The organism is Flavobacterium sp. NG2 (genome assembly GCF_034119845.1).
Taxonomy (GTDB): Bacteria; Bacteroidota; Bacteroidia; order Flavobacteriales; family Flavobacteriaceae; genus Flavobacterium.
Genome location: NZ_CP139420.1, coordinates 4,056,440 through 4,114,110, shown reverse-complemented (window position 1 = coordinate 4,114,110; position 57,671 = coordinate 4,056,440). Strand labels below are relative to the sequence as shown.

51 protein-coding genes (2 of these 51 running past the window's edge) are annotated in these 57,671 nt (G+C 33.7%); 25 read left to right on the top strand and 26 right to left on the bottom strand.

Features of this window, described 5'->3' with window-relative positions:
* Nucleotides 1-283 carry the 3' end of a prohibitin family protein gene (locus SLW70_RS16470; protein ID WP_320889765.1) on the top strand. It extends 626 nt beyond the left edge of the window, so the window shows 283 of its 909 coding nt (coding positions 627-909); the start codon falls outside the window, past its left edge; it ends in the stop codon at nt 281-283.
* A gap of 60 nt (nt 284-343) precedes the next feature.
* Nucleotides 344-574: a hypothetical protein gene (locus SLW70_RS16465; protein ID WP_320889764.1), complete on the top strand. Its 231-nt coding sequence runs from the start codon at nt 344-346 to the stop codon at nt 572-574.
* 207 nt (nt 575-781) lie between these two features.
* Here the strand turns inward: SLW70_RS16465 and SLW70_RS16460 are convergent, their stop codons facing one another.
* From SLW70_RS16460 to SLW70_RS16440, 5 genes are all read right to left on the bottom strand, one after another.
* The gene (locus SLW70_RS16460; RefSeq protein ID WP_320889763.1) at nt 782-1,117 is read right to left on the bottom strand and encodes a TlpA disulfide reductase family protein; all 336 of its coding nucleotides are present in this window, start codon (nt 1,115-1,117) and stop codon (nt 782-784) included.
* A 66-nt stretch (nt 1,118-1,183) separates the two neighbouring features.
* Nucleotides 1,184-1,939: a DUF4369 domain-containing protein gene (locus tag SLW70_RS16455; protein ID WP_320889762.1), complete on the bottom strand. Its 756-nt coding sequence runs from the start codon at nt 1,937-1,939 to the stop codon at nt 1,184-1,186.
* A gap of 222 nt (nt 1,940-2,161) precedes the next feature.
* Nucleotides 2,162-3,121 (bottom strand): tRNA-dihydrouridine synthase family protein, encoded by a 960-nt coding sequence (locus SLW70_RS16450; protein ID WP_320889761.1) that lies wholly within the window; start codon nt 3,119-3,121, stop codon nt 2,162-2,164.
* Between the two features lie 359 nt (nt 3,122-3,480).
* Nucleotides 3,481-4,269, bottom strand: coding sequence for an anti-sigma factor (locus tag SLW70_RS16445; RefSeq protein WP_320889760.1), 789 nt, complete (start codon nt 4,267-4,269; stop codon nt 3,481-3,483).
* The gene (locus tag SLW70_RS16440; RefSeq protein WP_320889759.1) at nt 4,269-4,799 is read right to left on the bottom strand and encodes a sigma-70 family RNA polymerase sigma factor; all 531 of its coding nucleotides are present in this window, start codon (nt 4,797-4,799) and stop codon (nt 4,269-4,271) included. The genes SLW70_RS16445 and SLW70_RS16440 overlap by 1 nt, the downstream gene beginning before the upstream one ends.
* 321 nt (nt 4,800-5,120) lie before the next feature.
* Between SLW70_RS16440 and SLW70_RS16435 the strand changes: the two genes are divergently transcribed.
* The 6 genes from SLW70_RS16435 to SLW70_RS16410 all read left to right on the top strand — a co-directional run bounded on the left by SLW70_RS16435 (nt 5,121) and on the right by SLW70_RS16410 (nt 12,535).
* Complete coding sequence (locus tag SLW70_RS16435) at nt 5,121-5,771, top strand: DUF4331 family protein (protein ID WP_320889758.1); 651 nt, start codon at nt 5,121-5,123, stop codon at nt 5,769-5,771.
* 34 nt (nt 5,772-5,805) lie between these two features.
* Nucleotides 5,806-6,348, top strand: coding sequence for a DUF4331 family protein (locus tag SLW70_RS16430; RefSeq protein ID WP_320889756.1), 543 nt, complete (start codon nt 5,806-5,808; stop codon nt 6,346-6,348).
* A gap of 123 nt (nt 6,349-6,471) precedes the next feature.
* Nucleotides 6,472-7,767 (top strand): tetratricopeptide repeat protein, encoded by a 1,296-nt coding sequence (locus tag SLW70_RS16425; RefSeq protein WP_320889755.1) that lies wholly within the window; start codon nt 6,472-6,474, stop codon nt 7,765-7,767.
* Nucleotides 7,768-7,771: 4 nt separating this feature from the next.
* Entirely contained in the window at nt 7,772-9,985 is a 2,214-nt protein-coding gene (locus SLW70_RS16420; RefSeq protein ID WP_320889753.1) for a TonB-dependent receptor, read from the top strand.
* A gap of 440 nt (nt 9,986-10,425) precedes the next feature.
* Nucleotides 10,426-12,081 carry a 2-succinyl-5-enolpyruvyl-6-hydroxy-3-cyclohexene-1-carboxylic-acid synthase gene (menD, locus tag SLW70_RS16415; protein WP_320889751.1) on the top strand — a complete coding sequence of 552 codons (1,656 nt, stop codon included), beginning with the start codon at nt 10,426-10,428 and terminating at the stop codon, nt 12,079-12,081.
* A gap of 112 nt (nt 12,082-12,193) precedes the next feature.
* Complete coding sequence (locus SLW70_RS16410) at nt 12,194-12,535, top strand: DUF2853 family protein (RefSeq protein WP_320889750.1); 342 nt, start codon at nt 12,194-12,196, stop codon at nt 12,533-12,535.
* Nucleotides 12,536-12,685: 150 nt separating this feature from the next.
* On the opposite strand, the gene SLW70_RS16405 is transcribed toward SLW70_RS16410, so the two are convergent.
* From SLW70_RS16405 to SLW70_RS16350, 12 genes are all read right to left on the bottom strand, one after another.
* Nucleotides 12,686-13,573, bottom strand: a complete 888-nt coding sequence (locus tag SLW70_RS16405) for a dienelactone hydrolase family protein (protein WP_320889749.1) — start codon at nt 13,571-13,573, stop codon at nt 12,686-12,688.
* A gap of 78 nt (nt 13,574-13,651) precedes the next feature.
* Nucleotides 13,652-14,476 (bottom strand): cupin domain-containing protein, encoded by an 825-nt coding sequence (locus SLW70_RS16400; RefSeq protein WP_320889748.1) that lies wholly within the window; start codon nt 14,474-14,476, stop codon nt 13,652-13,654.
* A 229-nt stretch (nt 14,477-14,705) separates the two neighbouring features.
* A complete protein-coding gene (locus tag SLW70_RS16395) occupies nt 14,706-15,110 on the bottom strand; it encodes a VOC family protein (protein WP_320889747.1) in 405 nt (134 codons plus the stop codon).
* 292 nt (nt 15,111-15,402) lie between these two features.
* Complete coding sequence (locus SLW70_RS16390) at nt 15,403-15,888, bottom strand: hypothetical protein (protein ID WP_320889746.1); 486 nt, start codon at nt 15,886-15,888, stop codon at nt 15,403-15,405.
* Nucleotides 15,889-16,130: 242 nt separating this feature from the next.
* Nucleotides 16,131-16,427 carry a hypothetical protein gene (locus SLW70_RS16385; protein WP_320889745.1) on the bottom strand — a complete coding sequence of 99 codons (297 nt, stop codon included), beginning with the start codon at nt 16,425-16,427 and terminating at the stop codon, nt 16,131-16,133.
* A 534-nt stretch (nt 16,428-16,961) separates the two neighbouring features.
* Nucleotides 16,962-18,083 carry an HNH endonuclease signature motif containing protein gene (locus tag SLW70_RS16380; protein ID WP_320889744.1) on the bottom strand — a complete coding sequence of 374 codons (1,122 nt, stop codon included), beginning with the start codon at nt 18,081-18,083 and terminating at the stop codon, nt 16,962-16,964.
* A 156-nt stretch (nt 18,084-18,239) separates the two neighbouring features.
* Entirely contained in the window at nt 18,240-19,679 is a 1,440-nt protein-coding gene (locus SLW70_RS16375; RefSeq protein WP_320889742.1) for a leucine-rich repeat domain-containing protein, read from the bottom strand.
* Nucleotides 19,680-19,925: 246 nt separating this feature from the next.
* A complete protein-coding gene (locus tag SLW70_RS16370) occupies nt 19,926-20,474 on the bottom strand; it encodes a chlorite dismutase family protein (protein ID WP_320889741.1) in 549 nt (182 codons plus the stop codon).
* Between the two features lie 124 nt (nt 20,475-20,598).
* Entirely contained in the window at nt 20,599-21,405 is an 807-nt protein-coding gene (locus SLW70_RS16365) for an ABC transporter ATP-binding protein (RefSeq protein ID WP_320889740.1), read from the bottom strand.
* 198 nt (nt 21,406-21,603) lie between these two features.
* A complete protein-coding gene (gene ntrB, locus SLW70_RS16360; protein ID WP_320889738.1) occupies nt 21,604-22,482 on the bottom strand; it encodes a nitrate ABC transporter permease in 879 nt (292 codons plus the stop codon).
* A gap of 433 nt (nt 22,483-22,915) precedes the next feature.
* Complete coding sequence (locus SLW70_RS16355; protein WP_320889737.1) at nt 22,916-24,181, bottom strand: CmpA/NrtA family ABC transporter substrate-binding protein; 1,266 nt, start codon at nt 24,179-24,181, stop codon at nt 22,916-22,918.
* Nucleotides 24,182-24,452: 271 nt separating this feature from the next.
* Entirely contained in the window at nt 24,453-25,157 is a 705-nt protein-coding gene (locus tag SLW70_RS16350) for a Crp/Fnr family transcriptional regulator (protein ID WP_320889736.1), read from the bottom strand.
* A 166-nt stretch (nt 25,158-25,323) separates the two neighbouring features.
* On the opposite strand from SLW70_RS16350, the gene SLW70_RS16345 reads away from it, so the two are divergent.
* The 3 genes from SLW70_RS16345 to SLW70_RS16335 are packed head-to-tail and all read left to right on the top strand — an operon-like array spanning nt 25,324 to nt 30,905.
* Nucleotides 25,324-28,839: a molybdopterin-dependent oxidoreductase gene (locus SLW70_RS16345; RefSeq protein ID WP_320889735.1), complete on the top strand. Its 3,516-nt coding sequence runs from the start codon at nt 25,324-25,326 to the stop codon at nt 28,837-28,839.
* Between the two features lie 54 nt (nt 28,840-28,893).
* The gene (locus SLW70_RS16340) at nt 28,894-30,339 is read left to right on the top strand and encodes a rubredoxin (RefSeq protein ID WP_320889734.1); all 1,446 of its coding nucleotides are present in this window, start codon (nt 28,894-28,896) and stop codon (nt 30,337-30,339) included.
* Nucleotides 30,340-30,356: 17 nt separating this feature from the next.
* On the top strand, nt 30,357-30,905 hold the full coding sequence (locus SLW70_RS16335; RefSeq protein ID WP_320889733.1) for an acyl-CoA thioesterase: 549 nt from the start codon (nt 30,357-30,359) through the stop codon (nt 30,903-30,905).
* 129 nt (nt 30,906-31,034) lie between these two features.
* Here the strand turns inward: SLW70_RS16335 and SLW70_RS16330 are convergent, their stop codons facing one another.
* Nucleotides 31,035-33,461, bottom strand: a complete 2,427-nt coding sequence (locus tag SLW70_RS16330) for a hypothetical protein (protein ID WP_320889732.1) — start codon at nt 33,459-33,461, stop codon at nt 31,035-31,037.
* Between the two features lie 217 nt (nt 33,462-33,678).
* Between SLW70_RS16330 and SLW70_RS16325 the strand changes: the two genes are divergently transcribed.
* Complete coding sequence (locus tag SLW70_RS16325; RefSeq protein ID WP_320889731.1) at nt 33,679-34,698, top strand: OmpA family protein; 1,020 nt, start codon at nt 33,679-33,681, stop codon at nt 34,696-34,698.
* A gap of 34 nt (nt 34,699-34,732) precedes the next feature.
* On the opposite strand, the gene argS is transcribed toward SLW70_RS16325, so the two are convergent.
* Complete coding sequence (gene argS, locus SLW70_RS16320) at nt 34,733-36,511, bottom strand: arginine--tRNA ligase (protein ID WP_320889730.1); 1,779 nt, start codon at nt 36,509-36,511, stop codon at nt 34,733-34,735.
* A gap of 468 nt (nt 36,512-36,979) precedes the next feature.
* On the opposite strand from argS, the gene SLW70_RS16315 reads away from it, so the two are divergent.
* The 7 genes from SLW70_RS16315 (at nt 36,980) to SLW70_RS16285 (ending at nt 41,334) form a co-directional block, all read left to right on the top strand.
* Nucleotides 36,980-38,278 (top strand): hypothetical protein, encoded by a 1,299-nt coding sequence (locus tag SLW70_RS16315; protein ID WP_320889729.1) that lies wholly within the window; start codon nt 36,980-36,982, stop codon nt 38,276-38,278.
* Nucleotides 38,279-38,447: 169 nt separating this feature from the next.
* Nucleotides 38,448-39,026, top strand: coding sequence for a RusA family crossover junction endodeoxyribonuclease (locus SLW70_RS16310; RefSeq protein ID WP_320889728.1), 579 nt, complete (start codon nt 38,448-38,450; stop codon nt 39,024-39,026).
* 84 nt (nt 39,027-39,110) lie between these two features.
* Nucleotides 39,111-39,656, top strand: a complete 546-nt coding sequence (locus tag SLW70_RS16305; protein WP_320889727.1) for a hypothetical protein — start codon at nt 39,111-39,113, stop codon at nt 39,654-39,656.
* 294 nt (nt 39,657-39,950) lie between these two features.
* The gene (locus SLW70_RS16300) at nt 39,951-40,250 is read left to right on the top strand and encodes a nucleotidyltransferase domain-containing protein (RefSeq protein ID WP_320889726.1); all 300 of its coding nucleotides are present in this window, start codon (nt 39,951-39,953) and stop codon (nt 40,248-40,250) included.
* Complete coding sequence (locus SLW70_RS16295; protein ID WP_320889725.1) at nt 40,243-40,386, top strand: hypothetical protein; 144 nt, start codon at nt 40,243-40,245, stop codon at nt 40,384-40,386. Before SLW70_RS16300 ends, SLW70_RS16295 begins: the two co-directional genes overlap by 8 nt.
* Complete coding sequence (locus SLW70_RS16290) at nt 40,387-40,596, top strand: DUF86 domain-containing protein (protein ID WP_320891811.1); 210 nt, start codon at nt 40,387-40,389, stop codon at nt 40,594-40,596.
* Between the two features lie 336 nt (nt 40,597-40,932).
* Nucleotides 40,933-41,334, top strand: coding sequence for a lysozyme inhibitor LprI family protein (locus SLW70_RS16285; RefSeq protein WP_320889724.1), 402 nt, complete (start codon nt 40,933-40,935; stop codon nt 41,332-41,334).
* Nucleotides 41,335-41,406: 72 nt separating this feature from the next.
* Here the strand turns inward: SLW70_RS16285 and SLW70_RS16280 are convergent, their stop codons facing one another.
* Nucleotides 41,407-42,414, bottom strand: a complete 1,008-nt coding sequence (locus SLW70_RS16280; RefSeq protein ID WP_320889723.1) for a beta-ketoacyl-ACP synthase III — start codon at nt 42,412-42,414, stop codon at nt 41,407-41,409.
* A gap of 631 nt (nt 42,415-43,045) precedes the next feature.
* Nucleotides 43,046-43,990 (bottom strand): ABC transporter ATP-binding protein, encoded by a 945-nt coding sequence (locus tag SLW70_RS16275; protein ID WP_320889722.1) that lies wholly within the window; start codon nt 43,988-43,990, stop codon nt 43,046-43,048.
* A gap of 128 nt (nt 43,991-44,118) precedes the next feature.
* Here SLW70_RS16275 and SLW70_RS16270 point away from each other — a divergent pair, with 128 nt between their 5' ends.
* Nucleotides 44,119-44,709, top strand: coding sequence for a hypothetical protein (locus SLW70_RS16270; RefSeq protein ID WP_320889721.1), 591 nt, complete (start codon nt 44,119-44,121; stop codon nt 44,707-44,709).
* A 74-nt stretch (nt 44,710-44,783) separates the two neighbouring features.
* Here SLW70_RS16270 and SLW70_RS16265 read toward each other — a convergent pair whose 3' ends face one another.
* Both SLW70_RS16265 and SLW70_RS16260 read right to left on the bottom strand, forming a co-directional pair.
* On the bottom strand, nt 44,784-45,479 hold the full coding sequence (locus SLW70_RS16265) for an OmpA family protein (RefSeq protein WP_320889720.1): 696 nt from the start codon (nt 45,477-45,479) through the stop codon (nt 44,784-44,786).
* 19 nt (nt 45,480-45,498) lie between these two features.
* On the bottom strand, nt 45,499-45,975 hold the full coding sequence (locus tag SLW70_RS16260; protein WP_320889719.1) for a lipocalin family protein: 477 nt from the start codon (nt 45,973-45,975) through the stop codon (nt 45,499-45,501).
* Between the two features lie 181 nt (nt 45,976-46,156).
* Here SLW70_RS16260 and htpG point away from each other — a divergent pair, with 181 nt between their 5' ends.
* The 5 genes from htpG (at nt 46,157) to SLW70_RS16235 (ending at nt 55,101) form a co-directional block, all read left to right on the top strand.
* Nucleotides 46,157-48,043, top strand: a complete 1,887-nt coding sequence (gene htpG / locus SLW70_RS16255) for a molecular chaperone HtpG (RefSeq protein WP_320889718.1) — start codon at nt 46,157-46,159, stop codon at nt 48,041-48,043.
* Nucleotides 48,044-48,520: 477 nt separating this feature from the next.
* Nucleotides 48,521-49,168, top strand: a complete 648-nt coding sequence (locus SLW70_RS16250; protein WP_320889717.1) for a hypothetical protein — start codon at nt 48,521-48,523, stop codon at nt 49,166-49,168.
* Nucleotides 49,169-49,621: 453 nt separating this feature from the next.
* A complete protein-coding gene (locus SLW70_RS16245; RefSeq protein WP_320889716.1) occupies nt 49,622-50,764 on the top strand; it encodes a helix-turn-helix domain-containing protein in 1,143 nt (380 codons plus the stop codon).
* Between the two features lie 179 nt (nt 50,765-50,943).
* Nucleotides 50,944-53,085, top strand: a complete 2,142-nt coding sequence (locus SLW70_RS16240; RefSeq protein WP_320889715.1) for a T9SS type A sorting domain-containing protein — start codon at nt 50,944-50,946, stop codon at nt 53,083-53,085.
* A 111-nt stretch (nt 53,086-53,196) separates the two neighbouring features.
* A complete protein-coding gene (locus tag SLW70_RS16235) occupies nt 53,197-55,101 on the top strand; it encodes a PQQ-binding-like beta-propeller repeat protein (RefSeq protein ID WP_320889714.1) in 1,905 nt (634 codons plus the stop codon).
* 262 nt (nt 55,102-55,363) lie between these two features.
* Here the strand turns inward: SLW70_RS16235 and SLW70_RS16230 are convergent, their stop codons facing one another.
* The 3 genes from SLW70_RS16230 to SLW70_RS16220 all read right to left on the bottom strand — a co-directional run.
* The gene (locus tag SLW70_RS16230) at nt 55,364-56,377 is read right to left on the bottom strand and encodes an NAD-dependent epimerase/dehydratase family protein (protein WP_320889713.1); all 1,014 of its coding nucleotides are present in this window, start codon (nt 56,375-56,377) and stop codon (nt 55,364-55,366) included.
* A gap of 60 nt (nt 56,378-56,437) precedes the next feature.
* Complete coding sequence (locus tag SLW70_RS16225; RefSeq protein ID WP_320889712.1) at nt 56,438-57,007, bottom strand: Crp/Fnr family transcriptional regulator; 570 nt, start codon at nt 57,005-57,007, stop codon at nt 56,438-56,440.
* A gap of 578 nt (nt 57,008-57,585) precedes the next feature.
* Nucleotides 57,586-57,671 carry the 3' portion of a dihydrofolate reductase family protein gene (locus SLW70_RS16220; RefSeq protein WP_320889711.1) on the bottom strand. It continues 460 nt past the right edge of the window, so the window shows 86 of its 546 coding nt (coding positions 461-546); the start codon falls outside the window, past its right edge; the stop codon is at nt 57,586-57,588.

Genomic DNA, 57,671 nt, shown 5'->3' with positions numbered 1-57,671 from the left:
GCCTGCTTCGGTGAAAAGGACAATCGAAAGTAAGATTAATGCAGAACAAGACGCTCAAAAAATGCAGTTTGTATTGCAGAAAGAAAAACAAGAAGCAGAGCGTAAAAGGGTAGAAGCACAGGGTATTGCTGATTACCAACGTATTATTTCTCTGGGTTTAACAGATAAACAATTACAATACGAATTTATAAAAGCACAAAAAGAATTGGCGGCATCACCAAATACCAAAATAATTTTTATGGGAAAAGGGAATAGTGCTCCAATTATTCTTTCGGATAAATAATTAATTAATTCTGTAGATTTTGCAAATAACTTTGCGAACTTTGCGGGTAAACAAACAAAAATGGAATTACCAAAATTTTTACTGGGTGACAATACCGATTGTCCAGACGATATTTTTATCATTCACTTAGATTATCCTAGATTTATCATCAACCTAAAAGATGATGAAGTAGAGTTTATGGAGGAAGCCGAAGATCTAGATGAAGCCGAATTAAATGCAGAAATGGAAGGCTTAATTGAAGCGGCTAATTCATTTTATGATCGCGAAATGGAGCGCTATGAGAATGATTAAACTAAAATGCGCATTAGGATTTTATTGGTTTTTTTCACGCAGATTAGGCATGTTTCCGGAGGTTTTAGGTTATAAAACTATTAAAATCTGTGCTGTCCATGTTCCAATACGTAATTTAGGTTAAATAAGATATTCTGAAAAGTAAAAAAGCACAAGACTCATTATTATGAGCTTGTGCTTTTTTTATGTGTTATTTTGAGAAGGAGCTTATTTTAAAAGCTCAGTGATTTTTGCTCTTAGAGCGTCTCCTCTTAAGTCTTTTGCAACTATTTTTCCTGAAGCATCAAGTATAAAAGTTGCAGGAATAGCTTCTACACCGTATTGTTTTGCTATCGGTTCGTCCCAAAATTTCAAATTAGAAACATGAGTCCAACTCAATTTATCCTTTGCAATGGCTTCTTTCCATTTGGCTTTGTCTTTGTCTAAAGACACACCAATAATGTTTAATCCTTTAGCGTGGAATTCATTGTAAAGAGCAACTACATTAGGGTTTTCTTGACGGCATGGTGCGCACCAAGAAGCCCAAAAGTCAACGATGGTCACTTTTCCTAAACTTTCTTTAAGGGAAATTACTTTTCCATCAGGGTTAGGAGCAGAGAAATCTGATCTTCAGTTGCTTGCTCCTGGAGCTGGAGGAGTTGTAGCGCCTACAGCTGGATTTTTGATTTCACCAAGTTTAGTTTTAATCGCTTTTCCTGGTTTTGTGTTTTTCAATGATTCTTCAAATCCATTGTAGATTGATTCTGCTTTTTTAACATCAGCAGTTGGATCATTCAACATTCCTTGGATGATTAAAGCACTGATTAAAGCTTTAGGATGCGTTTCAGCGTATCCAATATATTTTGCTTTTGAAGCGTTTCCAACTTCTTCTTGAATTTTAGAAAATTCTTGCATCAAACCATTGATTACAGCAGTATCTTTAGTTTGTTGAGCAAGATTCATTTTTTCAGTATTTTGAGTTTGGAAATCCATTAATTTCTTTTGGATTACTTTAATTTCCTCGTTAAATTTCACATACTCATCATTGTTGTATGTTCCTGAAACTTTAGATTTTTGAATACTGTCTTTATCAACAGTAATTGTTATATCACCATTTTCTAAGATGAATGGCACTTTTCCTTGTACTCCTTCGATTTGTAAAGTATGGAAAGATGGCTCTAATGCTTTTCCTTCAAAAACGAATTTCCCATTTTCAACTTTTACAGTATCAATTGATTTTAATCCCATTCCACTTTCATCTTGTGTCTCAAGGATAATTGTTTTTCCGTCTTCAAGACCTTTAATAGTTCCTGAAATTGTATACTTGTCTTTGCTACATGACATTAATAAAAGAGAAGCAGAAAGTAAAAAAAATAATTTTTTCATTACAGTTAAATTAGTTATTACGTTAAGCGAACAAAAGTATTATAAAAATATCTAAGTAGATTCATTTTACTACCTAAAATTTTGTTATAATTCGATTTTTTTATTTTGTGTTATTTGTAAGTAGTTGAGCTGTTTATCTATTGTTTATTGTCAAACTAAAAAAGAAAGGGCTTAGCTTAGCTGGAACTATCTTCAATTTTAAGCCTAGAATTATGGTAAATTTTAGATTCTAATTTGGCTTTCTTCCTTTAAGATTTCCTTGACAGCTTGTTCGTAGTTCTTGATACTTTTTGCTTTTTTTATTTTTTTATGCACTTTGTGTGGATTCGCAAAAAGAACTGAAAAATATTCCCATAAATGGTGCATCTTTAATAAAATATGAGTAGCTCCTGATAAGGATTGGCTATAGCCTTCATACAAAGTGTCATGAAAAGTGCTAAACAATTCTATTTTATTATCAGGATAAAGAGTAGTATCATTTTTAATCATAGTTGGTAAAAAAGGATCTGCAATTAATCCTCTCCCTATCATCCAGTGATCAATGCTGGGGAAACGTTCTTGCATAGCTTTAAAACTTGCTACAGAGGTAATATCGCCGTTATAGTACAATTTCAATTTTGTTGAATTGATGCATTCTTGAAAAGCATCTAGGTGAACACCACCTTTATACAGTTGTTTTCCAATACGGGCATGAATAGCTACATTTTTAATAGGGTATCGTTCTAAGATAGGAAAAACATCTAGGATTTCTTCGGTAGTGTCATAGCCCAATCGCATTTTCATCGAAACAATAATATCTGTTTCTGAGTGAACTTTATCAAGGACAGCATTAATTCGTTCCGTATTACTGATGAGTCCTGAACCCATTCCGCACTTGGTCACCATCGGGTAAGGGCAGCCTAAATTCCAATTCAGTTCCTTGTAACCTAATTCCTGAACATATTTGGCCACAAATAAAAATTCCTCGGCATCATTAGTAATCACTTGCGGAATCACTTCTAAGGTATTGTTATTCTCTAATGCTAAATCCCTTTGGTATGAAGATTTAATATCTAGTTTTCCGTTCAGGCGAATGTAAGGAGCATAAAAAGTATCAATGCCACCAAAGATTTTATTTTGGGCATTTCTAAAGCGGTAATCTGTAAAACCTTGTAAAGGTGAAGAAAGTAGGGTATAGCTCATTTTTGTATTAAAATGCAAAGATAGGCTAGTTTGTATTAATATTGTCTATTTGAGGAAAGCGAAACATTTTAATAATTAATGAGGTTTATTTCCTTTATGTAAAATATTATAAACAATAAAAAGGATAGACACGAATTGCACTAATTAGCACAAATTATAAGAGTTATAAAATTACACTAATTTTTATCTGCCTAAGGCAGATTCATGAAATTATTAAATCAGTAAGTTTTCGTGTAAATTAGTGTAATTTGTGTCTAATTTCTAATCACAAATTTCTATCAATATTTACTCTTTATTGAAAACAAAAAGCAGACTCTCCTTCGAAAGACTGCTTTTTAAAATAGCTTTATAATTTAAAATTATACTTTTCCTAAAGTATACAATTGTTCCATAGTAGGTGTTAAACTTCCTCCCGCTGGTTCCAATGTGATACCGAAAGCTTCTGCATCGATAATCGCATTTATAGGGAATAATCGTTTATCATTATCATTAAAATTATCCAATAGTCCAATGCTCGTAGGTGTAAGTGGATTCAATTTTAGTGACCATACTTGGTACACCATTCCTTTTGGTGGTTCAGGTAAACCCGAAGCATCAATATATACTTTTTGAGCTTCTTTATTCCAGTACACTTTAGCGTAGGACTCTGGAGCAACAGCCTGTCCACCTAGGGCAACGACTGTTGTATTTGTGTCTCTTATAATAGCTAAGCTTGATTCAATAGCTTTGTTTTCGAGGGTTAAGGTATTTAATTCCTTTTCAATTTTAGATTTTTCTGTTTCAGCATTCACCACTTGGTTTGTTGTAACAGTCAGTTGGTTATACATAAAACCAATTCCCATTAGCAAAATAACGGCAGCAGCCCAACCTAAATAGTGTGAAATGTTTCTTTTAGGTTCTAGTTCTATTACTTTTGGACTTGGGTTTAAGTCTAGTTTTTCTTTGATTCGCTCATAATTACCCACTGAATTAAAAGGGGAAAAACTCGATGATAAAGCAATGATTGATTTCTCTATCGAAACGATTTCAGCTTGTATTTCGGGGTCATTTTTGGCGCGCATGGCAATCTCTTCGTTTTCGGCCTCACTGAGTAAGCCGTAAACGTAAAGTTCTAAGATTCCTGATGCTATATATTCTTTATTTTCCATTATACTTTCAAGTAGGTTCTTAAATCATTTATACAATTCCTATTGTGTGTTTTTACTGTTCCTAGCGGAATTTCCAACTCTTCTGCAGCTTCTTGTTGGGTATACCCTTTAAAGAACAATAAATCGATGATTTGAATACACTTTGGCTTTAGCCTCTTGACAAATTCATGAATACCTATAGTGTCTACCTTGTTTGTCAGTTTGTTACTGTCATCTAATAGATTTACGAAATTATCAGAGGAAAGGTTTTTTTGACTGTTGTTAAAGTTTTTAGAACGTAACTTATCTATGGAGGAATTTCGAGCTATATTGAGAATCCAAGTATAAAAACGGCCTTTACTCTCATTATAGGAATCAATGTTTTTCCAAATCTTAACAAATACCTCTTGGAGCACATCCTCGGCTTCTTCGGTATTTTTGACAAGGACATTAATTACAGCAAACAAGCTTTTCGAGTACATATCATATAGATGTGTGAACGCTTTTGCATCTTTTTTATAAATCAAAACTAATAACTCTTCTTGGGTCATAATAAGGTCTATTTATCTATTACAAACTTATATAAACTAATTTACAATTGGCTTTATTTAACATATAAATACTACGTTGTAAAAATAATTTTGGTTTTAGAAATATTTTAGGCGTGCCACCAGCAAGACATAAGGGCTCATATCTTTGTTATAGTTACAAAATGATAAAATACGTATCTTTAAAATAGTAATAAAATAAATATATTTTAATCAACTGTTAATCAGTGGATTGAAAATTAATTTCACTTTTTTTTACTTTTTTTAAAACCATAAACCATCCGTTCCCGTAAATCCTATTATAACCTTTTAAATAATCACAAAATGAAAAAGACAAAAATTATTTTAGGCCTATCGCTTTTAGCGATTACGGGTTTAACATTAGTAGCAGCGGATCATATCGATGCGCCATCAGTAACAGGAAATGCATCTGATATCACTGATTTCTATGCTTTCCAAGGACAAGATACTAACAATTTAGTATTCGCAGTAAACACACAAGGATTGTTAAGTCCGGGCGCAACAGCTGCAGCAAGTTTTAATGAGAATGTAATGATCGAAGTAAACATCGACAATACAGGAGACAATGTTGAGGATTTAGTAATTCAAGCTATTCGCAAAGGAAATAAAATGTATTTCTTCGGACCATATGCTCCATCTGTAAAAGGAAAAACAAGCACTATTGATTTCAGCAAAGCTTCGGGTAGTGTTCAAATTTCTAAATACGGTCAAACACCAAATATTTCAAATGAAAACGGAATGAAATTTTTTGCAGGACCTAGAGATGATCCTTTCTTTTTTGACTTAGGACAATACCAAGCAGTAATCGGAGGGACAGCTTCAGCTTTTAAAACTACAGGAACAGATACTTTCGCAGGTACCAATGTTTTATCTGTTGTAATCGAAGTGCCAAAATCTAAATTAGGTACAGCTGCCTCATTGAACACCTGGGTAGAAACTAAGAAAAAACAATAACTAAGCGATTTTAAATTCAAAAAAACAAGAAATTATGAAGACAAATAAATTCACAATAATAACATTAGCACTAATATGTGCTTTGGGAACGGTAAGTTGTAATAATGATGATAATGATAACGCCCCTTCGGCAGTTGATTTTTCAGGAACTTATGTACAACAAGACCAAATGGGTAGACCAGCTATTAATACGGTTTTTGTAGCATCAGGACAACCTAAAGACGATTTCAATAATACCACTCCTTCGGCTATGGGAGCCATTTATACACCTGTTATCAAAGCTAAATTACAGGCATTCGGTTATACTAGTAATGCATTAGGACATAGTATAGATACTTTTGCGAGTGTATTAGCAACTGATGTGTTGAATGTTTCAACTTCTGCTAAAACAACTTTCTTTGATGGAACAAATGTTTTAACAGGTAGAGCCTTGGCTGATGACGTAATTGATGTAGAGCTTTTATTAATCTTTGGAGGACCAACTGGTGGATCAAATCCAGGTTTGACAAAAGATAATGTAAATAAAAATGATAAAGACTTTTTAACGTCATTTCCATATTTAGCAGCTGCTTGGTAAAATAAAATTTTATCAAATAATTTTAAAAAAAACAGGGTGCTAGTAATTATTTAAAGTACTCTGTTTTTTTATACCAAACAAACAACAAAAGCAATACACATTGCATACAACAAAACAAACATTATGAAAACATATAACAAATTACTGCTACTATTCTTTGGTATGTTGGTTATTGTTTCATGCACAAACAGCAACAAACAAATAACAAACTCAAAAGATTATGATGAATACCTTAGTATTCGAGGAAATGAATCGGTCGCTTTTGCGAATGATGAAATTAAATTTTGGGAAAATAAATATGCTAATGATACGGTTCAAAATTCTTATTTAGGTATTATTGCCTCTAAATATGCCACACTGTTTCAGTATACTGGCGATATCAAAGATTTGTATAAAGCCGAAGAATTATTAGTAAAATCGAATAAGGCATCAGGTTATAGTAAAGTAGGAACCTTACGTGCCTTGGCCCGAAATTATATAGCACAACATCGTTTTAAAGAAGCCTTGGTTTTGGCCAACAAAGCTTTTGCCATTGGCGAAGGCCGAAAAGAGTCTCAAAAACTGCTTTTTGATGTCCAAATGGAACTAGGGAATTATGCGGAAGCCTCCAAAAATTTGGAAGCTATCAAAAACATGAAAGATTATGATTATCTCATTCGATTGGCGAAATGGAATGACCATGTTGGTGATTTAGATACTGCCATTACTTTTATGGAAAAAGCGAGAACTATAGCTGAAAATGAAGATAACAAAATCCTCAAAATTTGGTCTTATTCTAACCTAGGGGATTATTATGGACATGCAGGACGCATTCAGGATTCCTATGATAGTTATTTAAAAACGTTGGCATTAGATACTAATTATTCTTATGCACTTAAAGGAATTGCTTGGATTGTTTTTTCGCATGAAAGAAATACTATTGAAGCCAAAAGAATCATCGAAACACTTGAAAAAACACACCATACACCTGATTTTTTATTATTAAAATCAAAAATAGCTAGTTTTGTAGGGGAGACCGAAGAAGCAGAAGATAATAAGGCAGCCTATTTCGACATGTTAACCAAAAATAATTATGGTGCTATGTATAATAAATACAATGTACTGGTTTATGCAGATGATAAAACTACCGCTGCTAAAGCATTAGAAATCGCCAATATTGAAGTCAATCATAGACCTACTCCTGATTCGTATAATTTATTAGCTTGGTCTTATTTGAATATGGGCAATGCTCAAAAAGCATTGAAAATTGCAGAAAAATATGTTGTGGGTAAAACACACGAACCTCAAGTGCAATACCATTTGGCGATGATTTATAAAGCCAATAATCATTTGGATAAAATTGGTGCTATAAAAAAAGAGTTACAAGGGAGTATCTATGAATTAGGTCCTGATTTTGAAGCGAAAATTAATAAACTATAACCCTATGAAACTTATTTATATCATCCTATTATCCTTTTTTAGTTTGACTTTCTACGGACAAACTCAAAACGGAAGCGTCGTAGATGTGTTTGGGAATGCCATTGAAAATGCATATTTAATAAATATTGCCACCAATAGCCATGCCCATACGAACCCATTGGGGAATTTTAGCTTGGATAAAACGGAGGTAGGAAACACAGTAGAAGTTACTGCTTTAGGGTATAAAAAAGTAGATTATACTTTTGGTTCAAATGAAAATAGGATTATTCTTGAAGAGGCTGTTTTCAAATTAGATGAGGTTATTATCCAGCAGAAATTATCGGCGATGAATGTGATTTCCAAAATCGATTTGCAAACCAATCCAGTAAATTCCTCTCAGGAAATATTACGTAAAGTGCCAGGGTTGTTTATTGGGCAACATGCAGGCGGAGGAAAGGCAGAGCAAATTTTCTTGAGAGGTTTTGATATTGATCATGGTACTGATATAGCTATTTCGGTTGATGGAATGCCAGTGAATATGGTTTCCCATGCTCATGGTCAAGGTTATGCCGATTTGCATTTTGTAATTCCAGAAACGGTTGAGAAAATAGATTTCGGAAAAGGAAGTTACTATGCGGATAAAGGCGATTTTGCTACGGCAGGTTATGTCGCTTTTCAAACCAAAGAAAAATTAGATAAAAGTTTAATCAGTCTGGAAGTGGGGCAATTTAACACCCAAAGGATGGTGGGTTTATTTAATCTTTTGGGAAACCAAAAAACACAATCTGCATATATCGCAACGGAATATATTTTGACAGATGGCCCTTTTGATAGTCCGCAAAATTTTAATAGAGTCAACGTATTAGGAAAGTATACAATTAGATTGGATGACAATAGTAAATTCACCCTTACTGCTTCTCGTTTTTCCAGCAGTTGGGATGCTTCTGGACAAATACCGCAACGTTTGGTAGATAGGGGTGTGATTTCAAGATTTGGTGCTGTTGATAATACCGAAGGTGGAAGTACTTCAAGAACGAATGTCAATGCTACAATCTTAAAGTCAATTGATGAAAATACCTTTGTCAAAGCCAATGTTTTTTATTCGAAATACGACTTTGAACTGTTTTCCAACTTTACTTTTTTCTTGGATGACCCTATTAATGGTGACCAAATCAAGCAAAAGGAAAACCGTTCGATTTATGGACTGAATTCGGAGTTGAATAAAAAAATGAAATACAACGATTGGGATATTCTTCTACAACTAGGTTTAGGGTTTAGAGCCGATGCTACGAAGGACACGGAACTTTCGCATACATTAAATAGAACGACAGTTTTGAACCCCATTAAACTAGGTGATATTGATGAAGTAAACGGTTTTAATTATTGGAATGCCGAATTTAAGTTGGGGAAATTCATGATTAATCCAGCCGTTCGCTTTGATTATTTCAAATTCAATTACCAAGATAAATTGGCAACGACCTATAAAACACAATCTGAAACGGAAGTGAAAGTCTCACCAAAATTAAATTTTATCTATTCGCATAATAATGATTTACAGTTCTTTTTGAAAACAGGAATGGGATTTCATTCGAATGATACACGAGTTGTGGTGGAGAATAACGGAAACGAAATTTTACCAACATCCATCGGTGCAGATTTTGGAACGATATGGAAACCAGTTCCTAAAGTAATTGTCAACGCAGCGCTGTGGAATTTATACCTACAGCAAGAATTTGTTTATGTGGGCGATGCTGGTGTCATAGAACCAAGCGGAAAAACAAAACGAATGGGAGTCGATTTGGGGCTACGTTATCAACTGAATGATTATTTGTTTATGGATTCGGATATGACCTATACCTATGCTCGCAGTATTGACGAACCAAGCGGACAAGATTATATTCCACTAGCACCCGATTTTACCGCTACTGGAGGTCTGAGTTTTCAAAAATGGAATGGGTTTTCAGGAGGTGTGCATTACAGACACCTAAAAACGCGTCCTGCCAATGAGGATAACTCGATTGTAGCCAAAGGATATGGAATCGTAGATTGCAATATTAACTACGAGTTTAAAAAACTGACCTTTGGAATTTCAATAGAAAATCTATTCAATACAGCATGGAATGAAACCCAATTTGCCACCGAAACCCGTTTGCAAAACGAACCCAATAGTGTGGAGGAAATCCATTTTACACCCGGAACTCCTTTTTATATGAAAGGAAAGATTAGTTATAGATTTTAAGATTTGTTTTTGTTTGTTTTGTAAGGAGCCTAGCGTTAATTGTTTGTCGCTAGGCTTTTTTATTTAGAAATTTCAGTACAAATTATCTAATTTCTTAGAGTTATCAAGTCAAAGTTGCGAACAGAATATATTGTAGTCCAATCTGAGTTTGAACTTGTCAAGATTCGTTTCAAAATCAATTCGACAAGCTCAATGTGACAACTGCTATAGCTTATGATATATAAAGCTTAGATGCTCTTATATTTCTTAAATGTTTTAAACTTTTTAGCATCTAAATAAAAAAAAACTTAAATGACTTATATGTTTAAAAGAAATATAGCCAACGCTTATCTGTTCTTAAATATCTTAAATGTTTTAAACTTTTCAGTTTCTAATTAAAAAACTTATATGTTTAAAAAACCTTTCCAACTTTGTATATTTGTTTCACTCAAACAGCAACAATGATTTACCCCAAAATACCTTTAGCGCAAAGCATCATCGAACTGTGTTTAGCCAAAGGAGTTACACAAATAATTATTTCCCCAGGTTCAAGAAATGCACCACTAACAGTAGGTTTTGCAAGCAATCCTGATTTTCAATGTTATAGTATTGCCGACGAGCGTTGCGCCGCCTTTTTTGCATTGGGAATCGCACAACAAACCGCTAAGCCAGTGGCGCTAGTTTGTACTTCGGGTTCAGCTTTATTGAATTATTATCCAGCTATTGCCGAGGCTTTTTATAGCCAAATCCCATTGATCGTTATCGCAGCGGATAGACCCCAAAGCAAGATTGACATTGGCGACGGCCAAACTATTCGTCAAGAAAATGTGTTTGCTAATCATTCGTTATACAATGCTAATCTGACAGAAGAGAATTTCGAGCAAAATAATTTCGAAATCAACGAAGCTATAAATACAGCGATAGCTCAAAAAGGACCCGTGCATATCAATGCTCCTTTTGAAGAGCCTTTATATGAAACTACAACCGAGCTTTCCGTTACAGTTTCCGCTTTCGCAAAAGACCCAATAGTAGTTGCTGTATCGGACATAGAAGACTGTGCTTTACATTGGAACAAAGCCAAAAAGAAACTGATTTTAATAGGGGTAAATGCCCCCAATTCAATTGACGAAGCGATTATTGAAACTTGGGCAGAAGACCCTTCAGTCATTGTAATGACAGAGACGACTTCAAATGTGCATCATCCAAGTTTTATCCATAATATAGATACGATTATAACCCCTTTTAAAAGTGTTGACTTCGAAAGTTTTCAGCCTGATATTCTTATCACTTTTGGAGGAATGATTGTTTCCAAAAGAATCAAAGCGTTTTTACGTACCTATGCACCTCAACAGCATTGGCACGTTGATAGTTTACGTGCGTATGATACTTTTGGGGCGTTGACCAAACACATTCAAACCAGTCCAAAGCTGTTTTTTAATTCTTTTATTCCGCTTACGCAAAAAACAGAAAGTGACTATTTCCAAATGATGGACACTTTGGCTATTTTGAGAAAACAAAAAACTGCGGACTATCTGGCTAAAATTTCTTTTTCAGATTTTAAAGTTTTTGACCAAGTGATTTCGGCTTTGCCTAGCAATAGTCAATTGCAAATCAGTAATAGTTCGGCTATTAGATATGCACAATTAATAAAAATACATCCGTCTATTGAGGTTTTTTGCAATCGAGGAACCAGTGGAATTGATGGGAGTACTTCAACGGCAATTGGTGCGGCTGTCGCCAATACGAAGCAGACGACTTTGATTACTGGAGATATCAGTTTTTTATACGATAGCAATGGGTTGTGGAATAATTACATTCCAAAAAACTTCAAAATTATTTTGATTAATAATGGAGGAGGTGGAATTTTTAGAATATTACCAGGACATCAGGAGACAGAGCTATTCAATACCTTTTTTGAAACTTCGCACCAATATACAGCTGAACATTTGGCAAAGATGTTTGGTTTTGATTATCAACTAGCCGATTCGGAGGAAAGATTGGAAGGTGGTTTGAAAGCCTTATTCGCTAAAAATGAAAAGCCAAGCATTTTAGAGATTATTACGCCAACGGTAGATAACGATAAGATTTTGTTGCAGTTCTTTAAAGATTTAGAGTGATTGCATTAATTTTTAAAGAGTCAATAATTGCTAGTGTTTTTATAAGTAAATAGTTGCTTTTTTGTAATCAATTGGTTATATTTGAGGATATTAACTTAAATACGGATTTTTTATGAGTGCAAGAGATGAATTAATTGTAAAATACGCAGCTGATTTAAAAGAAAAATGTGGAGTTTCTCCTAACATGGATTTACTAACGAAAGTGACTATTGGTTGCGGTCCTTCAATCTATAATAAAGATTCTTCTACTGTTGCTGGAAGTCAGCAATCAGAATTAGATACGGTTAAAAATAATTTTTTAATCAAAAAACTAGGACTCAAAGACGGTCCAGAATTAGATGCTGGAATCGACGCTGTAATTGAAAAATACGGTCGTTCAAATGCAAATAAGTATAGAGCAGTCGTCTATTATTTATTAGCAGTGCATTTCAAAAAAGAAAGTGTTTACAATTAGTTCAAGATTGTCTATATAGTAAAAGCGCCTTTTGGGCGCTTTTTTTATGAAAATATTTTTGACTCAAAATTTGTCTTAGGATTTATTGATTTTTTTTACACAGACAGGACTGAGTTCTCATATCTAATCTAGGTTTAAACCATATCAATTCTATTTGAGATTGTGTTTAAAAAAAGTGATGGTACGTTGCCATGATAATGTTGCGGCAGCTTCGTCATATCTTGGGGTTGTATTGTTATGAAAACCATGATTGACATCAGGATAAGTAAACATTTCGTATTTCTTATGATATTCTTTTAAAGCTTCTTCAAAAGCGGGCCAGCCATCTAGAATCCTTTTGTCAAGACTAGCGTTGTGCATCATTAATGGTGCTTTTATAAGGGCAGTTTCATCTTTGCTAGGTTGTGAGCCATAGTAAGCCACTGCCGCTGATAAGGATGGGACTTTTACAGCCATCATGTTAGCAATCCATCCTCCAAAGCAAAAACCAACAACGCCTATTTGGCCAGTGCAATCTTTATGCGATTTAAGGTAATGATAGGCAGCAATAAAATCTTCTAACATTTCATTTTTGTCTCGTTTGCTTTGTAGTGCTCTTCCATCATCGTCATTGCCAGGATAACCACCAAGTGGTGTTAAAGCATCGGGTGCTAAGGTAATGAAACCTTCTAGTGCTGCTCTTCTGCCTACATCTTCAATATAAGGATTGAGTCCTCGGTTTTCATGAACCACTATAATTCCGGGCAGCTTTTTTTTAGTGTTCATAGGTTTTGAAAGTTGGCCTCGAATTTGACCGCCTCCTTTTGGTGAGTCATATGTGATATACTTTGTATCGATTCGTGGGTCGTCAGAATTGATGAGAATGGAATCGATATAATTTGGCATAATGAAACTCAGTAATGAAGGGATTGTAATACCTCCAACCGCGTACAGTGATAATTTTTTAAGAAACTGGCGTCTTTCTAGGCGATTATGAGCATAATCATCGTATAAATCAAAAACTTCTTGTTGGATGTCTTCTTTTTTTAACTTTTTCATCTGCTGTTACTTTAAATAGGGTTGGTGTTTTATGGCTCTCTCAAATATACAAAACTATTGTTTTGCTTTCTAGACAGCTTATTTATCGTCTTTCGTATTATGCGTTTTCAACCATTCCTCTCCTTTTTTATCCAAAAAGAAGTCCATCCATACATAATATAATACCTCATCCTTTTCTACCGTTACAGAGTGGCTAGAGCCTAAAGGAATATGAAGAATTGAATATTCTGGGAAAGCCACTTTGGCCGCATCAGCATAAACGACAGCATTGTTTTTTGAAAGTCCCAAGAATAATTGTTCCAACATAGGATGTTCATGGGCATCTACTTTATCAGGGCCTTTGGTTTGAACTGTTCCCATAGCAATTCGGGGGATGTATTTGTTTGGCAATATGGTGCGGCTTATTGTATTAGGACTTTTGATAGGTTCAGTATACGGTTTGCAGTCGGTGAATTTTGCATAATACACATTTTGGGTGTTTGTAGCAGGAAATTCTTTTAAATCTAAAAGATCTTGAGCGGTTAGTTTACTAGATATTTTGATGTAATGTAAACTATCGTTTTTAGCGGCTTTAATGCTAATACTTTTAGCAATATTGGGCAATAAAATGGTTTCAGGAACGATTTCATAAACTTTGTTTAAAGCAGTTAGATTTCCGTTTCCTTTTACAAACATATAAATTGTTTTGTACCCTTTTTTGGCGTAATCCAATACCGCTTTTTCACCTGTAATCGCAATATGTTCGACAACTATTCCTTTAATTTCATTTTCTAGAATTGATTTGGAATACTGCTGTGTATTAGGGGGAAGTTTAGTGGTTAGATTTTCAATTGGAATTTCTTGACAATACAATTGTATCATCATTGATGCCAGCAAAAGGATGCTTGTGGATAATTTTTTCATTCTAGTAATTTGTTAGTTAGTGGTTTAGTAAGGCTAAATATAAAACTTATTTTGCTAGAATGAGAGCGTATTTTTCAAATAGAATTTCCTTAGGTCTTAGTCTATTGTAAAAAAGGTCACTATTATATCCTCTAGGAAGGTATTCCTTTTCGGTATAAGCTTGTTTTGTAGGTAATTGTTGGCGGTTGTTGATTTATAGTTCTCCATTATGAATGGTAAACCGACACTGTTAAGCGGGGAATTTTGTAATGTCCATATAGAAAACTTCCCAAGTATGGCCGTCAAAATCTTCAATGGTGCGCTGTTGCATGAATCCATAATCCCTCATTTCGTTTGGTTCAAGACCACCTGCCTTTAAGCCATTTGCTATAATACTATTTACTTCGTCGACACTGTCAACGGATAACGAAAAAATCCCAGCCACTTTTGATTTAGTATCGGCAATAGGTTTGGTGATGAAACCGCTGAACTTTTCGTGTGTCAATAGCATCACAAAAATATTTTCACTCCACACCATACATTTTCCGCTGTCGTCAGAAAATTGTGGATTGTTTGTAAATCCTAATGCCACATAAAATGCCATCGATTTTTGAAGATCTTTTACCGCTAAATTGATAAAAATTTGTTTTGCCATATTTAAAAAGTTTAATGAACTAAAATACGAATTATTTTCAAATTTTAACAGGGGTTTTATACAGTCCTGTTAGGGATATTTTGGCAAACTTTATCGACAAACTATTATCGATATGCTAAGTCCGAGACATTTGCACAACACTTGAAATGAAGTGTATCGAGAACCGTTTTTAATGATGTTTTTCTTGTTCTCGATACAAATTTTCTGAAAAAGCTATTCGCATTTTCTGAAAATTTACTCGAACTGACGAAGAAACATCTTCAAAAACTAATTACACCCAACGGGTTAAATTTTATAATCTAATACCAAATCCTATTGCTCCATCAATGGTGTGAAATTTACTTTTTTCGTTAGTATAACTGTTTGATGTATAGTTTCCATCCCAATCATATCCTATTCCTAAATCTAAGAAATATTTATTTGAATTTCCAAAATTAATCATTGCTCCTGTGGTTAACATTTTGCCTTTTATTAATTCAGTACGATTATTGGTTAATTGATTCTCAGAAACACCAATAATTCCATAACCTAAATTTACATACAGCCATTTGTAACTTATTTGTCCGCCAACTTCATATCCTAGACCTCCACTAAACGTCCCTAATCCTACTAACAGACCAGAATTTTTGTATCCAATAATAGTTTTGGTTCCAAGACCGCCATAGTTTCCTCCTAAACCTATACCAAAATTAAAATAATTATTAATGTCGTTATTTTGGCAATAACCATTACCTATAAATACAGCAGTAAATAATAGGCTTACAATCAACTTTTTCATAATCAATAGGTTAAAATTAGTGAACTGATTTGATGTTATCCTATTCAGTAATAGGTTTGTGTTTTATAAAACTATTTAAGAATAAAATAGGATTACAAATTGATTGAACTCCATTTAATAATTAAATTCATTTTCCTTTAGCTTACTGGCTTGGCAAAGTAATTAACTTTAGAGCAGTCCTTAGAACAAAGGTGAGCAAACGTCAAAGAGCGGGTACAGTGCTTTTACAACTGACTTCGTTATTACGAAATCAATTTTAATATCTCTCTTTCGGAATGGCTTACGCAAGCTTTGAATTGTTCGTACCACTGCTTCCAATCTGTGGTTCCCATTTCTTTTGTCAAATCTTTCTCAAAATCAGAAAGTGTGGCATATGAAGATTCTAAAATTAGTCGGTAACTTTTTCCTGTAAAATCAGTTAAGACACGAGTACCATCAGTTTGGGGCATTAAACCGTTTTTTTCGGCTTGGTCTATCAATACTTTGGCGTCTTTAAAACGGCCAAATTGCAAATGAAAAATTTCACGAACGATATACATGATTACAAAATTTAGGAATTAAACAAAATAATTTCAGTAGTATAAAGTTAAGAAATAATAGTATTGAAACTGTTTTTAAGGAGCTGAATTTCAGTTTGTTGGGTATGCTTCAGGGAATGGTTTAAAATACACTTAAATCAATGATATTGCTTGGTTTGTTGCGAAATGGAACACAGATAACACAGATAATCACAGATTTTTAAAGTCTCAGTAACCCCAAACTTGTCTTCCCGACGATAGGAGGACTCGAGCGATAGCGAACAGGCGAAGCAATCACAGGAGTTGCTCACGTTATGTGATTTCTCCTTCGTCGAAATGACACAATAAACGCTTAACTTAATAACATTGCGCTCGCGCTAGCTAGGTTTTTTTCTATTTGTGAACTTTTAAAAACTCCATTTTGAATAAAAGTCAAGAGACTTTTAGAATGATTTCGTTTATAACAGCCTATTAAAATTGCGCAAAGTCAAAGACATTTGCGCAGCACTTGCAACGACGTTTAGCACTCTTCGCAGAGCAGGGCGTGGCGGATCTTTATGCTTTATCAATCAAATGTTTTTGAGACAGCCTTGTCAATATTTCCGTAAAACCAAATCCCATTGTTCCATGAATTGCCCTAACCCAACCACTAACAAAAATATCTTCTATTCCATCATCATTGAAATCTGCACGAAACTGTTCTAATAATGAAGTTTCAAAACCTTCGAATTCTAAACTAAATTCGAAAATACCAGGAGAAATATCAAATTTCACAATTCCGCTTCTAACTAAGTCTCCAATTGATTTGCCTTCTACAATATATTTCTTTAATCTACCTTCAACATCAAAAAGAATGTTGGGTGATAAATAATCCAGCATATTTATTTTTATCCAAGGATCATTAATAAAGGAAACTTTAGGCATTTTTGCTTTTTCTAATACTTCGATAAACTCCTCAAAAAAGGTAAAAGTATTAGACATTTTAATTGCATATGTAGTCAGTGGATAAAATCCTTTTACGCGTGCATCTTTCCATTCATTTAATGTTGAAACATTAATTTTTTTATCATTGTCATTAACTAATTCTAAATATTTAACATCATTATAAATCATTAATTTTTTATCTAAAAAGCTTGAAAAATCAGTATTTAGATAGAAAACATCATAAATTTCATCAATAAATTCAATGCCAATAGGTAATTTAATTTCTTTAATTTTCCAATTTTTCTTCTCGGCATCTTTTAAAATATTTTTTAATTCTTCAGCATTAATTAAATTTGCTGAAAGCGCAGATTGAAGTTTAGAGATAATTAATCCTTTATTTTTTTTTCTTTTTAATTTTTCAATTTCAATATTGACTTTTGCTTCTTTTTTTAAAGCAATTGAAAGATAAAAGAGTGTTGCATTTTTATCAAACAGACCATCGCTTTTTCTTAAGTTGCATTTACTATGGGCAGGAACTAAATTATAAATTGCATTGAGGTTGAAATTTTTATCTAACCCTAAATCAGTTTTAATCTGTTCAAATTTATCAGGATTCTTTTCAAGTGATTCAGGAATTATATGATCTATCTGTAAATCTCCCCAATCTAACGTTTGGCTACAATAGAAGCATGAATTTTTGTGAGCACTCCAAATACTACTTCTCGTTAGATTATCAAATGTTGTTTTACTCATATTTTTTTGTTGATGGAGCGCATTACGTTTTGCCGCTTGGCGAGGTTGCGAACTTCGCAACCTTATATTTTCCGTTAAAGATAAAAATTCTTGCGAAACGTAAACATGAACCTACCACAAAAACTCGCAATTGCGAGAAACGGCTGTGTGTGCAGTTTATAGTTCCAATAGTAATTCTGGAATGCTTGGAAGTCCAACCCAACCAGATACTTTGTTATATTTCTTCCCAAGGTCTTGTAATTTTTCTTTCAATTCTTTGGACTTTTCAACAGCCTTACTTAAATTAGATTCTTTGTCGGTTAATTGATCGAAAATTCTTTTGAGCCTATTGAAAGGTTTTTTTGTAGATACTTTTTCATCTACAATTTCTACTTCTAAAAGTTCATCATCGAGTTGTTGTAGTTCTTTAGAAATTGATGTAGGTAAAATAGATTCATAATCATTTTTAAGTTTTAAAACTTCATTTTGGAGTTCAGTTACTTCTTGGCTTAAGTTAAAGGTGACATTTGTTGAAATTTGTGAATCAATTTTGGAGTTAGAATTTGATATATTTTGAACTAAAACAGGAACTGGATTTGAACTTTTTAAAAGAAGTAAATTATGAAACTCGCCAACTTTTTGTTCCAAGAATTTCACTTGGAAATTTTTAAACTCTATTTGTTGTTTTAGGTGATTTATTTGTTGCTTTAATTCCAAAACGAATAACTCTTTTTTCGTTTCAGGTAGTGAAACTTCAATATCAGGATTCAAATCGTCGATATTGCTTTTTACAAATCCTAAATATTCATTGAAATATTCATTCACCTCTTGAATGTTGTCAGATTCGGAAGTTTGGATGTATAATCCGTCGTCACTTGTTGTCACTTCAAAAGTAATTTTCTTGCCTTTTGAGACCTCTACGTATTCTTGAAAATAAACTAGGTATTGCTTAACAGCAGTTCTCATTTCCTTTGGAATGTTGAAAAAAAATCCTTTTGAGCCTTTTTCAGCGTTATTGACAATCAGAAAAATCATGATTCTCATTAGTCCTTGCTTAACAATGGATGGCTCAGGATAAATCATTTTTTCACTATCAATACTGAACGTTCGTAAGTTTTCAAGTTTAGAAAACTCGAAAGGGATGGTTGTTACAAGATTTTTTTTCAAAGACAGCGCAGCCAACATCTTGACTTTGCCAATTTCGGAAGGAATCTTTTTAATTTTATTTTCTGCTAAATTTAAGGTTCTTAAACTTGATGACAGCCTTACGGACTTTGGAATTTCTGTTAAATTGTTTTTACGCCCTAAGATTATTTGCAAATTTGGTAATCTAAACAAAGCACTAGGGAGAGTAGCTATTTGATTGTCTATTATGTTAAGCTCCTTTAGATTTATTAGCTGTTCAATCTCATTTGGAATTATTTTTATTCTATTTCCTCTCAATCGTAAAGTAACGAGACTTTCAATTTCAAAAATTTCCGGCGGTATACTTTCCAATCCAACGCCGATTAAGTCTAGAGTTTTCTTGTTTTCCTTTTTTGCAATCGCAATTAATTCTTGAATATTATCCATAGGGTAGATTTTAAATTGCACACAACTTGTATATAGGCCTGACAAAATCAGAATTTATTTTTTCATCCAAATATATTCATTTTTTCTTACAAATCATCACATTCTAAAAACCACCACTCACAAAATATAAAACAGTCGTAATTATACCCCAAATCCCCGCGTGAGGGATCGAAATAAGCTACCGAAGTAGCATGTAGAGCACGACAGCGCTGAGCGAAGGGGCTTAATGAGTGCATGCTGAAGTAAGCCCCTTTGCTCAGGGGTGGCACGCCCAAACTATTTAAATACCGATTATACTCTCTTTAAACGAATGTCGATTTCGCGGTCTACGTATTTCCATTCTTCGGAATTGCGGAGGTGTTTTAGGAGTTCGTTGAAGGCGGGTTCGTCTTCGGGGGCAAATTCAAACCAGGTTAGGAAATCAAAGGGTTCGTTGATGTCTCGGGAGTGAAATAATTTTCGGGCTATGGCGGGTAGGTATTGCATGCCTACATGGGTGTGCTGAGACTGGTTTTCCATTATTTTACGGCGTTCGTCTTGGGCTAGGTTCCACCAAGCGTCGTTTTTGCGAATGGGGATTAAGGCGGCATAAGTGGCTTTTTCTCGGCCTAAATCTTCTTGGATGGCGAGGAGTTTTTCTTTTTCGGATTTTTCAGTATAACGCAGATTGCTGATTACTCCTTTTAAGGACCAAGTCCCTTGAAAAGTTTGTAGTAGGGAACTGGCTAGTTTGTCAATATGGGTCACTTTTTTTAAAGAGTCGCCCTTTAAGGTGGTCATCTTAATTACTTTCCAATCACCTGTTGTTCCTCCTACGAAGTCAAAAATTGTGTTGTCCATGATTAAATAATTAGGGAGTTAATTAGTTAATCAGCTAGAAAATAGTGGTTAACCGTAAATATAAATAAAAAATCCCTATCGTACTACTCAATAGGGATTTAGAAACAAACAAAAACAAATTAAACTAATTTTTATAGGTCATTCCCATATCTTCGATAGAGAAATGATCGGTTAATAAATGCAACAATTTATCTCTTAACTGGATGTATTCTGGCATTTTTACGATTTCGATTTTGTTACGGGGTCTTGGCAAATGTACCTCTACGATTTCTTTGATGGTGGATGCAGGACCGTTATTCAACACGATGATTCGGTCTGACAAAAACAAGGCTTCCTCGATGTCGTGGGTAATCATGATGATGGTTTTTTCACGGTTGTCGAGGTTCCATAATTTTAGGACTTCGAGTTGCATGGTTCCTTTGGTTAAGGCATCTAAGGCTCCAAAAGGTTCGTCCATAAGCAAGACCCCTGGGTTGATGGCAAAGGCACGGGCAATGGCAACACGTTGTTTCATTCCGCCTGAAAGTTGGCCTGGTAATTTGTCTTTGTGTTCGAACAAGTTCACCATTTTAAGGTTTTTTTCTACTAGAGCATGTTTCTCAGCAGTAGTGGTTTTCATAACCGAATCGACTACTTGAAAGATGTTTTGGTAAACGGTTAACCAAGGCAAAAGTGAATAGTTTTGAAAAACGATGCCTCTGTCTGGTCCTGGACCTTGAATGCTTTTGCTATCAAGAACAACCGAACCTTCACTTGGCGTTAGCATGCCTGCAATGGCATTTAAAATAGTTGATTTTCCGCAGCCTGAATGGCCAATGATGGATATGATTTCGCCTTTGTTGATAGATAAATTAATATCTCTTACGGCTGTGTATTTTCCTTTTGGTGTTGGAAATGAAATTTCCAAATCTTTTATTTCTAAGTAACTCATGATGTTTGATTTTAGTTTGTTTATTGTAAAAATACTTGGTTTGGAATCAGCCACGGATTCACGTTTTTTTTTAAGCCACTGATTAAAAGGATTAAAAGATTTTTTTTCGAATAAATCAATTGTGTTTTTAATCTGTGTAATCTGTCGAAAAAAACTTAGAAGCTTAGTGCCTTAGCATCTCAGATTCTCAGAATCTTTTTACCCTTTATAAGCCACTTTGTTTTCGATATAAGTAAATAATTTATCAAAAAGCAATCCGACTACACCAATGATAATGATGGCTGATATTACCTTTTCAAGACTTAATGCATTCCAGCTGTCCCAAACAAAGAAACCAATTCCAGCTCCTCCTGATAACATTTCGCCCGCTACGATAACCAACCAAGCCACACTGATACTCAATCGTAAACCTGTGATGATGTGGGGTAAACTATATGGGATTAAGATTTTAGTCAAATACCTCTTGGTCGAAAAACCAAATGCTTTGGATACATTTTTATGGTCTTGCGGTAAGGAAGCAACTCCAAAGGAAGTATTGATTAAAGTAGACCATAACGAAGTGATGAATACAATGAAAATGGTCGCTAATCCAGTATCTTTAAAAACAACTAATCCAATAGGGAACCACGCTAAAGGTGATACAGGTTTCAATAATTGTACAATAGGGTAAAAGAGTTGTTTGCAAATAGTACTCGCCCCCATTAAAATTCCAATAGGAATAGCGATTAAGGAGCCTAAAAAGAATCCCAATAATACCGTTTTAATCGAATTGAACAATTGCAAGCCTATTCCTTTGTCATTAGGTCCGTAATCATAAAATGGGTCACTAATCATTTCGTACAAGACTGTTAGAGTAGGTATAGGTCCTGGTAAAGCGTCTTTAGTAATTAAAGTTAGTAATTCCCAAAATCCTCCAAAAACAATCAATCCTAGTGTAGCAAAAAAGATTGATTTTGATTTATCGACTACTGTGTCGCTGTTTAATTGGAGTTTAAATTTTTTCTTTTTTGGAGTGGTAAGCGATGTTGTCGCTGCTCCCTCCATGTTTTCTAGTGTTAATGTGTTTCTGTCTGACATGATTCCTTCTGTTTTAGTTTAATACTTGTAGTGTTTTTGTTTTATGCTTTAATATTTTTTAAACACATAGGAACATAGTTTTTTGTGTCATTTAAAAGCGCTCTGCTTATCATAGTAACACAAAGCTTAATGTGCTTAAAGATTCACTATAGAACATTTTGTTCGAACAACTATGCTTTTTCTATCCTAAGCAAAGCGACTTAATCACAAAGAGTGGCCTATGTTTCTATATGTTTTATGCTTTATTTTTTAAACACATAGGAACATAGTTTTTTGTGTCATTTAAAAGCGCTCTGCTTATCATAGTAACACTTAATCTGTTTTAATTAAGATGTTATGCTTATGGAACTATGCTTTTTCTATCCTAAGCAAAGCGACTTAATCACAAAGAGTAGCCTATGTTTCTATGTGTTTTAAAAAAATGTGTTTTGGTTTATCTTTTTACCACTTTCAAATAAGCAGCTGGATTTGCAGGGTCAAAAACCGTTTTGTCCATTGTTAATGAAAAAGGTTTCATATCGTCAGCAGGTACTTTTACCTTCATGCTTGCTGCTACTTCTTTGTATAAATCTTGTAGAATTAATTTATCGGCAATGGCTTTGTAATTTGGTTCTTCTTTCAAGTATCCAAATCTAACAAACTGTGCCATAGCCCAAATTCCGTAAGATTTGCGAGGGAAATTGATCATTCCTCCCTTGTGGAAAACCATTTGGTCACCTTTGTATATTTTTTGACCTAGTTTACAACCTAAATTATATTCTCCATTCAAACGGTCTTCAATAACATCGTTGTTAGCATTTACATAAGGCGCTTTACCAATAATATCAGATGTTTTTTTACGGTTGGCCGGAACGTCTAACCAGATACAAGCTTCCATGATGGCTTTCATGACTTTCTTAAGGTCTTCTTTGCGTTTGGCACTAAAATCTTTATTGACAACCAACGCTTTTTCAGGATGGTCTTTCCAGATATCTTGTGTTGCAATTTGTGTGAATCCTATTCCTTGCATAGCGGCAACACCTCCCCAAGGTTCTCCTACGCAAAATCCGTCCATATTTCCAACTTTCATATTCGCTACCATTTGTGGCGGTGGAATAGTGATGATTTTAGATGTTTTTTGGTTTACACCTGCAATGGCTAACCAGTTACGCAACCATAAATCGTGTGTTCCGCCAGGAAAAGTCATTGCAAAGGTTACTTCTTTTTCGGCTTTCAATTTAGCTGCTACTACGGGAGCTACTTTAGCCATATCTTTGAAACCAACTTTGCCACAAAAATCATTTGATAAGGTAATCGCTTGTCCGTTTGAGTTCAACATCATCGCGATTTTCATTTCTGATCCCGCTTTTCCTCCTACACCTGTGTAAACTGAAAAAGGCATTGAGAATAAGCAATGTGCTCCGTCTAATTCTCCTGTTAAGATTTTGTCACGGACATTGGCCCAAGAGGATTCTTTAGTGACGATAACCTCAACACCATACTTTTTAAACAAGCCCAATTCTTTTGCCATTACAATAGGGGAACAATCTGTCAATGGAATAAAACCTAATTTTATAGGATCATTTTGAGCCTGAGCGCTGAATGCAAAAAGTGTTACTACTGCAGTAAAGGCAACTTTAGAAATTTGTTTTGTCGCTTTTGAAAAAAGATCTTTTCTCACTACTTGAGAGAAAATTGATTTTGTTTTAATGAATTCCATAATGATTGTATTAGTATTTGTATGAAGCAAATCTACATAAGTATTTATACGTATGTACTAACTAAAAAACATCTAGAAATCCCTTTTTAATACTTTGATAAAACATTAAAAAGATGACAAAAAAGATGACAAAACGCAGGTATTATAAATAAAGCCCCGTAAATACGAGGCTTTTGAAATTAAATAAGCTTTAGTGTGAACTATGGAAGTGTATGAAGAGTTGAGTGTTTATGGGAGTGAATCAAAGAAAAAACTACGTATTTTGTTTTTATTAAAAGTAATTGTGTTCTTTGATTTCGGCTTTTAATTTTTCGACAGCTGTTAAGCCAATGCGCTTTCCTACAGTATGGATTAAATCTTCCTTTTTAAGATTCGAAAGTACTCGAATTACCTGTTCCTCAGTAGTTCCTGCAAAATCAGCGATTTCTTTTCGAGATAAATCAATAGCTATTACGGTATTGTTTTGACCAAACTTTCGATGAATATAGAGTAAGGTATCAATCACTCTTTCTCTAACGTTCATCTGTGCTAGTTTGCGGATGTTGTTCTCACTTTTATGGAGTTCCTCAGCATAAAAGAGCATCATGTCAAATGTTAGTTCTGGCACTTCTCGAAGAATCTGTAACATATCGTCATTGCTGAAATTGCATAAAATGGTGTCTTCTATGGCATAAGCACCAATGAAATAGCGCTTACTTGTTCCAAATCCTCTGAAACCAATTGTGTCACCATTGGTAGTAAAACGAACGATTTGTTCTTTCCCATTAATTCCAGTTTTAACCGTTTTTACTTTACCTTTGTAAATAAAATATAATCCCTGAATTGGCGCACCTTCCATGATGAATTGTTGGGATTTTTTACAAAGAAAACTTTGCTTTTTTTCGACAAATTTTTTCATTTGTTCTAAATGAATGTGTTTCTTGATGAAACAATTTTCATTAATACAGCTACCGCAAATTGCAAATTCTTCTTTCATAGCATAAATTATTAAACAATAGTTATAATATAGGGTGCTAAAATCTATTTTCCCCAAAAGTATCAAAAAAAAGAATCTAAAATACGTATTTATACGTAAAAATACTTATTTTTACACTTTCAAAATAGAGACACTAAGCTTTCATTATTAATAAAGTATTTCAATAATGCAAAATTCAGAAATAAAAACGACTTGTTCCTATTGTGGTGTAGGGTGCGGAATAATTGTAACCAATGATTCTAAAAATGGAGTAAGCGTAAAAGGAGATAAAGACCACCCTGTAAATAGAGGAATGCTTTGTTCTAAAGGAATGAATCTGCACTATGTTGTTAACGATACTTCGGACCGAATTTTATATCCCGAAATGAGATGGAGTAAATCCCATCCTAAAGAGCGAGTAAGTTGGGATGATGCCTTGGATCGTGCTGCAGCTGTCTTTTCTTCAATCATCAAAAAACATGGGCCTGATAGTGTTGGTTTTTACATCTCAGGACAATGTTTGACGGAAGAGTACTATTTAGCAAACAAACTCGTTAAAGGTTTTTTAAAAACCAATAATATAGATACCAACTCGAGACTTTGTATGAGTTCAGCAGTAGTTGGTTACAAGAAAACATTTGGTGAAGACTCAGTGCCTATCGCCTATGAAGATATCGAATTAGCTGATACTTTCTTGATTACGGGGGCCAATCCAGCTTGGTGCCATCCCATTCTTTTTAGAAGAATCGAACAGCACAAAGAGAAAAATCCTAAAACTAAAATAATTGTTGTTGACCCAAGAAAAACAGATTCGGCATTAGCAGCCGATATGCATTTGCAAATTCTTCCTGGTTCTGATATCTACTTATATCACGCAATCGCTAAATGCTTGATTGATAAAGGATATGTTGATAACGATTTTATTCGAAATCATACCGAAAATTACCAAGCCTATAAAGAATTAGTAGTCGCAACTTCGTTAGAAAAAGCTTCTCAATTATGTGGAGTTTCTATTAGCGAAATAAAACAAGCAGCCGAAATTATTGCCAAAGCTAAAGGGTTCTTGTCATTATGGGCAATGGGGTTAAATCAAAGTGTGATAGGTGTAGATAAAAACACCGCCTTATTAAACCTTTCTTTATTAACAGGTCACGTAGGGAAACCGGGTTCAGGACCTTTCTCATTGACAGGTCAGCCTAACGCAATGGGTGGACGTGAAGTAGGGGGAATGGCTAACTTATTAGCAGTTCATAAAGAATTGGCTAATCCTGTTCATCGTCAAGAAGTAGCTGATTTTTGGGGTGTGGATGAAATTTCAGAAAAACCAGGATTGACAGCTACTGAAATGTTTGATGCTTTAGAATCGGGTAAGATGAAAGCGGTTTGGATTATTTGTACCAATCCTCTTGTAAGTTTGCCAGATGTACGCCGCGTAGAAAAAGCACTTGAAAATGCTAAATTCGTAGTGGTTCAAGATATTTCACATAAATCAGACACTACAAAGTATGCTGATTTATTGTTGCCTGCAGCAGGTTGGTTAGAAAAAGAAGGAACGATGACCAACTCAGAAAGACGTATTTCTTATTTACCAAAAGGAATAGAGGCTCCAGGTGAAGCTTTATCGGATGTTGAAATCCTTACTCGTTTTGCTCAAAAAATGAATTTTTCAGGTTTTAATTTCAATTCAACTGAAGAAATATATAAAGAATACTGCGCCTTAACGAAGAATACCAAAATTGATATTTCGTTTTTAAATTACAATCGTTTAAAAAATGAAGGTACTTTTCAATGGCCTGTACCAGATTATGGACATCCAGGAACACCTCGTTTGTTTACGGATAAAAAGTTTTATACGCCTTCGCAAAAGGCAATATTCAATTTGCCCGTTTCTATTGATAATAACTCTGAAGCGCCTTCGGATAAATATCCATTAATTTTAACAACGGGACGTATTAGAGACCAATGGCATACGATGACTAAGACTGGAAAAGTAGCTCGATTGATGTCTCATATTCCTAGTCCGATGTTGGAAATCAATGCAATCGATGCTTTTAAAGCGGGAATTGAAGATGGAGATGTGGTTGAGGTTCATAGTAAAAGTGGTGACGTTCGTGTTAAAGCAAAAATAACCGACACCATTAAAGAAGGAGTGGTTTTCTTGCCAATGCATTGGGGAAAACAATTAAATAAGGATTTGAATAGAACGAACAACTTGACAAATACCCTTATAGACCCTATCTCAAAAGAACCTGATTTTAAATTTACAACGGTTTCAGTAAACAAATACGAAAAATCATTTGAGAAAATTGCAGTAGTAGGAGCAGGAGCAGCAGCTTTTAGATTTATTCAGAATTATAGAGAAATCAATAAAGAGGACGAAATTATCGTTTTCTCTAATGAAGAAAATCCTTTTTATAACCGCGTATTATTACCAGAGTATGTAACCAATGAACTTTCATGGGAAAGTTTACAAAAGATAAAAGCCGACGCATTAAAGAAGCTGAATATCACTTTGAAATCGAATGTGTCTATTGACAATCTTGACATCAAAGGAAATACGATTACGGATAGCAAAGGCGAAACGCATACTTTTGACTCATTGATTATGGCAACAGGAAGTCGTCCTTTTGTTCCAGAAAATGCTCAATTGCATTTACCAGGTCGTTTTACGATGCGTAAAAAAGAAGATGCTGACCGTTTGAAAAACTATCTTGACAACACCAATCTCCCTGCCGAAGAACAGCATGTGGTTATTGTAGGTGGTGGTTTGTTAGGACTTGAATTAGCAGCAGCTTTAAAACATAAAAAAGTAAAAATCACTATTGTTCAACGTGCCTCTCGATTGATGGAACGTCAATTAGACCGTATTTCTTGTAAGTTATTGGCCGAAGAAGTGCAGTTAAGAGATATTCAAATTTATTTTGATAATGAGGTGAGCACCGTTTTTGAAACTGATAATCCAAACGAGATTGAAATTGGTTTGAAAAGTGGACGAATCCTTACGGCAAATGCAATCGTATATGCTATTGGAACTATCCCAAATATCGAAATCGCCAAAGAAGCAGGACTTGCCTGTGGTCGTGGCGTAAAAGTAAATCAGTATTTACAAACCTCTCAATCGAATATTTTTGCTATTGGTGAGATTGCAGAATACAACAACCAATTGTTCGGAATTACCTCAGCAGCTGAAGAACAGGCTGATATTTTGGCTAACTTTATTGCAGGAGATATTAGTAGTTATTACAGTGGTTCGGTTTTAATGAATATCTTAAAACTTGAGGATATTAACCTTTGTAGTATTGGACAAATTGAAATCCCTGAAAACGATGATTCTTATGAAGAAATTGTCTTCTCTGATTTGAAAAAGAGATACTATAAAAAATGTGTAGTCAAAGACGATTTATTAGTTGGAGCTATATTAATGGGGGACAAAAATGAGTTTGCCGAATTCAAAACCATGATTGAAAGCAAAATTGAGTTGTCTGATAAGCGTAATTTACTTCTTAGAGGAAGTGGTTCGCAAGCCAAACCAGTAATCGGAAAACTAGTTTGTTCTTGTAGTCAAGTAGGAAGTGGAAACATCGAAGAAGCCATCAAAGGAGGAACTACTAATTTTACCGAATTATGTAAATCAACAGGAGCAGGTCTCGGTTGTGGTAGTTGTAAAACGGAGGTTAAAGAATTATTAGCGAAATGCGGTTAAGTTTGTAGGTTGCTACTATGTAACTACAAACCACAAATTATAAATTATAAAACTATGGAATTAACACGATTGATAGTAAAAGGAGGCGTTTTATCTCCAGGAGAATTAAGAGATATTGTGAATATGGCAATGGATCAAGGATTGGATACTATTTCTTTTGGTTCCCGTCAAGATATTATTTTTCCAAAGGGATTGAAAAATATTGAGAAAGAGAAAACGGGGAAACATCATTTTGTTTTTCCAAATGAGAGTAGTGGTAACAATATTGTTTCTTCCTATGTTTCAACAGATGTTTTTAGAAATACTCCTTGGCTTACAGGAAATAAATTTTTGTATGTATTAGAACAATTTAAAGAACAGCCTGAGCTTAAAGTCAATATCACCGACCCAAAACAACAATTGGTTCCATTATTTACGGGACATATCAATTTTATTGCTTCTGAGCATGAAGATTATTGGTATCTGTATATTCGTTTACCAAAATGGGAACGCATGGAAGTGTATCCGGTTTTGATTTATAGTTGGGATATTGCAACGATTTATTATGAAATAGAGAAAGTCGTGCGTCAGGAATCTTGCGGTATTGATATGATATTCAGTTTGGTAAGCGAGGCATTGGATACTAATAATAGAACAATAGATAAACCTTTGCATATTCCGTTTTATCCTTTCCCATATTATGAAGGAATGAACCGTTTGGGGATAGACCAATATTGGTTAGGATTGTATTGGAGAAACAACCTTTACGATTTGAAATTCTTGAAAGAGATGTGTGATCTTTGTTTTGATTGTAAAATAGGGAAGATATGTATCACTTCTTGGAAGTCGTTTATTGTCAAAGGGATTCCTAAAGACCGAAAATTAGATTGGGAGAAATTTTTAGGAAAAAATGGTATCAATGTTCGTCATTCATTATTAGAATTGAATTGGCATTTACCTGTAGCTACAGAATGGGCATTGAATCTTAAAACATTCTTAGTTCGTACTTTGGATCAATTTGATATTAGTACTTATGGTTTGACTTTTGGAATTTCAGATTACAACCGCGAAGGGCATTATTTTACGTCGATTGTCGTTGAAAAAAATGAATTGCCTAAAGACTTAGAATCGATTAAAATCAGGGATACGTTTAATGTATTGCATGCAAAGAATTTTGACCCTAACAGTCGTGAATATATTGTTCATGCACAAGATGTAGATAAATTAGAATTACCTAATATTTTAATTGAACTGAGTCGTAAATATTTCAGTCAATTAGGAGAGGTAGTGGCAGAAAATAATACAACTTCGACGGTAGTTAAAAAAGAAAACAAAGTTCAGGATGTTTATCAATGTCAAGAATGTTTGACAGTGTATAATTCAGAATATGGGGATATGGTTCAAGGAATAGAAAAAGGAACTTTATTCAAAGACTTGCCAGAAGATTATTGTTGTTCGCTTTGCGAAGCACCAAAAAATAATTTCTTAGCTTTGACCGGAGAAACGCAAACAATTCAATAACTACTAAGTACAATTACATGGATAATACTTTTAAAACGGTAAGCTCATCACATATTACAATATCTGAATTGATGCTTCCTTCTCATACAAACTTTAGTGGAAAAATTCACGGAGGCTACATCTTATCTTTGATGGACCAGATTGCATTTGCTTGTGCTTCAAAGTTCTCAGGAAATTATTGCGTTACGGCTTCTGTTGATACGGTCAATTTTTTGAAACCTATAGAGGTGGGTGAATTAGTAACCATGAAAGCCAGTGTCAATTATGTGGGGAAAAGCTCGATGATTGTTGGGATTCGAGTAGAAGCTGAAAACATTCAAACAGGTGTTATAAAGCATTGTAATTCTTCTTATTTTACGATGGTTTCCAAAGATAAAGTAGGTAATAATTCGCCTGTTCCAGGATTAATTTTAACCACTTTAAAAGAAGTAAGTCGTTTTCAAAACTGCCTGCGTCAAATTGAAATGAAACGCCTTAGAGAAGAGCAAAAAAGCATCGCTACTTTTGGCTCTATTGATACTATTTTGAATTCAAAAAAATACAATATCAAGGTAGAGCTACAATAAAAAAATATCATTATAATTAAAGCTAAACACAGAAAAAGCCAACTCAAATTTTAATATTGAGTTGGCTTTTTTTTAGATATTAGAAAAAATATGAGTACTGATTTTGTTTAGGTAAAAGGTCTTTATGGTTTAAAAAGGGAGTCTATATCCAACAGCAAATTGAATAGTATCCGTTAAATTAATAAAGGTTAAGTCAGAGAATAAACGTCCTTTTAAAAAGGTCAAGTTTGTTCCAAGACTAATATTATAGGTTGCTTTTAGGTTGCTGTCCAAACTAGAAAATCCTGCTCCAGCTCCCGCATATGGGGTCATTTTTTTAGAAAATTTTAAGGCATTAAAAGTGTAAACCAAATTGCCTGATGCTCCCCAACTAGATGAATTAGCAAAGCTATAATGGGCTATAGGGATGAATTCCAAATTTGTTTTATTGATTCCAAAATAAGCTCTAGCACCAACAGTACCCAAAGTTTCATCACCAAAACTTACTCCTGTAAATAAACTAGAACCTTTATAGGCAAGACTTCTAATACTGGAGTACTTTTCTTGTTTAATAAAACGCCCCGACTGGATTTCAATTACCTCATTAATAGTATCTTGAGTTGCTGACTCCATCTTGTTATTTAATTTAAAATCAGTTTTTTCAGCATCTTTACTCTCAATGATTTTTGTTTCTTTTGCTAATGTTTTTGGAGTGTTTTTATTTGTATCCTCAATTTTTTCTGTTTTTACTGCTGATTTTTCGTTTATTATGTCGGTTTCAATCGCTAAATTCTTGTTTTCGGGTGATTCAGAACTTACTTCAGTTTTTTTTTCATCTGTAGTTTTGGTGTCTGATTTCAAAATTAATCTTTCAAGAAAATCGATTCTTTGATTTAATCGTTGCATCTCATTGGATTCATTTCTGTTGTTTTCAAACCTTCTAAAAGGTTGAGGTTGTGTTTTGTCTAGAATCTTTTCAATCAATAATTCTAATTCTTGAGGTGTCATTTTGATTAGTTCTTTAGGTTGGATTGCTGCTTTGATGGTAGTAGGAGCAACTTCTTCCGCTGTTTTTGGAGTCGTAGTTTCAGTATGACTTTTATTCAAGTTGCTTACCGCTTCTACTTCATCCAATGCTTTTTGAACTTTGTTTTTTTGTTCTAAAATAAGGACAGCTTGGTTAGTGTCTTTCGCATTAGTAGCGTCGTTCAAAGCAATTTGTAGAGAATCTATTTGTTGGGTATATTGTTCTTTTAAGAGGTCTAATTTAGCTTGGTTATGTTCGTTTTGTAATTTCAATTTTTCGTCATATTCAGCGCTTACAATTTTGTTTTGTTTTGTAAGTGCATTGTCTAATTGCGATTGATACACTTTGTTTGGATTCGTTGATTTTGCTCCAAAAGTTAGTTTTAAACCCGCATTATACATCATATGTGATTGCAATTCGTCTGGGTTTCCTAAATTTTGAACCTCTTGACCAGAGGTGATTATTCCTCTAGCACCACCTGTTATTAAAAGGTTTTTACCTAATGGAATGTTCATTCCTAAACCAGCTGAAGCAAATTCTTGTCCTTCTGTTTCGCCATTATTAACACCAACATAATTCGACGAAGGGTTCAAATAACCTCCTCCTAAAATTAAATAGGGGGTTACTCCATTCCCATCATTCAATCTGGCTCTAAATTCAGCACCGTACATGGCTAGTTTATCAAAACGAGTCGTGATTTGTTCGTTTTGATTAGCTTGAAAATAGAAAACTCGAACACCAGTAAACTGATTAAAATCTAGTCCAAAATAACCTCCTAATAAGTAGGTGTCTTTAAAATTTGATTTTTCATTAAAATTGATGTAATTTATACTAGGTTCGAAAACCCAACGTAATCCTTTAAATCCTCCTCTAAATTTTGTTAAATAGGCTTTGTCTAATTCGGATAAGGTTCCAGGTCTTCTTCCGCCTAAATAGATTTGTAAAGCAGCTTGAGCAGACCAGTTGTATAATAGGTTACTTGAAAAATCGGCATCAGTAACCCCTAAATTTACTTTGTCTTGGGCGGTTAATAGATTTTTTCCCGAGTTGAAATTAAATAAGGTGTTTTTTCCTTCGACTGTAAATATTAAACGGTCTGATAGTTTTGTTTTAATACCTAAACCTAAAGCTGTATAAATTTGTTCAAACTTTTGTGGATTATTATCCAATTCCATTTTTTGTACTCCAGTACCCAAATTTATATAAGGATTAAATTTTCCTCTGCCAATATTTGCTTTAAATTCTCCTCCCCAACGCGTTAATTTTACTGATTGCGGGTTGAAATTAGCAGTATTATATCCAGAAATTCCATAATTATCAAAATTAGTTTTCAAATCATTCGATTGTGCATAGATTGCTCTAAGCTCGATATATTCGCCAAAACCAAAACCTAATTTTCCTCCAAAAAGAAAGGCATCCTCTAATCCAGATTGATTGTCCCACCAGTTATATTCTGCAAAAGGGGACAACGTAAAACTAATATCCTTGACTTGGGCAAAATTAAAATGACAGTGGATTAATAAAACGGTAGTTATAATTATTTTTTTCATAGCGTAAGTATTTGTCGCAATTATTAGTAGAAATAATACTTTGATTTATCAAACTATAAGGTCGATACACGTAAAGATAGTTACAAATTTGCATTATCTTCAGTTGATTGGTTGTTTTTTTTAGATATTATGAGTTGTTTGGTGTTTTTGCGGATAATTATTTAGTTGTTGGACTGTTTTTTTTACAGTATCTTTAAGAGGTATAAAATCAGTTACAATGAGAAATTTTAAAACAGGTTTTTTTATAGCCATTTGTTTTGTTCAGGTAAATTATGCCCAGATAAATCAAAAGAGCGAAATAATTATTTCTGAAGACAATTTGATTTCATTAATAAATACAATTAAGCAAAAAAGAGATTCTTTATTCTTGATTCGTCAATCAAGGAGCCAAGTTGTGTATAACCATAGAATAAATGATAATACGGGCAATGAAACGATAGGCGTGTCTGACAAAGAGAACTTTAAAGATTTAGAAGCTCGAATGAAGTTATTGGACAGTAAATTAGATTTTATCAGTTCGCTACTGCAAAAGCAAAATTTGGAACAAGCTACAATTATTCAAAAAAATACAGCTGTTGACCCCGTTGAAAATAAAACGATAAAAAGTTCGGGTAAAAATACGGATGATGCTTATCTGAGGGAAAAAATAGCTTCTTTAGAACAAGAAATATTTCAATTAAGAAAAGCCCATTTAAATGAGAAAAAATCAGTACCTATCACCAATAAAACCACTGAGAAGATTATAGTTCAGAAAGAAACAGTTACACCTAAACTTAATCCTGTAGTCCCAACTGCAATTACCAATAATTACTATACGCAACCAAAAGAGGAAGCTGTACAAAAAAGTATTCGTGATACATTAGTAATCGAAAAAAGAGAAATATCAGACTATGATGAATTGGTAAAAAAGTACAGCGAAAGCAGTCAAAATATTTTGTTTGACAATAATTCGGCGCTAGTTAAAGAAACTTATTTTGATTCATTAGATCAATTAGTTGCATTGTGTCATGACAATACTAAAATTGATTTGTTTTTAAAAGGCTTCGCTAGTCAAAAGGGAAATGTTTTATACAATCAAAAGTTGTCTATGCTACGAACAGAGAGTGTAAAAAAATATTTAATTGAAAAAGGTGTACACCCTTCTAGAATTCTTTCGCAATACCACGGCGTTGATTATGCCAGTACAAGCGAAGAGAACGCTAGAAGAGTTACAATTACTTATATTATAAGAAGGTAATTTTAACTTTCTTTAAAAGAGAAACCTTAGAATATTACATTCTCTCTGGAACATTAATTCCTAATAAACTAAAAGCGTTAGCGATGGTGTCGGCCACTCTTTTAGAAAGTTGCACTCTGAATATTTTTTTGTTTGATTCGGCTTCACCAAGGATAGGTACTGCTTGATAAAACGAGTTGTACTCACGTACCAAATCATAAGTATAATTCGCAATCAAAGCAGGACTGTGATTCTGAGCTGCGTTTTGAATCACTTCTGGAAACAATTCTAGTTGTTTGATTAATTCTTTTTCTTTTTCGTGTAACTCAACTATTAGAGCGTCTTTAGTATAGTCAAAATCAGCTTTACGAATGATAGACTGAATACGAGCGTAAGTATATTGAATAAAAGGCCCTGTATTTCCAGCAAAATCTACCGATTCTTCTGGGTTAAACAGAATACGTTTTTTAGGATCTACTTTTAAGATATAATATTTCAAAGCCCCTAAACCGATAGTATTGTACAATTTGGCTTTTTCCTCAGCTGAATAACCGTCAAGTTTTCCTAAATCTTCGGAAATTTTTTGAGCTGTATCGGTCATTTCTTGCATCAAATCATCGGCATCCACTACAGTTCCTTCACGAGATTTCATTTTACCTGATGGCAAATCTACCATACCGTATGAAAGGTGGAATAAGTTAGCCGCCCAATCAAATCCTAGTTTTTTCAAAATCAAAAACAATACTTTGAAATGGTAATCTTGCTCATTCCCCACTGTATAAACGATTCCACCAACATCCGGCATGTCCTTCACACGTTGAATCGCAGTCCCAATGTCCTGTGTCATATAAACCGCTGTTCCGTCAGAACGCAACACGATTTTACGGTCCAGTCCTTCGGCAGTTAAATCAATCCAAACCGAACCATCAGGATCTTTTTCGAAAATACCTTTTTCCAGTCCCATTTGGACAACATCTTTCCCTAACAGATAAGTATTGCTTTCGTAGTAATAACTGTCAAAATCAACACCCATAGCTGTATAAGTAGCCGCAAAACCATCGTACACCCATTGGTTCATTTTTTTCCAAAGTGCAATCACTTCTTCATCACCAGCTTCCCATTTTAAAAGCATTTCTTGAGCTTCCAGAATAATTGGCGCTTGTTTTTTAGCTTCTTCTTCGGTTTTACCTTCCGCCATTAATTGATTGATTTGCTCTTTGTAAGCTTTATCAAAAGCCACATAAAAGTTACCAACTAATTTATCTCCTTTTAAACCCGAAGTTTCTGGGGTTTGGCCTTCGCCAAATTTTTGCCAAGCCAACATCGACTTACAGATGTGAATTCCTCTGTCGTTGATGATTTGGGTTTTATATACTTTTTTACCCGAAGCTTTGATAATCTCCGCTACTGAGTATCCTAATAAGTTGTTACGAACGTGTCCTAAATGCAAAGGTTTATTGGTATTAGGCGACGAATATTCGACCATTACTGCTTTGTCATCTGGACTTGGGGTTACAAAACCATAATTTTCTACTGCTTTGATTTCGTTGAAGAAATTCAAATAATACGCATCCGAAATCACGATATTCAAGAACCCTGAAACCACATTAAATTTGGCTACCTCCGTCACATTTTCGACTAAGTAGTTCCCAATTTTATTTCCTAATTCTACAGGGTTGCTTTTTACCAATTTCAATAACGGAAAAATCACCATCGTAATATCGCCTTCAAACTCTTTACGAGTGGCTTGAAACTCCACTTTTTCAATAGTAACCTCAAATAAATCTTGAACCGCTTTCTGGATAGAAGGCGTTAGAATTTCGGATAATGTCATTTTGTTGCTTTTTTAATGGCTGCAAATATAGGTATAATGGAGCAAATGGGAAAAGAGTGCCGCGTTATTTGTTCAGGGTTGTAAAGGAGGGAAAATTAAGTAAAACTGACCTAGCCGAACTGCCATTTCAAACGCTTTAATTCTTTTTCTTGGAGCAGAGCGATTCGTGTAGCTTAGTTGCGATTGTTCCTGCTCTCCGCTCTATCTCTTGTGCCTGCTATCGCTGCACAAGAGGATGCCGCTTCGATCAGGGCTACAAATGGCGTTATTATTTTCATATTAGCTTAAATGCATTTGTAAGAAAAAATGAATATATTAGCCGTAAAAATAAAATGCAACTTGAGTTGAGCTTGTCTAAGTAAAATTAGTTCTATAGGCATAACTAAAAGAATGAAAACTGAGGATATAAATAAGTTCGCACTAATTTAATAACAGATGTTTGGAATAAAAAGTAAAATAAATGATGGAATGCTATATTTCTTAAATGATATGGTCGAAAATCAAGTTGCTAATGCAAAAAAAGAATTGTCTGAACTTCCAGAAAAAAATACCGAAAGACGAGAATTTTTAACTGCTCAAATCGCTACATATGAAACACAACTTAAAAATTTCAAAGAAGATATAGAGAAGCAACTCTCTGAAAGATTTCAGTTTTCTGTAGAAGAGCTATATGCAATGTATGGACAATATGAACGCAAGTACATATCAATAGAGTTTCATAAATTTTCAGAATCAGCTGGAAAATTTGGGAGAAATATTGGTGGAGTTCTAACATTTTATAAGAAAGAACGAGAGGCGTTAGAAAATGCAATTTCCCAAGAAAATGCACCAAGAACAAATGGATTAGTAAAAATTGACTGTTCAAAACACGAGACACTTTCTGACGAACAAAAGAAAGAACTAATCGAAAACGGGTTTGTTTCAGGGGATATTTATGAAGTTTTAGCTTCAGACTTTCCAGTTGTAAAATCTTACAATCAGACTGGAATAAAAGATATTCCTAACACGATTACAGTAAATGTCGACCAAAATGACTTTGATCCCAATAGAGCATATTTATGGTTATATAGTCGGAGAATTAAAAATGGAGACATTCTAATCGAGGAAGAAATTGCTAAATTCTGTGGGCTTTCGATGTATCTAAAACCTGGTTCTGAAAGCTATGATTTTATAAAAGAAAATGGTTTTGACGAAAATGGTCAAAAGTTGGCAAAAGTTAGGTTTTTTGAACTTGAGGCTAAACTTTACGCCAAAGATATAAGTAAAGTAGAACTTTTAGAATTTAACGAATTTCTACAAGCTCGCAAAGTAGAGAGAATTGAAGCAATCAAAAAAGAAATTAAGAGGTCAACTAATAAAAATTTTGAACAATTTGAAGAAGAATATCCTGATATTTATGCTGAACTTCAAAATTCAAGAGTTCAATTTGAAACCGAAAGCCTTGATTATCACGAAATGGTTACGCCAATTTATTGGGATTACGAAGGATTCCTTCATATATTTTTAAGACATTGTGATGAACTCGCTATTGAAGGTCATTTTGAGAATAAAACAAAATTTCAATACACTCAAAAAGATATTAAGCGAATTTTAAAAATTGCTATAGAAGATTTAAAACCAAAGATAAACGAGAAATTAAAAGAAGGAAATGATTTTAGAATTTATGGCGATAGGTCATTATATTTTAATGGGAATCACTATTCCCTACATATTTTGGCTGATGGTCGAGTAGCGGCATTTCATCCAATGGAAAATCCAACAGAATAAAACTACTGGCAACATTGGCTATAAGTAATTGCTTGTTCACGCTTACTTTGGAAATTCCTCACGGATTTTCAGTGTGGTGTGTACTTGTAAAGTTAAGTGCTAACCCACGGAACTAGTCATAGCCGAGACCGTTAACTGAAATGCTTGAAAAAACCGCAAAACATTGAATATGAAAGCAAAACAAGTTTATAATCCCGAATTCGATTACATATGTGGATACATTGGAGGCTTTGATGATATTCCAACCAAACAAGATAAATTTAAACCAATTGTCCCTAAAACTATAACTTACATTGACGAAAATGGTGAAGAACAAAAGCTTGAAGGTGAATTCTACGCTTCAAATAACAAAGCGAAAGACAATTTAAAAAAGTTTGAAGCAAGATTTACAGATTGTATTAATGAAATGCTAAATGAAAACCATCCATACAAAAATCCTATTCAGCTTGAAGTTATCATGAATGTAAAAATGTCGGAAAAGCGCTTAAAAAACGTGGACGCTGACAATATTGCTAAATGTGTGTTGGATATAATGAATGGTAAAGTTTTCGAAGACGATTCACAAGTAAGAAGTTTGTATGTATATAAACACGTAATTCAAGATGAACTTGTTCCACAACTATCAGGAATTATTGTTGGTGTTAGAATAATCGACAACAAACCAAGTTTGTTAAGTGAGATAAAATTTTACGATTTTATCGAAATCAGTGATCAAGAATACGAAGAAGCAATGTCAAAAAAGAAGTAGTACTTCAGCTAATCCTCGCAAACGTTAGATGTAATTCGCCTGCAAAATATAAAATTTAACACGATTATTAATCAATAATAAAAAATGAATAAACAAGAATTTATCGAATTGCAAAAGAAATTTGGTCAAGATACTAGAAAAAGAAAATATTTGAGAATCTTCAATTTTTTTACAACTCTAATTTCAGTTTTGGGAATTGCAGTTATTTCATACTATTTTATCTCAACTATATTTACTAATAATGATTCTCAAAAAATCGAAATCGAAAAGCAAAATGTTGAGCTTAAAAAACGAATAAATGAATTAGAAAATAGGTTACGAATTAAAGATACTGCAATAACAGTTTCATCTCCGAATGAATTGCGAATTAAAGAATTAGAAAATAAAATTCAAACATTAAGCGATATCATAATTGAAAACCCCGAAAAATCTTTAACAATACCACTTATAAATAAAGATATTGAAAATATAAAAAAAGAAAATACTTTACAAATTGAAATGATAAAAGATAAAGTTGAAACTGTTATTGATTTAAATAAATGGATATTAGGTTTGATTTTTTCTCTACTTATAACAATTGTAATTTCAAACTTGTCAAAAAGTAAACAAAAAAACAACGTTGAAGAATAGAACTACCACCAACACACGTAACCGTTGCACAACACCCACAAAAATTTAGCATTTAAAAATCAAACCTAAAAACAAGCTCGTTTAAGCTCCCAAAACTTCTAAAGAAAACACCATTTGATTACGAGGAATTTCACTGATATACTACATATTTAAACACACAACTTTTCTTGCTAACGATAAAAGTATTTACTTATATTAGATTGAAATAAATGCCAGTTTTTTCACAGGCTGACATAAGCAGTAATTATTCGGCTTATATGAAATTTAGAAAATATTTTTGTTTAAATTAGCTTTATGAGAATTATTGATAAAAATATAGATAGCTTAAAAAAACTTTGTTTAATACACAACGTGGAAAAACTATATCTTTTTGGTTCTTCTTTAAATTCAAGTTTTAACGAAAAAAGCGATGTAGATTTATTAGTTAAGTTTAAGCAAATTGAACTTTCAAAATATTTTGATAATTACATAGATTTCAAAGAAAAACTAGAGTCTTTATTTGGTCGTGAAGTTGACCTACTCGAAGAACAGACTTTAAAAAATCCAATCTTAATTAAATCAATCGACAAATCAAAAGAATTAATTTATGGATGAAAGGATTCTTAAATGGTTATTTGATGTAAAAATGTCCATCGATGAAATTAACGAATTCTTCCCTAATGAAGAAAGTGATTTTTTCAAATACAGAAACAACTTAATGCTAAAAAGAGCTGTCGAAAGAAATCTTTAAATTATTGGTGAAGCAATTAACCGAATAATTACTCGAGACGTTTCTTATATTGAGAAAATATCAAATGCAAAAGCAATTATAGGACTCCGAAATCATGTAATTCATGCTTATGACAATATTTCTGACGAAAACATTTGGTCAGTCTTAATAAACCATTTGCCGAATTTGAAAATCGAGATTGATAATTTAATCCCAAAGGAAGAAAAATAACTGCTACCTGTCAAGTAGTCGGCTCTGCTAGAAACTAATAGACTACACCTCTTACACCACTCCCGAAATAAATTCGGGATAAACTTCAAATAATGGATTCAATTCGATATAAACATCAGTTAAAGACTGATAGACTTTCTGCCTTAGACTTTACAAAGTAATGGTTGAACCTAAAATAGGAGTTTTTGCAATTGCTCAACCGCCTTTTCGAGTGCAACTAAAAGGTAGTATGGATTAGAAATCCTTACACTCAATAAAATAAATTCACCCAGAGCAGCAACATCCGAATTAAAGATAACCTATATAGAATCTCATCACTAATAAAAAATCTAAAACATGAAAAACAAAATTCTATTTTATATCCTTTTCTTAACCTCTATGTTTTGTTTTGGACAAACACAAACTGAAATGAACAGTAATGAATACCAAAAATATTTAAAAGCCGACAAAGAGCTTAACCAAGTCTATAGTGCGATTTTAAAAGATTACAAAGAGAATCCTGTTTTTATATCAAAATTAAAGATAGCTCAAAATCTATGGATTAAATTTCGTGATGCAGAAATGAATGCTTTATTTCCTGAAATTGATAAACAATTGAATTATGGATCTGTTTTTCCCATGTGCTGGAATAGCCATTTAACAAGACTTACTGAAGAAAGAATAAAAACTTTGAAAATTTGGCTGACAGGTATTGAAGAGGGAGAAGTTTGTTTAGGTTCCGTTAGAATGAAAGAATAAAAAAACAAAAACGTCCGTTTACCTTTTAAACCCTTAAACAATTAAACCTTTAAACAATTAATCCCTCAAAACCTACCACTTAATAATCGCACTCGCCCAAGTAAATCCACTACCAAAAGCGGCTAAAACAACAGTGTCGCCTTTTTTGATTTTTCCTAGTTCCCAAGCTTCAGTCAAAGCAATAGGCACAGAGGCCGCAGTTGTATTTCCGTATTTTTGAACGTTGTTGTGTACTTGGTCGTCGGATAAACCAAATTTCTTTCGGATGTATTGCGAGATTCTCAAGTTCGCTTGGTGCGGAATCAACATATCAATATCCGAAACAGTCAAATTGTTCGCTTTTAATCCTTCATTGATTACTTCACTAAAGCGCACAACAGCATTTTTAAAGACAAATTGACCATTCATATAAGGGTAATAACTTTCGTCATCAGGGTTGTTTTCTTCAAGGATATCAGTAACCCAGCGGCCACCCATACCGGGAGCTTTTAGAATCAATTCTTCTGCATGAACACCTTCAGAGTGTAAGTGGGTCGAAAGGATACCTTTGGTTAAATCTTCTTCTCTACTCAAAACAGCAGCTCCGGCACCATCGCCAAAAATCACCGAAACACCACGTCCTCTTGTGGTCATATCCAAACCAGTAGAATGCACTTCCGAACCAATCACCAAGATGTTTTTATACATCCCTGATTTGATGTATTGATCAGCAACGGACAATGCATAAATAAATCCAGAGCATTGATTGCGAACATCCAAAGCGCCCACGGTTCGCAATCCTAAATCGCGTTGCACCAAAACACCAGGTCCTGGAAAATAGTAATCCGGGCTTAAAGTTGCAAAAACCACAAAATCAATATCTTCATTCCTAATTCCAGCGCGTTCAATAGCGATTTTCGCTGCTTTTACTCCCATTGAAGTGGTTGTGTCTTCGCCTTTGATAATATGACGGCGTTCTTGAATCCCGGTACGTTCCTGAATCCATTCGTCATTTGTATCTATAATTTTTGATAAATCATCATTAGTCACCACATTAGAAGGAACATAAAAACCTAAACCTGATATTTTCGAATGGAACATAGTTTTAAGAATAAAGTTAGTAACTCCCAAATTACTACTTTTTATGCAATATTTTAATTAAAGTTTTGGGTTTTTCTTAAATGCTGGTTTTTTTAATATAATTATGTATTGATAAAGGAACACAGATTGAAAAAATTAAAGAAATTAAAAATGGTGTGCTTCGTGCTTCCATTGTGCTCTTAGTGTTTAAAAACTTAGCGTCTTTGCGGTAAAAAAAAGGAACACAGATTAGAGAAATTAAAGAAATCAAGAAAAATCTTCGTGCATCCTTTGTGCTCATAGTGTTTAAAAACTTAGCGTCTTTGCGGTAAAAAAAGGAACACAGATTAGAGAAATTAAAGAAATCAAGAAAAATCTTCGTGAGCTTCGTGCTTCCTTTGTGCTCTTAGTGTTTAAATACCTTGCGTCTTTGCGGTAAAAAAAGGAACACAGATTACATAAATTAAAGAAATTCCAAAAATCTTCGTGTACTTCGTGCTTCCTTTGCGCCCTTAGTGTTTAAACACTTAGCGTCTTTGCGGTAAAAAAGGAATACAGATTAGAGAAATTAAAGAAATCAAGAAAAATCTTCGTGAGCTTCGTGCTTCCATTGTGCTCTTAGTGTTTAATTACCTTTGCAGTTAAAAAAAAACTAAGCAATCATCAGTCGTACCTCTTCATTTACAGGCAAGGCGGTTTCATGCTCAAAAAAGATAACTCGTCTGTTGAATACCGCTTTTATTAAATAATAACTTCCTTTGAAATAGGATTGTTTAACAACCACTTGCATCAAGCCATTTTCAACAAGTTTAAGCTGATGTGGATACAATAAAACTTGTTCGTCAATACCATCAACCACCACAATATCCGATAATTGTAATTCGTTGACTTCGCCAAAAAGGGAGGCGACATATTTATTAATAGGATTCTCGTATAAACTTTGAGAATCGGCCATATCTATGATTTCGCCTTTACGTAAAACGATGGTTTCGTCAGCAAATGAAAGAGCATCAGTGCTGTCATGAGTGGCAACAATGCAAGTCACTCCTTTGGCTTTTAAATACGCAAATAAATTACGACGTAGCGCATTTTTTCTGAAGTTATCGATATGGCTAAAAGGTTCGTCAAGCAATAATATTTCGGGTTCTAAGGCCAATGCACGTGCCAAAGCAACACGTTGTTGCTGACCGCCACTTAAATATTTTGCCTTCACATTTGCATATTCTGTCATTTCGACTATTTCTAATAACTCTTGTATCCGGTCATTTTTTTTGTCAAGGTGAATATTAGAAAGGTATTTCCCAACGTTTTCTGCTACAGTGACATAGGGCATCAAGTCAAAATCTTGAGACAAGTATTTGATAAATGGCATTCCGGGTACCAAGTGAAATTTTGGGCCCAATATTTCATTTTTATTCCAAAAAATACTACCTTCATCTAAATCAAACAATCCATATATTGCTTTTAGTAAAGTGCTTTTACCACACCCACTTTCTCCAATAACGGCAATGTTTTGACCTTTTTGAATGGAAAAATGAATATTTTTTAGAACAGGTTGGTCAGAATAAGCGAATGAAATATTTTTAACTTGAAGCATTTTGAAAAGAATCTTTTTTGAGACTGCAAAGATAGATTAGTTTCATTAATAAAAAGAACTAGGATTCGCTTAACTAACATAAAAAAATTACTTTAGCGCACAAATACCATAACAAAAAATAAAGACAGATGAAATTCAAACCTTTTAATTGTTCATTTACACTACTACTGCTACTGATTCTGGGTTTTTCTCAATTGAGTTATTCTCAGTTTTTTGTAGAAACAAAAGCAGGACTTAATGCATCAATATCTCCTAAAATCTACAATTTTTCACATATAGGTTTTGGAGTAGGGTATATGCATAATAGTTTAGTCGGGGTAAAAATAGATTATGCTAAGGATGACTTTAGTAATGCTAATGGGTTTTCTAATTCCAAAAGAGCAGATGTGCAACTAATGGCGAATCTCTCAAATTTAATTTTTGACAAAAGCTATTATGATAGTTTTTTTGTTTTGGCTCATGCTGGAATGGGAATGTCTTCACTACAACCTTCTTCGGCAAATGTGTCAGATACGAATATCAATTTTATGATGGGGATTACGCCCAAATATAAAATCATAGATGGACTTGATCTAATTGTGGATGCTTCTTTAGTAATGAATACCAATCAAAACTATAATTTTGATGGGAGTCCTACCTACCAAGACTTAGCGGTTCCTCAAGTAGGATATCTTTTTAATTTGAGTGTTGGATTGATGTATCGTTTTATAGAATACTAAAGTTCTTAAATCAAAAAAAAAAAGGGTTTTCAGCATAACTGAAAACCCTTTTTCTATTTATTAAGAACGATGTTTTATTTTCCTTCCTCTTTTTGTGCGTCTTGTATCATTTTTTCATTTGCAGTAATAGCAAACTCAACACGACGGTTTTTACTTCTACCTTCTACAGTTTCATTTGAAGCAATAGGATCAGCAATTCCTAAACCAGTTACTTTAAATCTTGAAGAAGACAATCCTTTAGCTACTAAATAGCTTTTTACAGAAGACGCTCTTTCACCAGAAAGTTTCAAGTTATAATCAGCAGAACCTGTACTGTCAGTGTAACCAAAAATAGTGATATTAGTATCAGCGTACTCTTGGAAAACTGGGATTAATTTATCTAAGTTTGCTTTAGCAGCAGCTGTCAAAGTCGATTTATTAGTGTCAAAACGCACTGCGTTTTCGTTTAATACTAATTTAATTCCTTCACCAACTCTTTCTACTTCAGCACCTGGTAAAGCTTGGTCAATTTGTCTGGCTTGTTTATCCATTTTATTACCAATAACTCCACCTACAACTCCACCTACAGCACCACCAAGAACAGCACCTACAGCAGTATTTCCTCCTTTACCTAAGTTGTTTCCCAAAACTCCTCCAATAACCGCACCTGCAACAGCACCTATACCAGCACCTCTTTGTGTATTATTAGTATTTTTAAGAGATTCACAACTTGTAAAAAACGTTCCAATTGACATTACTAGTGCCAAAGCAATTACAGAAATCTTTTTCATATCTATGTTTTTTATTTAATTAGTTAGTTTTTTGAAATTGATACACCACATCTGTTAGTTTTCCTCCAACATTGATTTTGTCAATTAACTGGAACGAAGATTCTGTTTGATTAGCTACTTTTAAGATATAACCATTTCTCACTTTTTTAGCTTTCTCACCAGCATTTAAAACTTTCAAAACAAATTGTCCTTCTTTGTTAACAAACCAAGTAATTGGAGAACTAAAAGCAGCACAATTAGCATTTGTTAAGTCCATTGTTCCTTTATTGTTATTAGAAACAAATTTCCAAGCACTTCCTTCAAAACACTTTGAATCCGCGATTTCAAAAGAGTTTACTTTGATGTATTCAGAACCAGGATAGCTTACGGAGCTGATTACCCAGTTCCCTTTCATTGCAACTTCTGATTTTCTGTCCAATTGTGTATTGGTAACTGAACTTGTCTTGCAAGCAAACATCATTAAAGACATTGCACCTATTAAAATAATTTTTTTCATCTAGTTATCGTTTTATAGTTAAACTCAGACAAAGATACAATCCTAAGGACAATATAAGTTTCATATTTAAATTTTTTTATTTCAAAATTTTCACTACCGCCAATTTGTCACCTAGTATAGAATTGGTATTTTATTTGAAAGAATTTGAGCGATTGTAAAACCCAATTAAAATTTTTAACATATGACAACAGGAAAAATTAATGTTTCGGTAGAAAACATCTTCCCTCTTATCAAAAAGTTCCTATACAGTGATCACGAGATTTTTTTACGTGAATTAATTTCAAATGGGACAGATGCAACCTCAAAATTAAAACACCTTATCAGTATTGGCGAAGCCAGCGTAGAATATGGCAACCCAATTATTGAAGTTAAAATCGATAAAGAAGGAAAGAAACTCCACATCATTGACCAAGGGATTGGTATGACTGCTGATGAAGTGGAGAAATACATCAACCAATTGGCTTTTTCTGGAGCTGAAGAGTTCTTAGAGAAATACAAAGACTCAGCAAAAGATTCTGGAATCATTGGTCATTTTGGTCTTGGTTTTTATTCGGCTTTTATGGTGGCTTCAAAAGTAGAAATCATCACTAAATCCTATAAAGACGAACCAGCAGCACATTGGACTTGCGATGGTAGCCCAGAATTTTCATTAGAACCAGCAGACAAAACGTCACGTGGTACTGAAATCATCTTACATATTGCTGAAGATTCATTAGAATTTTTGGAAGAATTTAGAATTCGTGAACTTTTGAACAAATACAACAAGTTCATGCCTATTCCTATTAAATTTGGAACTAAAACAGAAACCTTACCTAAACCAGAAGACGCTCCAGAAGATTATGTAGCCGAAACTATCGAGGTAGATAATATCATCAACAATCCTAATCCAGCTTGGACCAAAGCGCCAGCAGAATTAACCGATGAAGATTACAAAGGTTTTTACCGCGAAATGTACCCAATGCAGTTCGAAGACCCATTATTCAACATTCACTTGAATGTAGATTATCCATTTAACTTAACGGGTATCTTGTATTTCCCTCGTTTGGGTTCCGATATGCAAATTCAAAAAGACAAAATTCAATTGTACCAAAACCAAGTATACGTTACAGATAACGTAGAAGGTATTGTGCCTGAATTCTTGACGATGTTAAAAGGAGTTATTGACTCTCCAGATATTCCATTGAACGTTTCGCGTTCTAGCTTACAAGCGGATGGTGCAGTGAAGAAAATTTCAAACTACATCACGCGTAAAGTAGCCGATAAATTGAAATCGTTGTTCAATGAAAACCGTTCCGATTTTGAGAAAAAATGGAATGATATCAAAATCGTTTTGGAATACGGAATGCTTTCTGAGGATAAGTTCTACGAAAAAGCAGGTTCATTCGTATTGTACCCAACGGTTAATGATAAATTCTATACTCTTGAAGAATTAAAAGAAGCTATCAAGGAAAAACAAACCGACAAAGACGGAAAAACGGTTGTGCTTTATGCAGGAAACAAAGAAGCACAACACTCGTATATCGAAATCGCTCAAGAAAAAGGTTACGAAGTTTTATTACTAGACTCTCCAATTATCTCGCACTTGATTCAAAAAATCGAGGGTGATAACCAAGGATTGACTTTTGTTCGTGTAGATTCTGACCATATTGATAACTTAATCAAGAAAGAAGAAAATGCAATTTCGAAGTTGTCAGAAGAAGAGCAAAACAATCTAAAATCAGTTGTTGAAACTATTGTTCCAAAACAAAAATATACCGTACAATTGCAAGCGTTAGACAGTCAATCAGCACCATTCATCATCACGCAACCAGAATTCATGCGCCGTATGAAAGAAATGAGTCAATCCGGTGGTGGCGGAATGTTCGGAATGGGTAATATGCCAGAGATGTACAATTTAGTGGTAAACACCAACTCTGAATTGGCAACCAACATCCTGAACAATACGGATAAAGCAGCTCAAGAAAGTTTGGTAAAACAAGCCCTAGACTTGGCTAAATTATCACAAAACTTATTAAAAGGAGAAGATCTAACTGCCTTTGTAAAACGTAGTTTCGAAATGATTAAATAAGTATCCAATAAACAGAATTAAGTATGAAGACCTGCTAGTGCAAACTGGCAGGTTTTTTTTATTTAGGAGCAGAACGATTTGGTTTCTATTGACTAATCCTCCCGCTATTCGTTACAATCTCTTGCATTGGCTATCGCCATACAAGAGGATTTTCACTGCTATCGGGGCTAAACTGGAACGTTTTTGTTTTCATAAGAGCTATTTGTATTTTGTAAGAATATTTTAATATATTTGAGAATTAATAATGCGTTATAAAGTAGCGAGTATAAAACGTTGTGCGTAATATTAAAAAAAGCCCTTTGGAATAAACCAAAGAGCTTAAATAAATCTTTCACTTAATTACGTTTTCTTTATTAGAAAAGAGGCTTGATTAAGCATTACGTTACAAATATAAACACTTATATTTATAAAATCAACCTTTTTAAGAAAAAATTAATGGAATATAATAAGCTTGAATACTACCTTTCTCAACCTAGATTGAACAGATTCCTACTAGCTACTGCTAATTCAAAAGTAAAGGCTCAAAAATTGTACCGTGCTAATCTAAGAGTTTCTCAATCTTTTTATCCAATATTAAATCTCTTTGAGATATTCTTAAGGAATATTTTTAATTATCAGGTATCTGCACATTTTGCAAATCCAAATTGGATAATTACAGAAAAAAATGGTTTTATGAATGACCATTCATTAACTGGATCAAGATTTTTTCTTAAAAATTCAATTCTAAGTGCTGAAAGAACCATAAGACGAAAAGGGGGATTAGTAACAGCTGGAAAAGTTGTTGCTGAACAATCTTTGGGTTTTTGGACAAGTCTATTTGATACTCATCATTATCGATTAATTGGCGGAATCGTTATACACTCATTTAGAAATAAGCCAGCAGGAGTTAATAGAAGTGCAATAAACCAAAAACTCAACAGGATAAGAGAATTCAGAAATAGAGTTTATCATAATGAACCAATTTGCTTTAATGGAAACACCATAGATTTCACATATGCGGAAAACATCAAAAATGAAATTTACGAAATATTGAATTGGATTGACGCAGATTTGACAGACTATGTTGAATATTTTGACGCAATCGACAATAAAATAAATCTTGCAAAAAACCTATTTAAATACTAGACCCTGCTCTTCGAACCGTACCTATACATTATTATAAGTGCTGCGCAAATGTCTCTGACTTTGCGCAATTTTAAAATTTTGTTATAAACGAAATCGTTAAAAAAAGTCTCCTGACTTTTACACAAAATGCTATTTTTAAGAGGTTACAAATCGATAAAGCTACAACCCAGAATCATTCACAAAATACAATCAACAAGAGTAGTCAAAAGTCAGGAGATTTTGCGAACCGATGAAAGCAACAATGGGTAACTTTTCCGTTTGCTTTATAAAAAATAAATCGCCATAAGTTTGATTCTTTAGTCGGAATTTGTATTTTCGAAACCTTAGGTGATTTAAATAATTGTTTATTGCTCAGGCAGCGAAACAATTTTGCCGTTTTCTCGATTGTTTTTTCGATAGAAATCACTTCTAAAAAAGCTGTTAAGTTTCACCAACTAGCATTAAATAAAAAGAATGAAAGAGAACATCATATATACGATTTTGAATATTCTTGCCGTATTCAATATTGTGGTGTTGTGTACTTTTCTTTTAATTAGGAAAAATAACAGCTATCCCAATTACCTTTTAGCTGTAATATTTGCGATTCCGGGCTTATACTTTTTTGATAATATTTTGATTAATACAGGACTGATTCATTCGGCACCTTATTTTTTCTTTTTTGTCCAAATGATAGCCAATTTATTTCCAATTACGGTATATAAATACCTGCACATTTTAATTGGAAATACTAAAAAGATTAAGACCTATCTAGTTATTGCTTCTGCTGTTACAATTTTGTTTAGTATAGTACTGCTACTAGACTTCTGTTTGCTTAGCTCAACGGAGCAAACAAACTACATCAATCACTTGAGCACAGATGAGTATCCAAAAATCATGGATATGTACAATGTTGTGTTTTACATCTGCCAGATGATTTATCTGGTAGAATTATTTATCGATATTAAAAAATATCGAATTGCGGTTAAAAATAATTTATCCGCAACCGAATCAGTAAAGTTGTTGTTTGCCCGACAATTTATTTTGCTCATGGCAATACTTAACTTCTTGTTGGTAGTATTCTATATTTTGTTACCCGCTAATATTGTTGATTATGGTATTTTACCTGTAGTAATGACAGTGATATATTTGTTTGTCATTACTTTCTCTATCAAAAACAACGCTATTTTTAGCCATGAATCCTTTAATGCTCTGGTCGCTGAGAACAAAAGAATTACAGAATATACCAGTTGTAAATCGACCAATTGGATACAAGATGGCCGATGGGACAGTACCATTACTGTCTTGGAAGAATTGATAAAAACCGACAAAGTGTTCAAAGACAACAAACTTAATTTGACGGCACTTTCAGACATGGTGGAAGAACAACCATATATAGTTTCTCAAATTTTGAATCAACATTTTAAAAAATCTTTTTTTGATTTTATAAATGAAGCACGCGTCGATGAAGCCATCATCATGTTGAAAACCTTCGATTCAAAAGTGGACACAATCGAGAATATTGCCTCCGAAGTTGGGTTCAATAGTAGAGCCTCTTTTTATAGGTCTTTTAAAAAAGTAACAGGAAAAAATCCAACCGACTTTGTCTTACTATCTTAATTGATTGATGCACAGTGTTATAATTTTGCCTCATGTTCTAAGATGAGACAAGTTTTCTAGAAAATGCTAACACATATCCTATAATTTTGTAAAAAGTAGATGATTAAAAAATCAATCTATTTTTTATGATACTAGATTATAGTATGTATTTAAGTTACATTTTTTGAAAACAAACCACTATGAAACAACTTTTACTATTAGGAAGTATTTTACTGATTGCTCTAACTGGGAAAGCGCAAATTATAAATCATCCCGAATCATTTGATGGGTATGGATGGGGCAAAAAAAGCAATAGTTCTATTGTTTTGTCTGCTGGAAAATATTCAGAATCCTATATCATCAATTATGATTTAAGCAATGGTAGTTTGACCTATCTAAACGATAGCAATAATCAGCGATTAAACAACTTTGTTATGATTGGTGATACAGGCTTTGCAACTACTGGTACAGGAAGTTATCAGTACACTACCAATAATTGGCAAAGTTTTACCCAAAGTGCCATTCCGTTTGATAAAATTATAACGACTAATTCTGGTTTTTTTGCAAGAAAAAAAATATCAACATCGACAGGCGAATACTATCATTCTCCAGATGGTAATACTTGGTCATTGGTTAAAACCACAATTTATGGCCCTATCAGTTATAAAGATGGAAAAACGTGGATTGTAGCCAAACCTAGTGATTTTGATGTTAGTACAGACGGCGGACTCACTTTTACCAATAAAAAACCTGTTGGAGCTTCTTCATCAAATTTAAGTGAGTTTGTTCCTTTAGATGGGTTAACTGGGATAGGGATAGTGTCTGCAAGTAGTTGGTTTTATACCACTAACGGAGGAGATAGTTGGACTGCCTTTAGCAGTTTTCCTACCAATGCTACTTTTGTGTATGCCCCAAATATAAATACCATTTATGCGAACTTTACAACTACAGGTTTGAAGGTTAGTGTAGATAAAGGACTTACATGGCAAGCCTCAACGATTCCGATGCCAAAAAACACTCCCGCAAGACTACATGAAGTTGGGAATTACTTAGTAAGCCAAATTAGCTGGAACGGTCAATTTGCAACCTATTTCTCAGAAGGCATAGGCTTGCCTTGGACCCAATTGCAACAACGTGTTACCAGGACGAGTTATAATGATGTTTCCTTTTATAATAACAAAGGGATAATTGTTGGGAATAGTGGTAATTATAGCTACACACATGACAGAGGCAAAACCTACACCCCATCTACAACTGCTCTGGGAACCCAAGATTTAAAAGCCTGTGAAGTTTTTAATGAAACATTAATGGTAGTAGGAGACAGGCAAAGCAATATATACGTTTCGAATGATGCAGGATTAACTTGGAATAAAAGGTATTCAAATGGGGTAAACTGGATATCAAGAAAATTTAGAGCATCTGCGGATTTATCAACGATAGTACTGTTTCGAAATGGACAAAATCTAATTTCAAAAGATCAAGGTGTAAGCTGGAACATACTAGGAAGTCTAGGAGGTTCATTTGATGGTACGGTGACAGCTTCTGGAAAATTGTTAATTGTTTCTGGAGCCAATATATTGGAAATGAATAAAACAAATGGAAGTACAACTACCGTTCAAACAATTACAGAGCCCAATATACAAGGGGTTATTTTAGAAATGGTTGATGATAATACTGGATACATAATTGCTACGAATTCCACTGATTCCACAACTTTAATTTTTAAAACGACTGATGGCTGGTCAACCTATGCTAAGGTTGGAACGATAAACTCTTTAATAACTGTCGCGCCCAACCCTAATGTACCAAGTTTTACGGTTGCACTGAATTTGTCTTTACATCTTGCAGGACCAAACAATCTATACATCAACCGTTATAACACTTCTGATGTATCTGTAAGCAACAATACGATTTACAAAAGTAGTGATGGCGGTGCTTCTTGGACAACAGAATTAATAGTGCCCTATAAACAAGGAGGGTCTACAGATAAAATGCAAGGCATGCACTATTTTTCAGCAGATACATTTGTGTCAGTATGGGAAGACGGAAGAATAGTTCAAAATACGCTTGATAACACTCCTCTAAGTGTGGCTGAGAAGAATTTTGTCAATCAGTCTGTTTTAGTATTTCCAAATCCAGCTACAACTGTAATTACTATTCAGTCAAGTGAAAACATGGAGGAAGTTCAATTAGTTGATATGAATGGAAAATTGATGCGTACACAAGATGTAAAAAGTCAGCAACATCAATTGAATATAGCGGATTTACCTTCTGGAATGTACTTTTTAAAAATAAAAACAGAACATAGAACTGAAATTAAAAAGATCCTCAAACAGGATTAGCATTGATTCAGAATTACATTAAAATCAAATTTGATAGACTTGTTAATAGTATCAAAACCACATAATTGAATTGTAACCAACGAATTAAACAACACAAAATTAAGACGAACTATGAGAAATTTAAACAAAAGTATTTTACTGTTAGTCGGGATGCTAATGGTAAATCTAACAACAGCACAAAAAGCAGAAACCCCTCAACAGACCTATGATTTAGGTGCTAAAATTAACGAAATGACACTAACTGTTGGAGGAATTTTAATTGCAGCAACCAATGATGGATTAGTGGGTATCGACCCAAAGAAAAGCACGCCTATATTTACATTCAACGACTTTGGTAAACTAAGTCCAGAAGAAACTGATTTTATACCTGCTTCCCCGTATATCGTAGTTTCACAAGGTGCGAATTCTAAATTTGCGGGAATTGCCAAAACTAAAAGGGCAGTTATAAATTATATCACAGGAAAAGTCATTTTTAATTCGGAGACTGAAAATTGGAATCAAATTTACACTTGCAATGTGGTCTTGCCACAAAATAAACTAATCATTAGCGGAATACAAAAAGAAGGTGATAAAGCTGAAAAAATGACGGCTAGAGTAGCGGTTTATGATTTAGGCGCTCAAAAATTAGATTATAAATTCTTCTTGGATAAGCCCGGAAGAGTGGGTATCGCAAAAGATTTTAGTGTCACGGGGACTCCTTTACTATTGAAAAGCATGTTGATTATACCAACGGCTCAAGGATTAATTGCTAAATCCCATAAAGGAGATGATTTATGGGAATGTAAAATTAAAGGTGTAAACTGGATGGTGGCTGATGAAACCGAAAAAGAAATCTACGGCTTTGAAACAACTTCTAACGGAAAAAATACCCGCATTCATAAAATAGGAAGTAACGGTGCCGAACTGTGGAAAGATGATAGGAAAGTTCAAGGAAATGTATCTAATTTCCAAATTTTGCCTCAAGGGATAGCAGTCGTAAGCGATAAAAGTTCAGGAGGAAGCACTAGTGTATTTGCAACAAAAGATGAATCTGAAATCGCTTTTTTAAGTGCATCATCGGGAGAAGATTTATGGGATAAAGCGCCAAAAACAAAAGGCTATGTACAACATTTTTATGTACAAGAGGATGGGATATTATTTGGGATACAACAAGGGGGAATCAACAAAATATCATTTGACGGAAAAACATTGTTTAAAAAGCCTTTAAAAACAGGGGAGAACATAATGGTTATGGCCGAATCACCTCAAGGTTTAATTTATATCACTAGTGAAGATGCTAATATTGTAAACTTAAAAACAGGTGATCAGGTATGGAAAAAACCATTAAAATATAAAAATTCAGCTGCAGTAGCCTCTACGTTTGACAGTGCAAAAAACAGATATCTGATTGCAGCCGATGGAGAAGTTTTTGCTATTGATGCTAAATCTGGGGACGTAAGTGATTTTGCAAAAGTAAAATTTGATGAAAAAGAAGTAGCCAATAGTATGGAAATCCGAAATGGTAATATATTTTTAAGTTCTTCTCAAAATGTGGCTATGTTAGATGCACAAGGAAAAGATAAGTTTCATGAGTATTATAAATCGCCAGGACAAAGTGGTTTTATAAAAGTGCTTTCGGGAATAGCTGCTGTAGCTGCAACTGGATTGGCAGCGGCTCATGCAGCCAAAGCTGGGGCGAATAGAACAAGCTCATACGGTAGTGCTAATGACTTAAGCAATTATAACGACTATGGTAAAGAAAACAAACGGGCTGCCGATATGTTTGCTTCTATAGGAAGTACTGCTTTTGAGGTAATGTCAAAACGTTTTAAAGCCACAGCAGCCACAGAAAATGCCCAGTTTATATTAACAAAATTGGATAGCGGTGTGGGCTTAGTGAAAGTGAATAAAGATACTGGTAAAGCTGATAAAGAAATACTTCTTAAAGACAAAAAGCCAGAGTATCAGGTAGATGAAATTGCGGGTGTTTTATATTATAAAGCAAACGACAAAACGATTTACGCTTATAACTTATAAAATTTAATCTCGTTGTTTAAATTTGTGTGGTGAGAGGCTGTCGAAAAGAAATTTTCGTCAGTCTCTTTTTTTATGCTATTTTCTTAGAATAAATCTTTTTGCACTTCGAATTGAAGCTAACATGATTATGTGTGCTACGTAAATGTTACTTATTTTGGGAAGCGGGGAATAGTAAGAAACCACACAAAAGAATTGACTTCGTCGAATTGCATTTCGTGCGGTAGGGGCTGCGTTTAAACAGTATTGTGTTTTTGATATATTGTTATATACCGTTTTCTTTTTTCCAATCGGTTTTCAAATATTTCAAAGCATCTTCCAGAGCTTTTCTTGAAGGTTTAGGGTTAAAATCTAATTCTTTTTTTGATTTGCTAATATCATAATCTTGTTTTAAACCATAAAACATATCTAAGTAGTGTCTTTGTAATAAAGGTTCTTTACCAGTAAGTTTACTGCTAAACTCCATTAAACCAGCTACTGAGTACAATAACCATTTTGGTGCTTTTTTAGGTGTTTTTATTTTTAGTTCAGGATATAATTCAGATGCTATTTTTACTGTTTCTTGTAACGTAGTGTGTTGCTCGTTTGATAAAATATAACGTTCTCCATTTCTACCTTTTCGCATAGCATTATACATACCAGAAGCTACATCTTTGACATCAATCCAATTTAAAGTGACGTTAGTATCTACTGGTATTTCACCATTTAAAACTTGTAATACAAGGTTGTTAGTATAACTTAATTTATAGGCTTTAGAGCCAATCATAGCAGAAGGTAAAACAAGAATAGTTCTGATTCCATACTTTTTTCCCAATTCTAATGCTAGTTTATCAGAATCATTTTTAGAGTTGTAATACCAATTTTTTCGGTCTCTGTTATATCCATTGTCCACATTAGCGGGTAATTTTGTAAAATCCAAACTAGCAACTGAACTTACATAAACGATATTTTTGATGCCACATTCTTTAGCAATGTCAAAAACATTTTGAGTTCCTTGCATATTATTATCATAAATTTCAGTTTTAGGATTTTTAGCCCACATACTAAAATTTGCAGCTACAGCATATAAGTTTGTAACTCCTTGAAATGCTTTTTTAAGAGATTCTCTGTCGGTAATATCAGCTTGAACAATTTCACAGTCTAATGCTTTAAAAGGTTCAGTGTTATTAATGTCTCTTACAGTTGTTCTTACTTTTTGGTTATTGGAAAGTAAAAGTCTAATTAGGTTGTTCCCTAAATGTCCATTTCCGCCAGTCACTAATGAAATTTCGTTGCTCATAATTTTAAATTTTATTTGAGCAAATTTCGATAGCTTTTAAGAGCTTAGAAATAACATTTGTTAGAAAGCGATTTGTTTTCTGATACGACTTAAAGATTGGGGTTCCATTCCTAAAAAAGAAGCGATATTGTCAATAGATACATTCAAAGCTAATTTTGGATACTGATTTACAAATTTTAGATAACGTTCTTTTGCAGTTAATATTTGAAAATCTTTAACACGTTCTAATTTGCAACTTAAATGTTCGTTGGTTACTTCTTTGACAAATATTGCCCAAAACTTTGTTTCTTTTTGTAAAATATCAAAATCAGGTTTTGATATTTTTAGAACTCTCGACTCTGTGATAGTTTCATAATAATCTAATGATGGTGTTTCTGTCATAAAACTATCTAGAGATGTGAAAAAATCTTGTTCTGATACAAGATGTTGTACGACAATCTTTCCGTCAATATTTTGATATCCTTTTACAATTCCTGTATCTAAGAAATAAATATATCGTTCCACTTTTCCTGCTTCTAAAAGATTAGTTTGAGCTGGAACTTCTTCTGAAACGAAATGATTTTTGATCAAATCAATATCGTTTTGAGTTAAAGCAATTTTTGATTGGATGTAATTAATTAGATTTTTCATTGTTGTGTGTTAATGCTATATAACGTCAGTCTGTGAAAAAACTAACATTTATTTCAATCAAATATAAGTAAATAATTTTATTGTTGGCAAGAAAAGGTGTATGTTTAATATACAGCATATTTCTGGAGTTCCTCGCAATTAGATGGTGTTTTTTTTCAAATTTTTGGGGTTAGAAGATACTATTTTGCGTTGCTTTGCAAAATCTCCTGACTTTGCGAAATTTTAAAAATCGTCTGCACTAGTTGCAAATGGTATGTGATTTCTCCTTCGTCGAAATGACATAAAATGCGTTTAACTTTATGATATTTTTCGTTTGCTAGCGTTGGAAACACCAAGTTTCAAGCCTTGTATCCCCAATTTTGTCTTCCCGACGATAGGAGGGAACTCCGTAAGTAACTCTACAAAGGTTGTCTATGATTTGTTCCTTTTTATGGGTTTTGAAAATATTTTTTGCAAAAGTCAGGAGACTTTTTGAACGTTTTCGTTTATAACAACTTATTAAAATTGCGCAAAGTCAAAGACATTTGCGCAGCAGTTAGAACAAAGTTTTGTACTCTTCGTAGAGCGGAATCATGCTCTTATAGTTGTCGGTAATAATGAATTACTGCACCAGAGGCGAATATTTTGATGTTTAACAATTTAAAAACCGTTCTTTCTTTTATTT

Coding starts and splice junctions, on each gene's coding strand:
- SLW70_RS16465 (WP_320889764.1), top strand. CDS start 344: ATGGAATTACCAAAATTTTTACTGGGTGACAATACCGATTGTCCAGAC.
- SLW70_RS16455 (WP_320889762.1), bottom strand. CDS start 1,939: ATGAAAAAATTATTTTTTTTACTTTCTGCTTCTCTTTTATTAATGTCA.
- SLW70_RS16450 (WP_320889761.1), bottom strand. CDS start 3,121: ATGAGCTATACCCTACTTTCTTCACCTTTACAAGGTTTTACAGATTAC.
- SLW70_RS16445 (WP_320889760.1), bottom strand. CDS start 4,269: ATGGAAAATAAAGAATATATAGCATCAGGAATCTTAGAACTTTACGTT.
- SLW70_RS16440 (WP_320889759.1), bottom strand. CDS start 4,799: ATGACCCAAGAAGAGTTATTAGTTTTGATTTATAAAAAAGATGCAAAA.
- SLW70_RS16435 (WP_320889758.1), top strand. CDS start 5,121: ATGAAAAAGACAAAAATTATTTTAGGCCTATCGCTTTTAGCGATTACG.
- SLW70_RS16430 (WP_320889756.1), top strand. CDS start 5,806: ATGAAGACAAATAAATTCACAATAATAACATTAGCACTAATATGTGCT.
- SLW70_RS16425 (WP_320889755.1), top strand. CDS start 6,472: ATGAAAACATATAACAAATTACTGCTACTATTCTTTGGTATGTTGGTT.
- SLW70_RS16420 (WP_320889753.1), top strand. CDS start 7,772: ATGAAACTTATTTATATCATCCTATTATCCTTTTTTAGTTTGACTTTC.
- menD (WP_320889751.1), top strand. CDS start 10,426: ATGATTTACCCCAAAATACCTTTAGCGCAAAGCATCATCGAACTGTGT.
- SLW70_RS16410 (WP_320889750.1), top strand. CDS start 12,194: ATGAGTGCAAGAGATGAATTAATTGTAAAATACGCAGCTGATTTAAAA.
- SLW70_RS16405 (WP_320889749.1), bottom strand. CDS start 13,573: ATGAAAAAGTTAAAAAAAGAAGACATCCAACAAGAAGTTTTTGATTTA.
- SLW70_RS16400 (WP_320889748.1), bottom strand. CDS start 14,476: ATGAAAAAATTATCCACAAGCATCCTTTTGCTGGCATCAATGATGATA.
- SLW70_RS16395 (WP_320889747.1), bottom strand. CDS start 15,110: ATGGCAAAACAAATTTTTATCAATTTAGCGGTAAAAGATCTTCAAAAA.
- SLW70_RS16390 (WP_320889746.1), bottom strand. CDS start 15,888: ATGAAAAAGTTGATTGTAAGCCTATTATTTACTGCTGTATTTATAGGT.
- SLW70_RS16385 (WP_320889745.1), bottom strand. CDS start 16,427: ATGTATATCGTTCGTGAAATTTTTCATTTGCAATTTGGCCGTTTTAAA.
- SLW70_RS16380 (WP_320889744.1), bottom strand. CDS start 18,083: ATGAGTAAAACAACATTTGATAATCTAACGAGAAGTAGTATTTGGAGT.
- SLW70_RS16370 (WP_320889741.1), bottom strand. CDS start 20,474: ATGGACAACACAATTTTTGACTTCGTAGGAGGAACAACAGGTGATTGG.
- SLW70_RS16365 (WP_320889740.1), bottom strand. CDS start 21,405: ATGAGTTACTTAGAAATAAAAGATTTGGAAATTTCATTTCCAACACCA.
- ntrB (WP_320889738.1), bottom strand. CDS start 22,482: ATGTCAGACAGAAACACATTAACACTAGAAAACATGGAGGGAGCAGCG.
- SLW70_RS16355 (WP_320889737.1), bottom strand. CDS start 24,181: ATGGAATTCATTAAAACAAAATCAATTTTCTCTCAAGTAGTGAGAAAA.
- SLW70_RS16350 (WP_320889736.1), bottom strand. CDS start 25,157: ATGAAAGAAGAATTTGCAATTTGCGGTAGCTGTATTAATGAAAATTGT.
- SLW70_RS16345 (WP_320889735.1), top strand. CDS start 25,324: ATGCAAAATTCAGAAATAAAAACGACTTGTTCCTATTGTGGTGTAGGG.
- SLW70_RS16340 (WP_320889734.1), top strand. CDS start 28,894: ATGGAATTAACACGATTGATAGTAAAAGGAGGCGTTTTATCTCCAGGA.
- SLW70_RS16335 (WP_320889733.1), top strand. CDS start 30,357: ATGGATAATACTTTTAAAACGGTAAGCTCATCACATATTACAATATCT.
- SLW70_RS16330 (WP_320889732.1), bottom strand. CDS start 33,461: ATGAAAAAAATAATTATAACTACCGTTTTATTAATCCACTGTCATTTT.
- SLW70_RS16325 (WP_320889731.1), top strand. CDS start 33,679: ATGAGAAATTTTAAAACAGGTTTTTTTATAGCCATTTGTTTTGTTCAG.
- argS (WP_320889730.1), bottom strand. CDS start 36,511: ATGACATTATCCGAAATTCTAACGCCTTCTATCCAGAAAGCGGTTCAA.
- SLW70_RS16315 (WP_320889729.1), top strand. CDS start 36,980: ATGCTATATTTCTTAAATGATATGGTCGAAAATCAAGTTGCTAATGCA.
- SLW70_RS16310 (WP_320889728.1), top strand. CDS start 38,448: ATGAAAGCAAAACAAGTTTATAATCCCGAATTCGATTACATATGTGGA.
- SLW70_RS16305 (WP_320889727.1), top strand. CDS start 39,111: ATGAATAAACAAGAATTTATCGAATTGCAAAAGAAATTTGGTCAAGAT.
- SLW70_RS16300 (WP_320889726.1), top strand. CDS start 39,951: ATGAGAATTATTGATAAAAATATAGATAGCTTAAAAAAACTTTGTTTA.
- SLW70_RS16295 (WP_320889725.1), top strand. CDS start 40,243: ATGGATGAAAGGATTCTTAAATGGTTATTTGATGTAAAAATGTCCATC.
- SLW70_RS16285 (WP_320889724.1), top strand. CDS start 40,933: ATGAAAAACAAAATTCTATTTTATATCCTTTTCTTAACCTCTATGTTT.
- SLW70_RS16280 (WP_320889723.1), bottom strand. CDS start 42,414: ATGTTCCATTCGAAAATATCAGGTTTAGGTTTTTATGTTCCTTCTAAT.
- SLW70_RS16275 (WP_320889722.1), bottom strand. CDS start 43,990: ATGCTTCAAGTTAAAAATATTTCATTCGCTTATTCTGACCAACCTGTT.
- SLW70_RS16270 (WP_320889721.1), top strand. CDS start 44,119: ATGAAATTCAAACCTTTTAATTGTTCATTTACACTACTACTGCTACTG.
- SLW70_RS16265 (WP_320889720.1), bottom strand. CDS start 45,479: ATGAAAAAGATTTCTGTAATTGCTTTGGCACTAGTAATGTCAATTGGA.
- SLW70_RS16260 (WP_320889719.1), bottom strand. CDS start 45,975: ATGAAAAAAATTATTTTAATAGGTGCAATGTCTTTAATGATGTTTGCT.
- htpG (WP_320889718.1), top strand. CDS start 46,157: ATGACAACAGGAAAAATTAATGTTTCGGTAGAAAACATCTTCCCTCTT.
- SLW70_RS16245 (WP_320889716.1), top strand. CDS start 49,622: ATGAAAGAGAACATCATATATACGATTTTGAATATTCTTGCCGTATTC.
- SLW70_RS16240 (WP_320889715.1), top strand. CDS start 50,944: ATGAAACAACTTTTACTATTAGGAAGTATTTTACTGATTGCTCTAACT.
- SLW70_RS16235 (WP_320889714.1), top strand. CDS start 53,197: ATGAGAAATTTAAACAAAAGTATTTTACTGTTAGTCGGGATGCTAATG.
- SLW70_RS16230 (WP_320889713.1), bottom strand. CDS start 56,377: ATGAGCAACGAAATTTCATTAGTGACTGGCGGAAATGGACATTTAGGG.
- SLW70_RS16225 (WP_320889712.1), bottom strand. CDS start 57,007: ATGAAAAATCTAATTAATTACATCCAATCAAAAATTGCTTTAACTCAA.